The 57,671-nt window shown below is 66.4% G+C and carries 36 protein-coding genes and 1 pseudogene (1 of these 37 running past the window's edge); 17 read left to right on the forward strand and 20 right to left on the reverse strand.

The window, feature by feature from the left end; translation table 11 throughout:
• The 5 genes from queA to secF all read left to right on the forward strand — a co-directional run.
• On the forward strand, nt 1–233 hold the final stretch of the coding sequence (queA, locus tag EO139_RS14140; RefSeq protein WP_119128601.1) for a tRNA preQ1(34) S-adenosylmethionine ribosyltransferase-isomerase QueA. The gene continues 838 nt to the left of window position 1, outside the view; 233 of the gene's 1,071 nt are visible here — the last part of the coding sequence; its start codon lies beyond the left edge, outside the window; its stop codon occupies nt 231–233.
• Nucleotides 234–314: 81 nt separating this feature from the next.
• Nucleotides 315–1,460 carry a tRNA guanosine(34) transglycosylase Tgt gene (gene tgt, locus EO139_RS14145; protein ID WP_126971132.1) on the forward strand — a complete coding sequence of 382 codons (1,146 nt, stop codon included), beginning with the start codon at nt 315–317 and terminating at the stop codon, nt 1,458–1,460.
• Between the two features lie 131 nt (nt 1,461–1,591).
• Nucleotides 1,592–1,945, forward strand: coding sequence for a preprotein translocase subunit YajC (gene yajC, locus EO139_RS14150; protein WP_104533651.1), 354 nt, complete (start codon nt 1,592–1,594; stop codon nt 1,943–1,945).
• Between the two features lie 185 nt (nt 1,946–2,130).
• On the forward strand, nt 2,131–3,975 hold the full coding sequence (gene secD / locus EO139_RS14155; RefSeq protein ID WP_164739856.1) for a protein translocase subunit SecD: 1,845 nt from the start codon (nt 2,131–2,133) through the stop codon (nt 3,973–3,975).
• A 59-nt stretch (nt 3,976–4,034) separates the two neighbouring features.
• Nucleotides 4,035–5,003 carry a protein translocase subunit SecF gene (gene secF / locus EO139_RS14160; RefSeq protein WP_115677457.1) on the forward strand — a complete coding sequence of 323 codons (969 nt, stop codon included), beginning with the start codon at nt 4,035–4,037 and terminating at the stop codon, nt 5,001–5,003.
• A gap of 149 nt (nt 5,004–5,152) precedes the next feature.
• On the opposite strand, the pseudogene EO139_RS21710 reads toward secF, so the two are convergent.
• Nucleotides 5,153–5,474 (reverse strand): annotated as a pseudogene (locus EO139_RS21710) (phage integrase N-terminal SAM-like domain-containing protein); the annotation flags it as partial.
• A gap of 786 nt (nt 5,475–6,260) precedes the next feature.
• On the opposite strand from EO139_RS21710, the gene EO139_RS14175 reads away from it, so the two are divergent.
• Both EO139_RS14175 and EO139_RS14180 read left to right on the forward strand, forming a co-directional pair.
• Complete coding sequence (locus EO139_RS14175; protein ID WP_126971136.1) at nt 6,261–6,734, forward strand: hypothetical protein; 474 nt, start codon at nt 6,261–6,263, stop codon at nt 6,732–6,734.
• 91 nt (nt 6,735–6,825) lie between these two features.
• Entirely contained in the window at nt 6,826–7,695 is an 870-nt protein-coding gene (locus EO139_RS14180) for a nucleotide-binding protein (protein WP_126971138.1), read from the forward strand.
• Between the two features lie 799 nt (nt 7,696–8,494).
• On the opposite strand, the gene EO139_RS14185 is transcribed toward EO139_RS14180, so the two are convergent.
• From EO139_RS14185 to ptsP, 4 genes are all read right to left on the reverse strand, one after another.
• Nucleotides 8,495–9,772, reverse strand: coding sequence for a carbohydrate porin (locus tag EO139_RS14185; protein ID WP_164739857.1), 1,278 nt, complete (start codon nt 9,770–9,772; stop codon nt 8,495–8,497).
• Nucleotides 9,773–9,958: 186 nt separating this feature from the next.
• Nucleotides 9,959–11,695 carry a fructose-specific PTS transporter subunit EIIC gene (locus tag EO139_RS14190; RefSeq protein ID WP_126971140.1) on the reverse strand — a complete coding sequence of 579 codons (1,737 nt, stop codon included), beginning with the start codon at nt 11,693–11,695 and terminating at the stop codon, nt 9,959–9,961.
• A gap of 113 nt (nt 11,696–11,808) precedes the next feature.
• Nucleotides 11,809–12,765: a 1-phosphofructokinase gene (gene pfkB / locus EO139_RS14195; RefSeq protein ID WP_126971142.1), complete on the reverse strand. Its 957-nt coding sequence runs from the start codon at nt 12,763–12,765 to the stop codon at nt 11,809–11,811.
• On the reverse strand, nt 12,762–15,281 hold the full coding sequence (ptsP, locus tag EO139_RS14200) for a phosphoenolpyruvate--protein phosphotransferase (RefSeq protein ID WP_126971144.1): 2,520 nt from the start codon (nt 15,279–15,281) through the stop codon (nt 12,762–12,764). The genes pfkB and ptsP overlap by 4 nt, the downstream gene beginning before the upstream one ends.
• 161 nt (nt 15,282–15,442) lie before the next feature.
• On the opposite strand from ptsP, the gene EO139_RS14205 reads away from it, so the two are divergent.
• The gene (locus EO139_RS14205) at nt 15,443–16,432 is read left to right on the forward strand and encodes a LacI family DNA-binding transcriptional regulator (RefSeq protein WP_104582121.1); all 990 of its coding nucleotides are present in this window, start codon (nt 15,443–15,445) and stop codon (nt 16,430–16,432) included.
• A gap of 277 nt (nt 16,433–16,709) precedes the next feature.
• Here EO139_RS14205 and EO139_RS14210 read toward each other — a convergent pair whose 3' ends face one another.
• Genes EO139_RS14210 through EO139_RS14220 form a run of 3 tightly spaced genes read right to left on the reverse strand, consistent with a single transcriptional unit; the run spans nt 16,710 to nt 21,874 of the window.
• Complete coding sequence (locus tag EO139_RS14210; RefSeq protein ID WP_104582122.1) at nt 16,710–19,880, reverse strand: multidrug efflux RND transporter permease subunit; 3,171 nt, start codon at nt 19,878–19,880, stop codon at nt 16,710–16,712.
• 12 nt (nt 19,881–19,892) lie between these two features.
• Nucleotides 19,893–21,200 (reverse strand): efflux RND transporter periplasmic adaptor subunit, encoded by a 1,308-nt coding sequence (locus tag EO139_RS14215; protein ID WP_104582123.1) that lies wholly within the window; start codon nt 21,198–21,200, stop codon nt 19,893–19,895.
• A 14-nt stretch (nt 21,201–21,214) separates the two neighbouring features.
• Entirely contained in the window at nt 21,215–21,874 is a 660-nt protein-coding gene (locus EO139_RS14220; protein WP_104582124.1) for a TetR/AcrR family transcriptional regulator, read from the reverse strand.
• Nucleotides 21,875–22,164: 290 nt separating this feature from the next.
• Between EO139_RS14220 and EO139_RS14225 the strand changes: the two genes are divergently transcribed.
• Complete coding sequence (locus EO139_RS14225) at nt 22,165–27,174, forward strand: NAD-glutamate dehydrogenase domain-containing protein (protein ID WP_126971145.1); 5,010 nt, start codon at nt 22,165–22,167, stop codon at nt 27,172–27,174.
• A 609-nt stretch (nt 27,175–27,783) separates the two neighbouring features.
• Here the strand turns inward: EO139_RS14225 and EO139_RS14235 are convergent.
• The 3 genes from EO139_RS14235 to EO139_RS14245 form a co-directional block, all read right to left on the reverse strand.
• Nucleotides 27,784–28,785, reverse strand: coding sequence for an NADP-dependent oxidoreductase (locus EO139_RS14235; protein ID WP_126971149.1), 1,002 nt, complete (start codon nt 28,783–28,785; stop codon nt 27,784–27,786).
• A 224-nt stretch (nt 28,786–29,009) separates the two neighbouring features.
• Nucleotides 29,010–29,798, reverse strand: a complete 789-nt coding sequence (locus tag EO139_RS14240) for an SDR family oxidoreductase (protein WP_119131394.1) — start codon at nt 29,796–29,798, stop codon at nt 29,010–29,012.
• 48 nt (nt 29,799–29,846) lie between these two features.
• The gene (locus tag EO139_RS14245) at nt 29,847–30,929 is read right to left on the reverse strand and encodes an alkene reductase (protein WP_119131395.1); all 1,083 of its coding nucleotides are present in this window, start codon (nt 30,927–30,929) and stop codon (nt 29,847–29,849) included.
• Nucleotides 30,930–31,060: 131 nt separating this feature from the next.
• Here EO139_RS14245 and EO139_RS14250 point away from each other — a divergent pair, with 131 nt between their 5' ends.
• Entirely contained in the window at nt 31,061–31,636 is a 576-nt protein-coding gene (locus EO139_RS14250) for a TetR family transcriptional regulator (RefSeq protein WP_119131396.1), read from the forward strand.
• Between the two features lie 91 nt (nt 31,637–31,727).
• Here the strand turns inward: EO139_RS14250 and EO139_RS14255 are convergent, their stop codons facing one another.
• From EO139_RS14255 to EO139_RS14280, 6 genes are all read right to left on the reverse strand, one after another.
• The gene (locus tag EO139_RS14255) at nt 31,728–33,164 is read right to left on the reverse strand and encodes a DHA2 family efflux MFS transporter permease subunit (RefSeq protein WP_119128614.1); all 1,437 of its coding nucleotides are present in this window, start codon (nt 33,162–33,164) and stop codon (nt 31,728–31,730) included.
• 521 nt (nt 33,165–33,685) lie between these two features.
• Nucleotides 33,686–34,678: an HD domain-containing phosphohydrolase gene (locus EO139_RS14260; RefSeq protein ID WP_126971151.1), complete on the reverse strand. Its 993-nt coding sequence runs from the start codon at nt 34,676–34,678 to the stop codon at nt 33,686–33,688.
• A 31-nt stretch (nt 34,679–34,709) separates the two neighbouring features.
• Nucleotides 34,710–38,804 carry a CHASE domain-containing protein gene (locus EO139_RS14265; RefSeq protein ID WP_126971153.1) on the reverse strand — a complete coding sequence of 1,365 codons (4,095 nt, stop codon included), beginning with the start codon at nt 38,802–38,804 and terminating at the stop codon, nt 34,710–34,712.
• A gap of 152 nt (nt 38,805–38,956) precedes the next feature.
• Nucleotides 38,957–40,261: a DUF445 family protein gene (locus tag EO139_RS14270; protein ID WP_104647914.1), complete on the reverse strand. Its 1,305-nt coding sequence runs from the start codon at nt 40,259–40,261 to the stop codon at nt 38,957–38,959.
• Nucleotides 40,262–40,754: 493 nt separating this feature from the next.
• Nucleotides 40,755–41,612 carry a plasmid replication/partition related protein gene (locus EO139_RS14275; RefSeq protein ID WP_126971155.1) on the reverse strand — a complete coding sequence of 286 codons (858 nt, stop codon included), beginning with the start codon at nt 41,610–41,612 and terminating at the stop codon, nt 40,755–40,757.
• A 111-nt stretch (nt 41,613–41,723) separates the two neighbouring features.
• A complete protein-coding gene (locus tag EO139_RS14280) occupies nt 41,724–43,076 on the reverse strand; it encodes an aspartate aminotransferase family protein (protein WP_126971157.1) in 1,353 nt (450 codons plus the stop codon).
• A 406-nt stretch (nt 43,077–43,482) separates the two neighbouring features.
• Between EO139_RS14280 and EO139_RS14285 the strand changes: the two genes are divergently transcribed.
• The 5 genes from EO139_RS14285 (at nt 43,483) to EO139_RS14310 (ending at nt 50,935) form a co-directional block, all read left to right on the forward strand.
• Complete coding sequence (locus tag EO139_RS14285) at nt 43,483–45,162, forward strand: OFA family MFS transporter (protein ID WP_126971159.1); 1,680 nt, start codon at nt 43,483–43,485, stop codon at nt 45,160–45,162.
• A 6-nt stretch (nt 45,163–45,168) separates the two neighbouring features.
• Complete coding sequence (fdhD, locus tag EO139_RS14290; RefSeq protein ID WP_126971161.1) at nt 45,169–46,014, forward strand: formate dehydrogenase accessory sulfurtransferase FdhD; 846 nt, start codon at nt 45,169–45,171, stop codon at nt 46,012–46,014.
• A complete protein-coding gene (locus tag EO139_RS14295; RefSeq protein WP_104582138.1) occupies nt 46,011–48,359 on the forward strand; it encodes an FdhF/YdeP family oxidoreductase in 2,349 nt (782 codons plus the stop codon). The genes fdhD and EO139_RS14295 overlap by 4 nt, the downstream gene beginning before the upstream one ends.
• On the forward strand, nt 48,349–48,627 hold the full coding sequence (locus EO139_RS14300) for a hypothetical protein (RefSeq protein ID WP_164739858.1): 279 nt from the start codon (nt 48,349–48,351) through the stop codon (nt 48,625–48,627). The genes EO139_RS14295 and EO139_RS14300 overlap by 11 nt, the downstream gene beginning before the upstream one ends.
• 1,003 nt (nt 48,628–49,630) lie before the next feature.
• The gene (locus EO139_RS14310; protein ID WP_126971163.1) at nt 49,631–50,935 is read left to right on the forward strand and encodes an MFS transporter; all 1,305 of its coding nucleotides are present in this window, start codon (nt 49,631–49,633) and stop codon (nt 50,933–50,935) included.
• 27 nt (nt 50,936–50,962) lie between these two features.
• Here EO139_RS14310 and EO139_RS14315 read toward each other — a convergent pair whose 3' ends face one another.
• From EO139_RS14315 to EO139_RS14325, 3 genes are all read right to left on the reverse strand, one after another.
• Nucleotides 50,963–52,261, reverse strand: a complete 1,299-nt coding sequence (locus EO139_RS14315) for a diguanylate cyclase (RefSeq protein WP_047125193.1) — start codon at nt 52,259–52,261, stop codon at nt 50,963–50,965.
• A gap of 96 nt (nt 52,262–52,357) precedes the next feature.
• Nucleotides 52,358–53,674, reverse strand: coding sequence for an FAD-binding oxidoreductase (locus EO139_RS14320; protein WP_126971165.1), 1,317 nt, complete (start codon nt 53,672–53,674; stop codon nt 52,358–52,360).
• Nucleotides 53,674–55,053: a glutamine synthetase family protein gene (locus EO139_RS14325; protein WP_126971167.1), complete on the reverse strand. Its 1,380-nt coding sequence runs from the start codon at nt 55,051–55,053 to the stop codon at nt 53,674–53,676. Before EO139_RS14325 ends, EO139_RS14320 begins: the two co-directional genes overlap by 1 nt.
• Before the next feature lie 286 nt (nt 55,054–55,339).
• On the opposite strand from EO139_RS14325, the gene EO139_RS14330 reads away from it, so the two are divergent.
• Together EO139_RS14330 and EO139_RS14335 are read left to right on the forward strand one after the other, a co-directional pair.
• A complete protein-coding gene (locus EO139_RS14330; protein ID WP_126971169.1) occupies nt 55,340–56,095 on the forward strand; it encodes a gamma-glutamyl-gamma-aminobutyrate hydrolase family protein in 756 nt (251 codons plus the stop codon).
• Between the two features lie 6 nt (nt 56,096–56,101).
• Nucleotides 56,102–57,487: a glutamine synthetase family protein gene (locus EO139_RS14335; RefSeq protein WP_104582144.1), complete on the forward strand. Its 1,386-nt coding sequence runs from the start codon at nt 56,102–56,104 to the stop codon at nt 57,485–57,487.
• Nucleotides 57,488–57,671 lie beyond the last annotated feature (184 nt).

Consider the following 57,671-nt stretch of genomic DNA (forward strand, 5'->3'; position numbering starts at 1 on the left):
AAACCCAGATCTTCATCCTGCCCGGCTACCGCATCCGCAGCGTCGACGCGATGGTCACCAACTTCCATCTGCCCGAAAGCACGCTGCTGATGATGGTCTCGGCCTTTGCCGGCCGCGAGCGCATCTTCGCCGCCTACCAACACGCCATCGAACAGCGCTATCGCTTCTTTTCGTATGGCGATGCGATGCTGTTGTGGAGCAGGGATTGGGGATTCGGGAGTGGGGAATCGTAAGTCGGCATCCGCCGAACGATCAGCCACCTGCCAACCGCTTCTCCGATTCCCCAATCCCGATTCCCCAATCCCGGCCCCTCCATGTCCCGACTCCAGTTCCAGCTCCAAGCCACCGACGGCCATGCCCGCCGTGGGCGCCTGACCTTTCCGCGCGGCACTGTCGAGACGCCGGCGTTCATGCCGGTGGGCACCTATGGCTCGGTCAAGGGCATCCTGCCCGAGCAGATCCGCGCGCTGGGTGCGGAGATCATCCTGGGCAATACCTTCCACCTGTATCTGCGCCCGGGTCTGGAGGTGATCGGCGACCACGGCGGGCTGCACGGGTTCGCGCGCTGGGACGGGCCGATCCTCACCGATTCGGGCGGGTTCCAGGTGTTTTCGCTGGCCCATCGCCGCAAGATCACCGAGCAGGGCGTCACCTTCGCCTCGCCGACCGACGGTGCGCGGGTATTCCTGGGCCCGGAAGAGAGCATGCAGATCCAGAAGGTGCTCGATTCGGACATCGTGATGATTTTCGACGAATGCACGCCGTACCCGGCCACCGAGGAGGTGGCGCGGCGCTCGATGGAGCTGAGCCTGCGCTGGGCGCAACGCTCGCGGCAGGCGCATGACGGGTTGGGCAACGATGCGGCGCTGTTCGGCATCGTGCAGGGCGGGGTGCATCCGGACCTGCGCAGCCGCTCGCTGGACGGGCTGCAGGACATCGGTTTCGACGGTTACGCCATCGGCGGGCTGGCGGTGGGCGAGCCGGAGCACGAGCGCAATGCGATGCTGGAACACCTGCATCCGCGCCTGCCGGCCAAGCGCCCGCGCTACCTGATGGGCGTGGGCCGGCCCGAGGACCTGGTCGAAGGCGTGGCGCGTGGCGTGGACATGTTCGACTGCGTGATGCCCACCCGCAACGCGCGCAACGGGCATTACTTCACCTCCTTCGGCACCGTGCGCATCCGCAACGCCAGGTACGAACGCGACCTGGACACCATCGAGCCGGGCTGCGGCTGCCATGCCTGCAGCAGCGGCTACACGCGTTCGTATCTGCGCCACCTGGACCGCTGCAACGAGATGCTCGCGCCCATGCTGGGCACCCTGCACAACCTCTGGTACTACGAGAAGCTGATGGCCGACCTGCGCGCGGCCATCGCAGCGGGAACCTTTGCGCAGTTCCGGCGGTCCTTCTATGCGGCACGCGGCGCCACCACGCCGCCGTTGCCGGGGGAAACCAGCTGAGACCGGCCGTCCGCGCCCCGCGCGGACGGTTTGGAACCTGCATGGCATAATTCCCGGCTGTTCCGCTCCGGCGGTACCTGAATAGCGAGCGGGCCGCTTGGCGCGCTGGCACCAAAACTAGGACGCACTGAATGAATCTGCTCGATTTCCTGATCCCCGTCGCCCAGGCGCAGGCCACTGGCGGCGCGCCGGCGCCCGGCCCGATGGGAAGCCTGTCCACCTTCGCGCTGCCGATCATCCTGATCGCGGTCATGTATTTCCTGATGATCCGCCCGCAGATGAAGCGCCAGAAGGAGCACAAGTCGCTGCTGGACAAGCTGGCGCGCGGCGATGAAGTCATCACCTCCGGCGGCGTGGCGGGCGTGATCACCGACATCGGCGACAACTTCATCACCGTGGAAGTGGCCGACAACGTGCGCATCCGCGTGCAGAAGAGTGCCGTGGGCCACGTGCTGCCCAAGGGCACGCTGAAGTCTGCCAACTAAGCGGCAACCAACCTGCTGCGCCCACTGTCAGGTGGGCGCAGTCGGTGCCGTGAACCGGCGCGCATCGCTCCGCTCCGCGCACCGCCGCATCCACCTGACGACCGCTGGCGTCATTGTGTTGGCCGCTGGAAGTCGTTTTCACTGCTAGGCGCGTCGCCGGGATGGTGTCGCGCGGGACTGTCGCAATGCTCGAATTTCCTCGCTGGAAGTATTTCCTGATCCTGCTGGTGCTGGCGGTCAGTGCGTTGTACGCGCTGCCCAACATCTACCAGAAGGACCCGTCCGTGCAGATCACCGCCAGCCGCGGTGCCCAGCTCGACGACGCCTTGCGCAGCCGCATCGACGCCGACCTCAAGGCCGCCGGCATCACGCCGAAGGCCGTCACCCGGGAAGGCGACAGCCTGATGGTGCGCCTGCCCAACCTGCAGGCACAGACCCGCGCCAACGACGTGCTGCGCCAGCAACTGGGCGAGAACTACACGGTGGCGCTGAATCTGGCCTCGACCGTGCCGGACTGGCTGGCCAAGCTGGGCGGCCGGCCGATGGTGCTGGGCCTTGACCTGGTCGGCGGCGTGCATTTCGCCATGCAGGTGGACCAGAAGGCCGCGCTGGAAAAGCGCCTGGACGGCTTTGCCGAAGACATCCGCACCACGCTGCGCGATGGCCGTATCGCCTATCGCTCGGTCGAGCGCCGCGGCGACAACAGCATCCAGGTCAGCCTGAGCGAAGGCGCCAGCGTCGACGCCGCGCGCACCGCGCTGGCCAAGTCGCAGCCGACGCTGACCTATGACGTCAGCGGCCAGAACATCTCGGTGAAGGTGCCCGAGGCCGAGCTCAAGCAGATCGCCAGCGGCGCGATCGAGCAGAACCTCACCACCTTGCGTAACCGCGTCAACGCGCTGGGCGTGTCCGAACCGACCATCCAGCGCCAGGGCGAGGACCGCATCGTGGTCGAACTGCCCGGCCTGCAGGACACCGCCGAGGCCAAGCGCCTGATCGGTGCCACCGCCTCGCTGGAATTCCGCGCGGTGGTCGAAGGCAATGCCGAAGACGCCGTGCGCAGCGGCAGCATCCCGCCCGAAGCCAAGGTCTACCGCGTGCGCGATACCGGCGCGCCGGTGCTGCTGAACAAGCGCGCGCTGGTGACCGGCGACCAGATGGTCAGCGCCAGCGTCAGCACCGACCAGAACGGCATGCCGGCGGTGGCGGTGACGCTCAACAACGTTGCCGGCCAGCGCATGCTCGACTACACCAGCGCCAACGTCGGCAAGTTGATGTCGGTGGTCTACATCGAGCGCATCCCCACCGTGACCATGGTCGACGGCAAGGAAGTGCGCAGCGTTCGGGTCAAGGAAGAAGCCTTGTCGCCGACCCGCATTGCCGGCGTGTTCGGCAAGAACTTCCAGACCACCGGGCTGGAAAAGACCGAGGCCGAAAACCTGGCCAAACTGCTGAAATCCGGCTCGCTGGCCGCGCCGATGGATTTCGTCGAGGAATACGTGATCGGCCCGAGCCTGGGTGCGGAGAACGTGGAGCGCGGCGTCACCGCAGTGATCTACTCGTTCCTGTTCACGCTGGTGTTCTTCACCGTCTACTACCGCGTGTTCGGCGCGATCACCTCGGTGGCGCTGCTGTTCAACCTGCTGATCGTGGTGGCGGTGATGTCGCTGTTCGGCGCCACCATGACGCTGCCGGGCTTTGCCGGCCTGGCGCTGTCGGTGGGCCTGTCGGTGGACGCCAACGTGCTGATCAACGAGCGTATCCGCGAGGAGCTGCGGCTGGGCGTGCCGGCCAAATCGGCGATTGCCGCCGGCTACGAAAAGGCCGGCGGCACCATCCTGGACGCCAACCTCACCGGTTTGATCGTGGCGGTGGCCTTGTACGCGTTCGGCACCGGCCCGTTGAAGGGCTTCGCGCTGACCATGATGATCGGTATCTTCGCCTCGATGTTCACCGCGATCACCGTGTCGCGTGCGCTGGCGGTGCTGATCTACGGCCGCCGCAAGAAGCTGAAGACCGTCGCTATTTAATGCGAGTCCCTCGCAAGAGCCCGCACATCCATGTGCGGACTTTTTAGGAAGATCTTTCAATGAAAATTTTTCCGCTTCATCTGATCCCGAACGACACCAGGATCGACTTCATGCGCCTGCGCAAGCCGGTGCTGATCCTGATGCTGGTGATCGCGGTGGCCTCGGTCGGCGTCATCGTCGGCAAGGGCTTCAACTACGCGCTGGAATTCACCGGCGGCACGCTGGTGCAGACCTCGTTCCAGAAGACCGTGGACGTAGACCAGGTGCGCGAGCAGCTGGCCAGGGCCGGCTTCGAGAACGCCCAGGTGCAGAACGCGCGCGGCGGCAACGAGGTGATGATCCGCCTGCAGGCGCGCGAGCAGCACAACAACCGCGACGATGCCGCCAGCACCGTGGCCGAAGAAGTGCGCAAGGCGGTCAGCACCGCGCAGAACCCCGCCACCGTGCAGCCGGGCGAATTCGTCGGCCCGCAGGTCGGCAAGGATCTGGCCTTGAACGGCGTGTACGCCACGGTGTTCATGCTGGTGGGCTTTCTGATCTACATCGCCTTCCGCTTCGAGTGGAAGTTCGCGGTGGTCGCCAGCCTGACCGCCTTGTTCGACCTGCTGGTCACCGTGGCCTTCGTGTCGCTGACCGGCCGCGAGTTCGACCTGACCGTGCTGGCCGGCCTGTTGTCGGTGATGGGCTTTGCGATCAACGACATCATCGTGGTGTTCGACCGCGTGCGCGAGAACTTCCGCGCGTTGCGGGTGGAGCCGCTGGAAGTGCTGAACCGCTCGATCAACCAGACGCTCTCGCGCACGGTGATCACCGCGGTGATGTTCTTCCTGTCGGCGCTGGCGCTGTACATCTACGGCGGCGAGTCGATGGAAGGCCTGGCCGAAACGCACATGATTGGCGCGGTGATCGTGGTGATCTCCTCGGTGATCGTGGCAGTGCCGATGCTGAGCATCGGACCGTTTGCGGTGACCAAGCAGGATCTGCTGCCCAAGGCCAAGGACGTGGAGGCGCTGGCGCGTCGTCCTTGATCGGTTCGCAAGAGGTGTGACGAAAAAACCGCGCATTGCGCGGTTTTTTCGTTTCTGGCGTTGGGCGTCGTAACTGCATGGTGTGCACTGTGACGCCACCACTCAAGATTGTGAAAACTAGGGGTTTCGTCGGACATGTGATGCCGATCGATACGCAGTGCGTCGCGGGAGAGAAACAACAGCGCCGCCAATGCCTGGTTCTGTGTGCCCGCAGACACCTGTGCATCGGTCGCTATCTGGCCGGCATGCGCGCGGTCTTCCCAAGCGGGTGAGGAATGCCTCTACCTCCGCCTAGCCAATCTGCGCCGGATGGAGCTTGCCGCTGGCCAGGATGAAGCACCCTATCCAACTCAGAGAGGCCTGCTCAGTGCGCAGGCTGTAGTGCCGTGCCCGCAGGCGATTGCGCACCTGATCGAGTAGCCAGAGCGGTGGAAGTGCTGTTACGCCGTGCTTTTTGGGGGTGTATTTCATACGCCTGCGTCCTTGCTGGATAACACTGAAAGCATCCGCATGGTCGCGGCCGCTTGCCATCGTGCGATCCCGTGACCCCGTGACCCCGGCTAGGATTGCCCCCGTTCACAAAGCGGCAGCGATCGAAGATACTCAGCGCAACACCGCATTTCTGCGGTCCAATAGTAGTTAGATGACATGGTCACTTATCCGCAACCTGCAGTTTGGCCAAATCACGCTGTCCAGCAATTCATCCAATCCCTTCTTGCGCAACCAATTCGGGCACCAGCGGGAGTCGCCCCGGCAGCGCATCCGCTGCACCATCAGCCAACATTGGCGTCATACGCCGTTGCTAATCCTAGCTACCCACCTGATGAGTGTTGGTTCAATTGCGTCGACTACTGCGTCAATAAAGGCGGCACGATCCCTGTATTTGGATGGGCCATTTGGCAGGCGGGGCCTAGTACTCTCGTGGCGCAACATCACGCAGTCGTAGACGATTCGGGGGCGCTGATCGACGTATCGCTCGGACCAATTGCCACTCCGCTGCTATTTGTTCCTGATAACAACGCACCCTTCGATTTCAACGCATTGAGGTTTCCGTTTAGCTTTGAGCAGTCGCCAGCCAAACAGCTCTGGTTCTCTACAGCTGGCACCTCGCCAACCTTTGCAATAGCTAAGGCACCGTCCTCACCCAGGGCATCTGCAGTGATCGCTGCGGGGCGCGCCGCAGGTGTCATCTAACAATTCGTCCAAGCCGACGCCGCTTCGCGGCGCGGCTTAACTCAGGTGTTAGACAGGGGAAAAATGAACGCCATCGACCAAATTCTGCAATGGCCCGTAATTGTTCAAGGCGCATTAGGTTCGTTGCTTTTTTGGATTGCGTACGAAATTGGCTCGCGCGCAACAAACTCGATCTCGAAAAAGCTTGGAAAGGATAAGCGTGTTGCGCTCTGGTTCTCCCTTTCTTCAGTTGTTTCAGATGACCGCGCAAGGCGAGACTCATTACGCATCACCTGCCTGTATGGGGCGTTGCACTATGCAATTAAAGCGATTTTGCTATTTGCATTTGCTTGGGCATCCTCGCTTTTCAACAAGACATTTGGCGCCGTTGGTTGTTTTGTCGGTATTTACTTCCTATTTCGCGCACTGTCCTACGTCCCACACTTCGACAAATTCGGCAGTGAAGCAAAAGCTAAAACAATGCTCACTGAACTTGAGGCGGATCTTGGCCTTGCTAAACCTGCCAATCCGGCAAGTTCAACTCCCGAAAAGCAGTAATGACCCGCGCCCTGTCTAGCAATTCATTCAAGCCGACGCCGTTTCGCGGCGCGGCTTAACTCAGGCATTCGCCCTCAATCCTGACAATCCCATGGCCCGAGCAAAAGCACCGGAACGTAAGTCTGCGAATCTCAGCATCGAGCAGATGCGGTCTGCCTTGAAGAAAATCGAGCGGCGCATCACAGAGCTAGAAGGATTTGACGTCAACTCAATTCGCGAGCGATGGGATCCTACTGTTGAGGCTCTTGAGAAAAAGGTGAACAGCACCCTTCAGGAGATCCTTGGGCACGACACCGTGGAGTACCACGAATACTCCATTAGATCGCTTGATACCCTGCCGCTAATCATGGGTGGCGGACCCGATCCGATTCAGAAGGTTCACGCTGGCTACCGGGAAGGCATCGAACGAGAGCGGCTCAAGCTAGGAACGCTCCGCGACATCCTTCGTGAGCGCATAGAGGACTCGGAAGAGCCAACAACGGCGTCACGAGCCGCCCCTGCCAAGGGTCGCGAGAGCACACGGCACGTTTTTGTTGTCCATGGTCACGACGACGGTTTGAAGGAGACGGTAGCCAGATACTTGTCAAGGCTGGAACTCACGCCGGTAGTTCTTCATGAGCAACCAAATCAGGGCAGAACAATCATTGAGAAGTTCGAACACCACGCGGATGTAGATTTTGCAGTCGTGCTTTTCACGCCCGACGATGCCGGGCATCCCATCAACAAGGCGGAGCAGTCTCAGCCAAGAGCTCGTCAGAACGTCGTACTTGAGCTTGGCTTCTTCATGGGCGCGCTCGGCCGTCATCGCGTCTGTGTTCTACACACAGGAGACATTGAGCTGCCTTCTGACTACGCGGGAGTGCTCTATCTTCCGCTGGACGTCGGCGGTGCTTGGCGGTTCCTACTAGCCAAAGAAATGAAAGCTAGCGGGATGCATATAGATCTCAACCTGGCTGGCTAGTTGAGGAGCTAACAATTCATTTAAGCCGAAGCCGCTTCGCGGCTCGGATTAATTTAGGCATTAGCGCTCATGTCAGAGACTACCGCAATTCAAATTACAGCAGACCGAGACAGCGTTTGCGCTGGAGATGACTGTGACTCACACCGAGCGACGTTCTCCATTGCGGCATCCTCCAATGTCCTGGAGGTGCTAGCCGCTGCTTGGCGCGCTTGCCCGCTGGCAGGAATTGCTGGAGGGCAAGCCACATGGCTACTTGATGTTGCTGGCTCGGAAAACTGCATTGGCGTTATGGCCCAACAGTGGCATCAGCCAAGGCTTTTGATCCATCCTGAGACAAGCGCGACTGATCTGTTTAAGGGTAAGGAGCCATCCTTGTACTTCCGCTATTGGTGCCAGAGCAATCCAGACGCAGTGTTTGAGTCGATCCAGACCAATGCGCCACTACCGGCGCGATACTCGTGATGAATCCTAACAATTCATTCAAGCCGAACCCGCTTCGCAGCGCGGCTTAGTTCTGGCGTTAGGCAGTTGTGGTTCATCATAGCTTCGGCATCCGCTGTCGCGTGATCCTGCGTGTCTAGTGACTGGCTTGCGCGACCAGATGGGCCCATAACGCCCCATTACGTGCGGTCGCGCGCCTGCGCGCTTCTTTGAATTCGTCGGCTACATCCAACAAGTGCTCAGGCTAACCGAGTCAACGCCATGCGTTGCACTGCAGTCAGATGCAACGCACCCGCCACTCACTTCAGGCAGTGGTGCCCGCCAAGCATGCGCGCAACGCGCGCTGCTTCTCTACCGGTCACAAATTCCAGTCGATCCGCATGCCAGCAATCAACGCGTTTTTCAGATCGTTGGTGCGGGTGGGTTCGTTGAACTGATCCGGGTTGATAACGTAATGCAGGTTCGGGGCGATGCGCAGGCGCTTGGTGACCTGGATGCCGTAGCTCAGCTCCATCATGATCTGGTTGTCGGCCGGGGTGCCGGTGCCGCCGGCCGAGGCGCGGGCCAGGCGCAGGTTTTCGATGGCTTCGTCGCTGTACTTCTGCTGGGTGATCACAAACGCAATGTTGTCCTGCGGGCGGCTGGCGAAGGTGCCTTTCTGCACCAGGCCCAGTTGCACGAAGTGGTCCTCGATCGCCTGGCCGCCGGTGCTCTTGAGGACGGCGCCGAACACGGTCAGGCCGCGGGCGCCGGACGGGTCGGGGTTGGTGACCTGTTGTTCGAAGCGGGCGAACATGCCCGAGCGGCCCTGCTTGTTCTCGTAGCCCAGGCCGCTGAGCACCGCCGGGTTGCCGTTACGGTCGCGCAGCGGGTCGGTGTAGTCGGAGTTGTCCTGCCAGCCGCCGAGTTCGTACATCGCGGCCATGCTGCCGTCGCCGCCCTTGTTCTTGTAGCCGACCGCGTACGGCACCACCACGCCGGTGGTGTCGTCGGTGCTCCACTTCAGGCCGTGCTGGCCGTCCTGGGCCTGCACCGGGTTCACCTCGTAGGCGCCCACATGCACGTAGACCTTGGGCGTGACCCAGGCGGTGGCATGCGCGGCCCAGCTGGACACCGGCCAGTAGGTGAAGTTGCTGGTGCGGAACACGAAGGTGGGATTGCCGCAGGCCGAGTTGCCCTGGAAGTACTGGCATAGGTCCGAGCCGAGGAAATGGATGTTGGCCACGCTGCGGCCGGCTTCCAGTTCCAGGCGGTCGTCGAAGAGTTTCTGCAGCAGGGTGAAGTTGGCCAGGCGCGTGCCCTGGCCGCCGTAGATCTCCTGCACCGAGGTGCTGTTGCCGATGCTGCTGTTGGCCAGGTTGGTGCCGTGGCGGTTGGTGACGTACAGCTTGACGGTGGCGCCGCCCCAGCCGAACAGGCGGTCCATGTCGACGTCAGTGCCGACCATCAGCTGGCCGGCATAGGCGTCGCCGTTCTTGCGGCCGCCATCGATCATCGACGCCGCTTCGCCGGTGTAACCCAGCTTGAGCTTGAAGGCATCGGCGGCATCCTGCGCATGGGCGAGCGGGGTCAGCGCCAGTGCCAGCGACAGGCACAGCAGGCGGGGACGGGCATGGCGGGGGGCGAGGACGGTCATGGCAGGACTCCGAACGAAGGAAGGCGTGGCCGAGGTGGCGAACGCGACAGCTAGGGGATGGGCAAGCCGCTGGCCGCGCACGAAGGTGCGCAGCGCAGCGGTGAAACCAGTCAGGGGTGGAGTGGGGCGGCGATCAGGCGTGGCGCATGCGCGGACGGCAAGCAGCAATGGCGAGGTGGCCGACCGTCAGGCGACCACGTCGGCCACCGGCTTCTTGAGCAGGCGCAGCGCCACCGCGGTGACCACCACGCCGACGACCAGGGCCAGCACGTAATTGAGCAGGTGGGTCACCGCGTTGGGGATCAGCAGCACGAAGATGCCGCCATGCGGTGCCTTCAACTCGGCACCGGCGGTCATCGAGATCGCGCCGGCCACGGCCGAGCCGATCACCAGCGCCGGGATGGTGCGCAGCGGGTCGCGCGCGGCATACGGGATGGCACCTTCGGTGACGAAGGCCAGCCCGAGCACGCCGGCGGCCGTGGCCGAGCCGCGCTCTTCCACGGTGAAGCGGTTGCGGAACACCCAGGTGGCCAGCGCGATGCCCAGCGGCGGGGTCATGCCGGCGACCATGGCGGCGGCCATCGGGGTATAGACCTGGCTGGCGATCAGACCAGTTGAAAAAGCGTAGGCGGCCTTGTTGACCGGCCCGCCCATGTCGAAGGCCATCATGCCGCCAAGCAACAGGCCCAGCAGCAGCGCGCTGCTGCCCTGCATACCGCGCAGCCAGGCGGTGAGCCAGGCCAGCAGGTCGGCGACCGGTTGGCCGAACACATACATCATCGCCAGGCCGACCAGCAGCGTGCCCAGCACCGGCAGGATCAGCACCGGCTTGAGCCCTTCCAGGTTGCGCGGCAGGCGGATGTAGCGGTTGAGCGCGGCCACGCCATAGCCGGCGATGAAGCCCGCAATAATGCCGCCAAGGAAGCCGGCATTGAGGTTGGCGGCGACCAGGCCGCCGATCATGCCGGGCGCGATACCGGGGCGGTCGGCGATGGAGTAGGCGATATAGCCGGCCAGCGCGGGCACCATCAGGGTGAAGCCGGCCTTGGCGCCGATCTGGAACAGCGACCAGGCCAGCGTGCCCTGGTGCGCATCGTCGCCGGCATAGATGCCGCCGAGCGCGAATGCCAAGGCGATCAACAGGCCGCCGGCGGTGACGAAGGGCAGCATGAACGACACGCCGGTCATCAGGTGCTTGTAGGCGCCGGTGCGGCCGTTGCCCGTGTTTTCGGCCTTGGCGGCGCCTGCGACCGGCGCCGCGCCGCCGTGCACGCCGGCTTCGGCCAGCGCTTTCTGGATCAAGGCCGGGCCATCGTTGATCGCCGGCTTGGTGCCGCTCTTGAACAGGCGCTTGCCGCCGAAACGGGCCAGGTCGACCTCGCGATCGGCGGCGATCAGCACCAGGTCGGCAGCGCGGATTTCCTCGTCGGTCAACGCGTCCTGCGCACCCACCGAACCTTGCGTTTCCACGCGCATCTGGTGGCCAAGCTTCTTGGCCGCCTGCTGCAGGCCTTCGGCGGCCATGAAGGTGTGCGCGATGCCGGTGGGGCAGGAGGTGATCGCGACGATGCGCTTGCTGCCGGCGCTTGCGCTGGCTGCGGCAGCCGACGCGTTTGCAGCTGCCGGTGCGGCGAGCTGGTGCACTGCGGCGGCCGGGTCGTCGAGTACCGCGCCCAGGCTCAGGCGCAGCAGCTGCGCATCGCCGAAGCGGGCGGTGTCGGCATCGGCGTCGCCGATCACCAGCACCTGGGTGGCGCCGCTGGCCAGGTCGCCCGGCAGTGCGCCGAGCACACCCTGGTCGCTGCGGATCTCGATCGTCACGCTGCGCCCGGCGGCGGTGGCCGCGCGGCGCAGCGCTTCGGCCGCCAGGACGGCTTCGGTGCTGCGGTCGCCAGCGGCGATGACCACGATGGAAGAGGACATGCAAATCTCCTGCGTTGTTCGGTCGCCGGCGAGCGCCGGCGGGATACGTGGTGTCTTGCGCAAGACCCGGGCGCGTTGCGGTGGTGCTCCCACCGGGCGCGCCGCCGGCCTTGCTAGGAGAGCTGGTCGATGACGACCTCGCCGGTGAGCTTGCGTACCTGCTGCGGGTTCAGCCGGCGCGCATCGCCGCTTTCCAGCCGGCTGACCGAGAACGCCGTCGCCAGACGGGCGCACTGTTCCAGGTCGGTGGAGTCGTCGAGCAGCGCGGCGGCCAGGCCGGCCACCATCGCGTCACCGGCGCCCACGCTGCTGCCCTGTGCCAGGCGCGGCGGACGCGCGATCAGGCGCTGGTCGCGCTGCACGAACAAGGCGCCCTCGGTGCCCATCGAAATGACCACCAGCTGGATGCCGCGGGCGATCAGTTCGTGCGCGGCGGCGCTGAGGGCGGCGCGGTCGGTTAGCGGGCGGCCGGTCCAGGCTTCCAGCTCGTGCCGGTTCGGCTTGACTGCGTAGGGCAGCGCCTGGCGTGCGGCACCGAGTGCGGCCACCAGCGGCGCGCCACTGGTGTCCAGCAGCACGCGCGCACCGGCGGCGCTGACCTGCGCCTGCAGCTGCGCCCAGCTGTCGTCCGGCAGGCCGGCCGGCAGGCTGCCCGACAGCACCACCGGCAGGCCGGGCCGCAGCAGCGGGGCGAGGTGGTCGGCCACGCCCTGCAGATGCGGCTGGCCCAGGCGCAGGCCGGGCAGGTTGATGTCGGTGGTGTCGTTGCTGCGCGCCTCGACCAGCTTGAGGTTGGTACGGGTCTCGCCGGCCACGCGCTGGCAGTGATCGGTGATGCCGCGCTCGCGGAACAGCGCCTCGAACACGCCGGCATTGCCGGCCCCGAGCACGCCGAGTGCGGCGACCTGGCTGCCCCAGTCGGCCAGGCACGCGGCCACGTTGATGCCCTTGCCGCCGGCATCGTTGCGCACGCTGCTGGCGCGATGCACCGCGCCCGGCTGCAGGCTGTCGAGCTGGATGGTCTGGTCGATCGCCGGGTTCAGCGTGACGGTGATGGCGTGCAGGTTCATGCCTGGCCCTCGCGCGTTGCTTCGAGCGCGCGCACCTGCTCTGCGGTCTCACAGTTCAATGCCTGCTCGGCCAGCTGCTGCAGCGCGCTCAATGCGGTGCCACGCAGGCGTGCCTTGACCGCCGGGATGTCGTTGGGCGTCATCGACAACTCCTGCACACCCAGGCCGGCCAGCAGGCTGGCGCCGAACGGATCGCCGGCCAGGCCGCCGCACACGCCGACCCAGCGCTCGTGCTTGCGCGCACCCTCGATGGTGCTGCGGATCATGCGCAGCACCGCCGGGTGCAGGCTGTCGGCTTCGGCGGCCAGCTCCGGGTTCTGGCGGTCGATCGCCAGCACGTACTGGGTCAAATCATTGGTGCCGATCGAGAAGAAGTCCGCATGCCGCGCCAGCACGTCGGCCTGCGCGGCGGCGGCGGGCACTTCGATCATGATGCCGATCGGAACCTCCGGCGCGTCGAGTTCGCCGCGGAGGCGCGCACAGATCGCGCGCAGGCTGATCAGCTCTGGCACCGAGGTGATCATCGGGAACATGATCGACAGCCGTGCCCCGTCCTTGGCGGCGCGGTACAGCGCCCGCAGCTGCGGTTCAAGCAGGTCCGGGCGGCGCAGCAGCAGGCGCGCGCCGCGCACGCCCAGGAACGGGTTTTCCTCGTGCGGCAGCTCCAGATGCGCCACCTGCTTGTCGCCGCCGATGTCCAGCGCACGCACGATCAGCGGGCGGCCATCCAGCGCCTGCGCCATCGCCAGGTAGGTCTGGTACTGCTCGTCTTCGCTGGGCGTGCTGCCGCTTTCCAGGAACAGGAATTCGGTGCGCATCAGGCCGACGCCTTCGGCGCCCTGGGTCAGTGCCATCGCCACCTGGTCGGGCAGGTTGACGTTGGCGCCGATGTCGATGTGGTGGCCGTCGGTGGTTTCGGCGGGCAAGGCGCGCTGGGCAGCCTCGCGCTCGCGGATGGCCTGCTGCTCGGCGATATGCGTGCGCGCCGCATCCAGGTCGAGTGCGGACGGGTTGATGTACAGCCGCCCGCTGCTGCCGTCGATGATGGCGGTGACGCCGTCTTCGATATCCATGAGTTGGCCGCCGGCCGCGACCAGCGCCGGCAGGCCGAGCGTGCGCGACAGGATCGCGGTATGCGAGGTCGGCCCGCCTTGGGCGGTGGCCAGGCCGAGCACGCGCGTGGTGTCCAGGTTGGCGGTGTCCGACGGCGACAGATCGCCGGCCAGCAGGATGCAGGGCTGCTCCGGCAGGTCGGTCAGGCCGGCGCCGGCAGCGGCCGGGTCGAGCTGGGCCAGCACGCGGCGGCCGACGTCGCGCAGGTCGGCCGCGCGGCCGGCCAGCACCGGGTTGCCGAGTGCGGCCAGGCCCGAGGCGATTTGTTCCACCGCCTGGTGCCACGACCACGCCACGCCGTGGCCTTCGACCATCAGCTGGCAGGTGCGGGTGATCAGGTCGGTGTCGTTGAGCAGTTCGGCCTGGGCCTTGAAGATCGCCGCGTCCGAAGCACCGAGCCGGCGTTGGGTGTCGTCCTGGATCGCCGCCAGCTGCTGGCGGGTGCGGGTCAGCGCGTCGTGCAGCAGCGCGCCGCCATCGCCCAGGCCGACCGGTTGATCGGCCACTTCGGTCTGCGCCGCACGCAGCCGGTGCACGATGCCGATCGCCACGCCCGGGCTGGCGCCGATGCCGACGATGGCCGGCTGTGCCTGCGGCGGCGTCCAGCCGACCACCGGGGCGGCGCGGCGTTGCGCGGCGCGTTCGGCATCGGCCTTTTCCTGCGCGGTCAGGCTGTCCATCACCGCGCGCAGGCGCTTGAGCAGCGCGGCGGCATCGGGGCCTTCGGCCGAGACGGTGATGCTGTCGCCGGCACGCAGGCCGAGCTGCAGCAGCCCGACCAGGCTCTTGGCATCGGCGGCCTGGTCGCCGGCGCGTACCTGGGCGCGCGCCGAGAAGCCGCGTGCGGTCTCGGCCCAGCGGGTGGCCGGGCGCGCGTGCAGGCCGCTGGGGTAGGCGATGGTCCACGCGAAGGTTTCGGCCAGGTCGGTGGCCGGTGCGGCGCTGGTGTCGGGCGCACGGTCGCCGGTCAGGGCGGCCACGATCACGCCGGGGTCGTCGGTGGTGAACAGCGCTTCCAGCTGGGCCGGGTCCTGGATCAGGCGGGTCAGCCGGCGCAGCAAGGTGATGTGGGTGTCGGACTGGGCGGCGATGCCGACCACCAGCCGGGTGGTCTGGCCCGGGTTCCACTCCACGCCCTCGGGCAACTGCAGCACCGCGATGCCGTCGCGGCGCACCAGGTGGCGGTCTTCGCCAACGCCGTGCGGGATCGCCAGGCCATGGCCCAGGAAGGTGTTCGCCAGGCCTTCGCGGCGCCGCATGCTGGCGTCATAGCCCGGCGCCACGCAGCCGGCGGCGACCAGCAACTGGGCAGCCTGGGCGATGGCGTCGTCCTTGTCGCGGGCATGCGCACGCAGACGCACGAGTTCGGGGGTGACGGGGGCGGCTGGCGACGGAGAGGACAAGACGGACTCCGGGATGGGAACGGGCTGGGCAGTATAGTGGGAACGTTCCCACGTTCCAGGTCAATGTGCGCTGCACAAAAACGGCGTAGTGCTTTCGGGTTAGCATCGGATCAGGCACCGCACCTGGCTGCAGGTGCGCAAATGGAGCGGGAACGGTCCCAGTGAGTATCAGCATCAACGACGTGGCCCGCGTGGCCGGGGTTTCCAAATCGACGGTCTCGCGCGCGCTGGGCACTGGCCCGGTCAGCGAGGAAGTACGGGCCAAGGTCGAGGCGGCGGTGCGCCAGACCGGCTACCGGCCCAATCTGATGGCGCGACGCCTGCGCTCCCAGCAGTCCGGCATCCTGGGGGTGATCGTCGCCGACATCCGCAACCCGTACTTCACCGCGCTGATCCGCGCGGTGGAGGAGGTGGCCTACCGTGCCGGCATGCGCGTGACCCTGTGTAACACCGACGAAGACCCCGAGCGCGAGGCGCTGTACCTGCAATTGATGCAGGAAGAACGCATCACCGGGCTGATCTTCGCGCCAACCCGCAGCACGGTCGGGCGCATGCACGAGCTGGTGCTGGACTACCCGACCGTGCTGGTGGACCGCGCCGGCCCCGGCAGCCGCTACGACAGCGTGGTGCTGGACAACGCCGCGGCCATGGGCGAGCTGGTCGCGCATCTGCAGGCGCAGGGGTATCGGCGCATCGGCGGGTTGTTCGGCACCAGTACCACCGCGACCGAGCGTCGCAACGGCTATCTGGCCGCGATGCGCGCGCCCGGGCTGACGCCGGCCTACCGCGAAGTGGCGCCCACCGCCGAAGCGGCGATTGCCGAAGTCGGCCAATGGCTGGCCGGTGCAGACCGGCCCGAGGCCATTGTCACCAGTAACAGCCTGCTGTTGATGGGCGCGCTCAAGGCCGCCCGCACCGCCGGTCTGCGCCTGCCCGACGACCTGGCCCTGGCCGGCTTCGACAACGAGCGCTGGACCGACCTGGTCGAGCCCGGCATTACCGTGGTCGAGCAGCCGGTCGAGGACATGGGCCGCGCAGCGATGTCGCTGCTGCTGGAACGCCTGGGCAACCCGCAGCTGCCGATCCGCCGCATGGTGATGACCGGCCGCTGCGTGGTGCGCGGCTCCACCGGCCCCCGCACCCCACCGTAGGAGCGCACCTGGGCGCGACGGGCGTTACCGGTAGAGCCCATCGCGCCCAGGGGCGCTCCTACAACGCCGTGGCGGTTGTTGCGGATCGCGCTGAGCGGGCCTTGCCCGAGCACGGCATGTCACCGATCCCCTCACCGTAGGAGCGCACCCGGGCGCGACGGGCGTTACCGGTCATGCACGTCGCGCCCGGGGGCGCTCCTACGAGATATCACTGTTGCGCAGCCCAAAAAAAAGCCCCGGCAGTGCCGGGGCTTTTCGTTCTACGCGATGTCCCAGATCAACGATCCGGACGATGGCTTCCGGCGTCGCCCTGTGCCGCGAGGTAGTCCTTGGACTGTTCGTCCAGCTTGTCGCCCAGCATGCGGCGCACCACCACGAAGAACAGCGGGATGAAGATCACGCCGAGCACGGTGGCGAACACCATGCCGCCGATCACGCCGGTACCGATGGAGTGACGCGAGTTGGCGCCGGCACCGGTGGAGATGGCCAGCGGCAGCACGCCCAGGATGAAAGCGAACGAGGTCATCAGGATCGGGCGGAAGCGCAGGTGTGCCGCTTCCAGCGTCGCCTCGCGCAGCGTCTTGCCTGCCGCACGCTGTTCCACCGCGAACTCCACGATCAGGATCGCGTTCTTCGCCGCCAGGCCGATCACGGTGATCATGCCGATCTTGAAGTACAGATCGTTCGGCAGCCCACGCAGCATCGAGAAGGTGATCGCACCCAGCACACCGATCGGCACCACCATCAGCACCGCCACCGGAATCGACCAGCTCTCGTAGAGGGCGGCCAGGCACAGGAACACCACCACCACCGACAACGCCAGCAACAGCGTGGCCGCATTACCGGCAATGATTTCCTGGTACGACATGCCGCTCCAGTCGAAGCCGAAGCCCGGCGGCAGATCGTTGTTGACGATCTCTTCCATCGCGGTCATCGCCTGGCCGGAGCTGCCACCCGGCGCCGGATTGCCGACGATGTTCACCGCCGAATAGCCGTTGTAGCGGTTCAACGCCGGCGAGGCGAAGGTCCAATCGGCCTTGACCACATTGCTCAGCGGAATCATTCCCGGCTGCCCATCGGCACCGACTGCTGTCGCACTGGGGCTGAAGAAGCTGCGCAGCGACTCGGGGCCGGTGCGGAACTGGTCGTCGGCACGGATGTTGACGCGCTTGATGCGGCCTTCGGAGAAGTAGTCGTTGATGTACACAGGCGCCAGCATCAGCTGGATCGAGCTGTAAATATCGCTGACGTCCAGGCCCATCGACTGCGCCTGCACACGGTCCACGGACAGCTGCAGCTGTGGTGCGTCTTCCAGGCCGTTCGGGCGCACGCCCACCATGGTGTCCTGCCTTTCCGCCGCCTTGCCCAGCACGATGTTGCGCGCCTGGGTCAGGGCTTGCTGGCCTGCGCCGGAGCGGTCCTGCAGCCACATGTCGAAGCCGCCGAACTGGCCCAGGCCCTGCACGGTGGGCAGGTTGACCACGAAGATCTGCGCGCCCTTGATGCCGTAGAAGGCACCGTTGAGCTGCTGGATCAACTGTTCGGCTGTGACGTCGCGCTCTTCCCACGGCTTGAGCCGGATGAAGCCCATGCCGACGTTTTCGCCCGAGCCAAGGAAGCTGAAACCGGCGATCTGCAGCATGCCTTCCACGGCCGGCTGCTTCTCCAGCACCGCACGCATCTGCGCGAACGCCTCGTTGGTGCGGATCTTGGTCGCGCCCGGCGGCAGCTGCACGATGGCCACTGCAAAGCCCTGGTCTTCTTCCGGCAGGAAGCTGCCCGGCATGCGGGTGAACAGGAAGCCGCACAGCACCACCAGCACCACGAACACGATCATCCACGGCGGCGAGCGCTTGAGGGTGTGGCCGACCACGCCGACATAGCGATGCGCCAGCTTGTCGTAGTACTTGTCGAAGGTGCGGTAGATCCAGTTCTTCTTGGTCGAGTGGGTGGACTTGAGGAACGCGCCGCACAGCGCCGGGGTGAAGCTCAACGCCAGGAACGCGGAGAACCCCATCGACATGGCGATGGTCAGCGCGAACTGCTTGTAGATCGCGCCCGAGGCGCCGGGTTGCAGCGAGGAGGGGATGAACACCGCCGCCAGCACCACGGTGATGGCCACCACCGCGCCGGTGATCTGGGTCATCGCCTTTTGCGTGGCCGCCTTCGGCTCCAGGTGCTCCTCGCTCATGATGCGTTCGACGTTCTCGATCACCACAATCGCGTCGTCGACCACGATGCCGATCGCCAGCACCATCGCAAACAGCGTCAGCTGGTTGATGGTGAAGCCGATCATGTACATGCCGAAGAACGTGCCCAGCAGCGCGACCGGAATCACCAGCGTGGGAATCACGGTGGCGCGGAAATTCTGCAGGAACAGCAGCATCACCAGGAACACCAGCACGATGGCTTCCACCAGCGTGTGGATCACTTCCTCGATGGAGATGCGCACGAAGGTGGTCGATTCGTACGGCGCAAACCAGGTCACGCCCTGCGGGAAGGTCGGCTGCAGTTCGTCGAGCTTGGCACCGACCGCCTCGGACACGTTCAGGGCGTTGGCGCCCGGCAGCAGCTGGATACCGAAGGCACCGGTGGGCTTGCCGTTGTACTGGGTGTCGAAGCCGTAGTTGCTCGGCCCCACGGTGACCCGCGCGACATCCTTCAAGCGCACCGTGGCACCGTTGTTGTCGGTGCGCAGGATGATGTTCTCGAACTGTTCCGGCGAGCTGAAGCGGCCCTCGGCCGACACGGTGGCGGTGAAGCTGATGCCTTCCGGAGTCGGGTCGGCGCCCACCGAACCGGCAGCGAACTGCACGTTCTGGTTACGCACCGCGGTCAGCACCTGGGTTGCCGACAGGTTGTAGCCCTGCAGCTTCTCCGGGTTCAGCCAGATGTTCATCGCGTACTCGGCGCCGAACTGGTTGGTGCTGCCCACGCCGGGCACGCGCGAGATCTGCTCGAGCACGCGCGAGCCGACGATGTCGTTGAGCGCGTCGCGGTTGATCGACGGGTTGTCCGAGCGCAACGCGGCCACCATCAGGAAGCCGGCGTTGGCCTTGGCCACCACCACACCCTGCTGGGTGACTTCCGAAGGCAGACGCGGCGTGGCCAGCGACACCTTGTTCTGCACCTGCACCTGGGCGATATCCGCGTCGGTGCCGGTTTCGAAGGTCAGCGTGATGGTCACGCGGCCGTTGGCGGCCGAGGACGAGTTGAAGTACAGCAGGTGATCGATACCGGTGAGCTGCTGCTCGATGACCTGGGTCACCGCTTTTTCGGCGGTATCGGCGCTGGCGCCGGGGAAGTTGGCGGTGACGGTGACCTGCGGCGGGGCGATCGTGGGGTACGACTCGATACCCAGATTCAGGATCGAGATCACGCCCGCAAGCGAGATCAGGATCGCCACCACCCAGGCAAAGACAGGGTGTTCGATAAAAAACTTAGGCATGTCCGGGTTCCGTTACTGCTGCTTGGACTGGGAGTCGGCCGGCTGCGCCGCAGCGTCTGGCTTGGACTGTTCCTGCGCGGCCGGTGCCGCCGCGTCGGCCTTGTCGGCTGCCGGTGCGGCCTGTGCGTCGCCACCCTGGGCGGCGGCGGGAGCCGCGCCCGGTGCACCCGGCTGGCCGCCCTGCGCCGGCTTGTTCGGATCCCACGGCACGCCCTTGGCGGGCTGGCCTTCCTTGGCCTTCTGCACGCCATCGACGATCACCTGATCGCCCGGGGTCACGCCACCGGTGACGATCCACTGACCTTTCTGCTGGCCATCGACGGTGAGATTCTTGCGCACCACCTTGCCATCCTTGCCCAGCACCAGCGCGTAGGCGCCGGTGGCATCGCGCTGCACGGCCTGCTGCGGCATCAGGTAGGCGTTGTTGCGCTGGCCCAGGCTGGCCTTGAAGGTCACGAACGCGCCCGGCAGCAGTGCCTGTTCCGGGTTGGGCAGGGTCGCGCGCAGCGACACCGCACCGGTGCTCGGGTCCACCGTCACCGCCGACACGTCCAGCGTACCCGGGTGCGGGTACTGCGTGCCGTTGCCCAGTTCCACGTTGATGGTGGACTTGCCATCGCCGCTGAGCTGCACGTTGCCGCTGCTCTGGGCCTGGCGCAGGGCGGCGAGCTCTTCGCTGCTCATCGCAAAGTTCACATACAGCGGGTCGATCTGGTCGACCGTGGTCAGCAGGGTGGCCTCACCCGAGCCGACCAGCGCACCTTCGGTCACGCGCTGGATGCCGGCGCGGCCGGTGATCGGCGAGGTGACGCTGGCAAAGCCGAGCTGGATGCGGGCGGACTCGACCTGGCCGCGTGCCTGCTGCACGTTGGCGCGGGAGGAGCGCTCGGTGGCTTCGGCGTTGTCGATGTCGGCCCGCGACACGTACTGCTGCGGGGCCAGGCTGCGCGCGCGCTTGGCGGCGACCTGGGCATTGGCGTAGGTCGCCTCGGCGGCGGCCAGCTGGCCCTGTGCCTGCAGCAGCGTGGCCTTCAGCGGTGCCGGGTCGATCTCGAACAGCGGCTGGCCTTCCTTGACGTCGGTGCCCTCGGTGTACAGGCGCTTGAGCACCACGCCGTCCACGCGTGCGCGCACGTCGGCCGAGCGGAATGCCGACAGGCGGCCGACCAGGTCGCGTTCCAGCGGCAGCGTCTGCGGCTTCATTTCCAGCACCGACACTTCCGGCGGCGGCGGCGCCTGCTGTTGTTCGGGCTTGCTGCAGGCAGCCAGCGCCAGGGTGATGGCACAGGCCAGGCCGAATGTGCGGAGCGGGGCGATCATCAGGAGGAACTCCGTTAGGGTCTTGAAGTGAGAAAGGAAAGCGGGGACAGCGAAGGCGTGGCAGCGACCGCGGCAAAGGCGCGCAAAAACGTGTCGACAGCGAACTGCGCCCACTGCTGCCTGGCGGGGAGGCCGGCGCGGTGGGGTACCTGAAAGCGTTGCCGGTCGAAATCCAGACCGACGATCATGCTCAACAGCAGTTCGGCCATACAGTGCGGATCGTCATGGCGCAGCTGGCCGGCCTGCATCGCCTGTTCGAAGCGCTGCGCCAGGCGCTGCTGCATGCCGACGACCCCGTCCTGGAAGATCTGCTGCGACTGGTCGGGAAACCGGTGCGATTCGGCCTCCACCAATCGGCAGGTCTGTAGCACATCGGGCCGGTTCAGGCGGTCAAGATGGGCCAGCGCAAAGGCCAGCAGATCCTCGCGCAACTCGCCGGAGGCGGTGCCCAGCGGCACCGTGGCCAGATGCACGTGGTCCTGAAGGACATCGCGCAGCAGGTTTTCTTTACAACCGTAGTAACTATAGAGCGTCTGCTTGGAACAACCGGCACGCTCGGCCACGGCATCCATGCTCAGCCGCATGCCACGCTCGGCAAGCAGCGTATGCACAGCCGCATGGATGCGGCGATCGCAATCCGAGCGCCGGGAAGCACGGTGGGAACGGGGGGTCATGGCGGTAGACTATACCGTCCAGTTTAGTTTTTAAACAGGCTTGACGGTCGCAATTCTGTCTGTACAGCGCCTTGTGCGCCAAGCGTCGGGCCCGACTTTGCCGGTTGTGGCGGTCCGGCAGGCCGATGCGCGGCCGCCAATCGGCCGCCGCCCGAGGAATTACAGTCGGGTAGCGCTTGGATGCCGCGTCCGGGGCCGGCGCCGGCCCCGGGAATTTGCGCTATGCAGCAAGGCGCCTTCATCCGGCGCCGGTACAATTCAGGTTTTCCACCGAGCATCCCAGCGCTCTCATGACAGCCAAGAAAGCTGCTTCGAAATCGTCCACGACGTCGGTCACACCGGTCGCCGAACATGCCGTCCCCGTGCTTGCCACCGCGCCGCAGGCGGTCACCCTGGAGCCGGTCTTTGCCGCGTTGCGCAAGCGCTACCCGGCTGCCCGCCAGTCCGAGGTGCAGCTGTTTGCAGCCGACTTCTACCGGCGCATGGAAGAGGACGAGTTCCCCAACCACCCACCCGAACAGTGGGCGGCCCTGGCGGCCGACATGCTGGAGTTTGCGCGCACGCGCAAGGCCGGCACGGTCAATGTGCGGGTGTTCAACCCGACCCTGAAGAGCCACGGCTACGAGTCGCCGCACACGCTGCTGCAGATCGTCAACGACGACATGCCGTTCCTGGTGGACTCGGTGAGCATGACGCTGTCGGACCTGGGCATCGGCGTGCACGTGCTCGGCCACCCGGTGCTGCGCATCGCGCGCGACAAGGCCGGCAAGCTGACCGCGGTGGGCGAGGGCAAGAGCGAGTCGCTGATGGTGCTGGAGATCGACCGCCAGCCCGCCGACGACATGCCCAAGGTGGAAGCGGCCGTGCGCAAGGTGCTGGCCGAGGTGCGCGCGATCGTGCACGACTGGGCGTCGATGCGCGAAAAGATGGTGATGCTGGCCGATGACCTGGCCACCCGCCGCCTGCCGATGGACGACATCAGCCGCCACGAGGCGCAGGAGTTCCTGCGTTGGGCGGCCGCCGACCACTTCACCTTCTTCGGCTACCGCGAGTACCGCGTGGAGAAGCAGGACGGCCAGGACGTGCTGGCGCCGGTGGAAGAAACCGGCCTGGGCCTGATGCGCGGCCGCGACACCTCGCCGGCGCGCCCGGTGACCACGCTGGCGGCGCATGGCCTGAACACCTCGGCCAAGCTCAAGGACGCGCTGATCCTGACCAAGACCAATGCGCGCTCGCGCGTGCATCGGGTCGGCTACATGGATTACATCGGCATCCTGGAATTCGATGCCAAGGGCCGCATCGTCGGCGAGCAGCGCTTCCTGGGCCTGTTCACCTCCAGCGCCTACAACCGCCGCCCGTGGGAAATTCCGCTGGTGCGGCAGCGCCACGAATACGTGATGAGCAAGTCCGGGCTGACCCCGAGCAGCCACAGCGGCAAGGCACTGCGGCACATTCTGGAGACATTGCCGCGCGAGGAGCTGTTCCAGTCCAACGAGGAAGAGCTGTACCGCACCGCGATCGGCATCCTCGGCCTGCAGGAGCGCGTGCGCAGCCGCATGTTCCTGCGCCGCGACAAGTACAGCCGTTTCATCTCCGCGCTGGTGTACATCCCGCGCGAGCGCTTCAACACCGATGTGCGGCTGCGCATCGAAGCCTTGCTGAAGGAGGCGCTGCACGGCGAATACATCGATTCCAGCGTGGTGCTGGGCGAATCGCCGCTGGCGCAGCTGCACCTGATCGTGCGGCCCAAGAGTGGCGAGGCGCTGGAATTCAACACCACCGAGCTCGAATCGCGGCTGGCGCATCTGCTGCGCAACTGGCGCGATGCCCTGCGCGAGGCGCTGGTGGCGCGGCATGGCGAGGTCAATGGCCTGCGCATGGCCGCCAACTTCGGGCGTGCGTTGCCGGCCGGCTATATCGAAGACTCGTCGATCGAATCGGCGGTGTCCGACGTCGAGCATCTGGCGGCACTGGAAGGCCCGGATGACCTGCATCTGAGCCTGCAGGAGATCCGTCGCGACGACGGCGTGCGGCTGGATGCCGGCGAAGGCCTGCGCCTGAAGCTGTATCGCCAGCTCGACGACATCCCGTTGTCCGATGCGATGCCGATGATGGAGAACCTGGGCCTGCGCGTGATCTCCGAGCGGCCGTACCGGCTGCAGGTCGGCGAGACGCCGGTCTACATCCAGGATTTCGAGGTCGAATCGACCTCCGGCAGGATCAATGCGGCCAACGCCGACGCCGGTTTCGGCGAAGCCTTCGAGCGGATCTGGAGCGGCGATGCCGAGAACGACGGCTTCAACCGCCTGATCCTGGCGGCCGGCCTGCACTGGCGCCAGGTCGCGCTGCTGCGCGGCTATTGCAAGTATCTGCTGCAGACCGCGGTGCCGTTCTCGCAGGCCTACGTCGAGGCGACGTTCACCCGCTATCCGCTGCTGGCGCGCCTGCTGGTGGAACTGTTCGAGGCGCGCTTCGATCCGGCCACCGGCAGCGAGACCAAGGCGCAGATCGTTGCCGGGCAGGAACGCCTGCGCGAGGAACTGTCGGTACTGGCCGGTGGCGACGAGGCCACACTCAAGGCGCTGGAGCCGGTGCTGCAGGCGCGCGGCAGCGACCGCGATGCGCAGCAGGAGGCTGCGCGCGCCACGCTGCTGAAGCTGATGGACCGCGTTTCCAGCCTGGACGAGGACCGCATCCTGCGCAGCTTCATTGGCGTGATCGACGCGACGCTGCGCACCAACTACTACCAGACCGACAAGAGCGGCAAGCACGGGCACTGCATCAGCTTCAAGCTGGATTCTTCGATCGTGCCGGATCTGCCCAAGCCGCGTCCGTACCGCGAGATCTTCGTCTACAGCCCACGGGTGGAAGGCGTGCACCTGCGCTTTGGCGCGGTGGCGCGTGGCGGCCTGCGCTGGTCGGACCGGCGCGAGGATTTCCGCACCGAGGTGCTGGGCCTGGTCAAGGCGCAGATGGTCAAGAACACCGTCATCGTGCCGGTCGGCGCCAAGGGCGGTTTCTACGTCAAGCGCTCGCCGGTGGGCGGCGACCGTGACGCGATCCAGGCCGAAGGCATCGCCTGCTACAAGCTGTTCATCCAGAGCCTGCTCGACATCACCGACAACATCGTCGGCGGCAAGATCGTGCCGCCGCCGCAGGTGGTACGCCATGACCTGGACGACCCGTACCTGGTGGTCGCGGCCGACAAGGGCACCGCCACGTTCTCCGACATCGCCAACGGGCTGGCGCTGGACCACGGCTTCTGGCTGGGCGATGCATTCGCTTCCGGCGGGTCGGTCGGCTACGACCACAAGGGCATGGGCATCACCGCGCGTGGTGCGTGGGAGTCGGTCAAGCGCCACTTCCGCGCGATGGGGCGCGATTGCCAGAGCCAGGATTTCAGCGTGGTCGGCATCGGCGACATGTCCGGCGACGTGTTCGGCAACGGCATGCTGCTCTCAAGGCATATCCGGCTGCTGGCCGCGTTCGATCACCGGCATATCTTCCTGGACCCCAATCCGGATGCCGCCGCTTCGTTCGCCGAGCGCGAGCGCCTGTTCAAGCTGCCGCGTTCCAGCTGGGCCGACTACGAGGCCAAACTGATCAGCGCCGGTGGCGGCATCTATCCGCGCACGCTCAAATCCATCGACATCAGCGCGCCGGTACGCGAGGTGCTGGGCTTGGAATCCAGCGTCAAGCAGCTCTCGCCGAACGAGCTGATGAACGCCATCCTCAAGGCGCCGGTGGACCTGTTCTGGAATGGCGGCATCGGCACCTACGTCAAGGCGTCCAGCGAGTCGCACGCCGATGTGGGCGACCGCGCCAACAACGGCCTGCGCGTCAATGGCGGCGAATTGCGCTGCAAGGTGGTGGGCGAGGGCGGTAACCTCGGCCTGACCCAGCTCGGTCGCATCGAGGCCGCGCAGGCCGGGGTGCTGCTCAACACCGACTTCATCGACAACTCGGCCGGCGTGGACACCTCCGACCACGAGGTGAACATCAAGATCCTGCTCAACGACATGGTGCAGGCCAAGAAGCTCACCTACGACGCGCGCAACACATTGCTCGCATCGATGACCGACGAAGTGGCCGACCTGGTGTTGTGGGACAACTACCGCCAGAACCAGGCGATCAGCCTGATGGAGCGGATGAGCGTCAAGCGCCTGGGCTCCAAGCAGCACTTCATCCGCACGCTGGAACTGCAGGGCCTGCTCGATCGCCAGATCGAGTTCCTGCCCTCCGATGCCGAACTGTCCGCACGCAAGGCACGCGGGCAGGGCTTGTCGCGCCCGGAGCTGTCGGTGCTGTTGTCGTATTCCAAGCTGGTGGCGTTCCAGCAGCTGCTGGAATCGGATATCCCCGAAGACCCGTATCTGTCCAAGGAACTGCAGCGCTACTTCCCGCAGCCGCTGCAGAAGAAGTACGCCGATGCGATGGAGCGTCACCGCCTCAAGCGCGAGATCATCGCCACCGCGGTGACCAACACCACCATCAACCGCATGGGCGCCACCTTCCTGATGCGCATGCAGGAAGACACCGGCCGCAGCATCGCCGAGGTCGCCAAGGCCTATACCATCAGCCGCGAGACGCTGGATGCACGCGCGCTGTGGACGCAGATCGACGCGCTGGACGGCAAGGTGCCCGAGTCGGTGCAGATCGATGCACTGGAAGTGATCTGGCGCCTGCAGCGTTCGTTCGTGCGTTGGCTGCTGCTGCGTCCGGGCCAGATGCCGGGCATCACCGCGGCGGTGGAGCGTTACCACGGCCCGTTCAACGACATCCGGGTCGCTTCCGGCGTGCTGTCGGATGCGCAGCGCCCGCAGTACGAAGCCAGCGTGCAGGAATGGCAGGACAAGGGCCTGCCGCCGCAACTGGCGCAACAGCTGTGCGAGTTGCGTTACCTGGAACCGGCCTTCGACATCATCGAAACCGCGCGCACCCGCAAGCTCAAGCCGGTGGACGTGTCCAAGGTGCATTTCCGCCTGGGCGAAGCGCTGCGCCTGCCGTGGTTGTTCGAGCAGATCGACGCGCTGGAGGTCAACGGCCGCTGGCATGCAGTGGCACGTGGTGTGCTGCGCGATGAACTGGCCGCGCATCAGCGTGCACTGGTGGCGCAGGTGCTGACCCTGCCCGGCAGCAGTGCCGAGGACAAGGTGGCCAACTGGCTGGCACGCGACGATTCCAGCCTGCGCTTCACCCTGGCGATGCTGGCCGATGTGGCCGAGCAGAAGACGCTGGACTACCCGACCGTGTCGGTGGCGGTGCAGCGGTTGGGCCAGTTGGCAGCGCACGGGATGTAATAGTGTGCAGCGAGGTGATGGCGGAGCAGGTGCTTCGTCATCACCCTCATTGCCAGCTGGCAAATGTCGTCGTTTCGCACCAAAGAGCCGCCTTTGGGGGTTGATGCTGCTCAGCTCAAACCAGGCGCATCCAGCACTGCTCTTGCCATGCACACCGACCTTCTCCACTGGCCCTTGCCCGCTTACCGTCGCGGGACCCTGAGCGGCATGGATGCCGCGCCGGAGCCTACATGGACGTACTTGCGGCGTGTCCCGCGATGGTGGGCGGGCAAGGGCCCTGCAGCCAACGCGCAGCGTCGAGGGCGCGGCGTCCTCACCGCTTGCGGGACACGCCGTGAACCCGTCCTTGGGGGCTCGGTGGCGGCATCCATGCCGCCACACGGTCCCGCAACCGGTGAGGACACCGCACCAGACAGTGTGCTGACTGTTTTACTGAAGGCGCTGCAGACACGCCGCAGATGGGGTGCGCTGCAATCAACTGCATATTTTCAGTGCGCATTACAAACATGGACACGTGTTGTGCACTATTGCTGAAACAGTGCGACGGCGCGGTTCGCCGTGTACGGTCTTCTTGTCGCACCCATGGCCCACGGACTTACGTCCGGTGTCTTACTTGATCTTGACGACCACCTTGCCCTTGGCGCGGCCCTGGGCCAGATACTCCAGCGCCTGCTTTGCCTGGTCGAAGCCAAACACCTTGTCGATGACCGGGCGGATGCGTCCGGCTTCGAGCAGTTCGCCGATCTTCGCCAGTTGCGCGCCATCGGGACGCACGAACAGGAAGCCGTAGGCGACGTTGTGCTTGTTCGCCAGGCGGATGATCTTGCGGCTCATCATGGCAAAGACGAATTGCAGCACGACATTCAACCGGCGTGCGCGTGCGAAGGCCGCGTCCAGCGGCCCCACCAGCGACACGATCCTGCCGCCGGGCTTGAGGATGGCGAGCGATTTTTCGATCGTATCGCCCCGCATCGTGCCCAGCGCGATGTCGTAGCCGCGCAGCACGGTCTCGAAGTCCTGTTGCCTGTAATCGACCACCTCGTCTGCGCCAAGGCTGTTCACCAGCGCGACATTGCCGGTGCTGGTGGTGGTGCCGACAGTGGCGCCAAACTGTTTTGCCAGCTGGATCGCGATGGTGCCGATGCCGCCGGAGCCGGCGGGAATGAACACCTTCTGGCCGGGCTGCAGTCCGGCACGTTCCTTCAGGGCCTGCCAGGACGTGAGTGCGACCATCGGCAGCGATGCCGCCTGCACAAACTCCAGATTGGCCGGCTTCAACGCTGCGGCGCCTTCCGGTACCGCGACATACTCGGCGATGGTGCCGCGGCCAAGATCGAACACGCTGGCGAAAATCGCATCGCCCGGCTTGAAGCGGGTGACGCGGCTGCCGACCTCGATGACGATACCGGCCACGTCGCTGCCCAGCGTGGCGGGCAGCTCGAATTTCACCACGGGTTTGAAGATGCCGGTGGGAATCATGTTGTCGATCGGGTTCACGCCCGCGGCATGCACCTCGACCAGCAGTTCGTCGGGCTGCAGCGTCGGGCGGGCCAGCTCGCTGAAGCCGATGCCGGGAGCCTTGCCGTAGCGTTTGAAGGTGAGTGCTTTCATCTGGTTCAGTCCAATGCCGTGGTTGTAGGGATGGGTGGCCGGGTGGGACGCGGGCCCGGCCGCCTTCATCCCTGCGCTGGCAGAGCGATGCCTGCCGCCTGATCGCCACATGGGCCATGTGAATCCATCGAACCCGTGCACGCGTGCGGCTGCGTGCCGTCTCCATGCAGGTCCGCAGCGCTCACCGTGGCGAGCGCTGCGGGGCAGCAGCGTCGTTCGGCCGGTCAGGCTGCCGGCTGATAACGCTCGGCGGCGTTCGCCTGCCGGATGTCCGACAGCAAGCCCTGGCGCGCACCATCCAGTGCGTCCCAACGTTCTGCCACGTGCAACGGCGGAATGGTGACCAGCTCGCGGCGATCGAAGCCGACCAGCGCGGCGTCGACCAGTTCGCCCACGTCCATCAGGTCGCTGAGCGTGTTGACGTCGATACCGGCGCGTCCCCAGATCTCGGTGCGCGTGCCGGCCGGCAATACGGCCTGCACATACACGCCCTTGGCGCCCAGCTCCAGGTGCAGCCCCTGCGACAGGAACAGCACGAAGGCCTTGGTGGCGCCATAGACGCTCATGCCGAATTCCGGAGCGAAACCCACCACCGAGCCGAGGTTGACGATCGCGCCGCTGCCGGACTGTGCAAAGCGCGGCGCAACGGCGGCGGACAGGCGCGTCAACGCGGTGACATTGAGCGCGATCAGGCGGTCGACCGCCGCGGCGTCCTGCTGCAGGATGCCGCCGGACTGCGCCATGCCGGCGTTGTTGATCAGGATGCCGATCTGCGCATCCTCGCGCAGGCGGGTTTCCACCGCGGCCAGATCGGCGGCCTGGGTCAGGTCGGCCTGCAGCACATCGACGCTGACGCCATGTGCATCGCGCAGACGCGCAGCCAGCGCATCCAGGCGGGCCTTGTCGCGTGCGACCAGTACCAGGTCATGGCCGCGTTGCGCGAAGCGCTCGGCGTAGACGGCGCCGATGCCGGTGGAGGCGCCGGTGATGAGGACAGCGGGAAGCGTGGACATGCAAGATTCCTTGATGAGAGTGGATGCAGGACGCCAGGCGAGACAGCCTCAGCCGGCGAGGGACGGGTAGTCGATATAGCCTTCGGCGCCACCGCCGTAGAGGGTGGCCGGATTCAACGGCGCCAGCGCTGCGCCGGTTCGCAGGCGCTGGACCAGGTCCGGGTTGCTGATGAACGGGCGGCCGAACGCCACCAGGTCGATGTTGCCTGCGCGCACCTGGGCGTTGGCCAGGTCCAGGTCGTAGCCGTTGTTGGCCAGGTAGGTGCGGGTGAACTTGCTGCGCAGCGCGGCATAGTCGAACGGGGCCGCATCGCGCGGGCCGCCGGTCGCACCTTCGACCACATGCAGGTACACGATGCCCAGCGCGTCGAGTTGCTCGGCGATGTAGTCGTATTGCGGCTGCGGATCGCTGCCGGAAATGCCGCTTGCCGGCGATACCGGCGAGATGCGCACGCCGGTGCGATCGGCGCCAATCTGCTCGCTCACTGCGGCGACCACCTCCAGCAACAGGCGCGCGCGGTTTTCGATCGAGCCGCCATAGGCATCGGTGCGCTGGTTGGCGCCGTCCTTGATGAACTGCTCCAGCAGGTAGCCATTGGCGCCGTGGATTTCGACGCCGTCGAAGCCGGCGGCAATCGCATTGGCCGCGGCCTGGCGGAAGTCGTCGACGATGCCCGGCAGTTCGTGCAGCTCCAGCGCGCGTGGTTCGGAGACATCGGCAAAGCCGTTGTTGACGAACACCTTGGTCGCCGCGCGGATCGCCGACGGCGCAACCGGTGCCGCGCCGCCCGGCTGCAGGTCGACATGCGACACCCGGCCGACGTGCCACAGCTGCACGAAGATGCGCCCGCCGTTGGCATGCACGGCGTCGGTGACCGCGCGCCAGGCGGCAATCTGCCCGGGCGTGTACAGGCCGGGGGTGTCCTGGTAGCCCTGGGCCTGGGGCGAGACCTGGGTGGCCTCGGTAATCAGCAGGCCGGCCGAGGCGCGCTGGGCGTAATAGGTGGCTGCCAGTGCGGTCGGCACCAGGCCGGCGCCCGCACGGTTACGGGTCAGCGGCGCCATCACGATGCGGTTGGCCAGGGTCAGCGTGCCCAGTGCATAGGGTTCGAACAGCGAAGGGTGGGTCATTGACGGGGCTCGGACAGCAGGAAGTGGCAAAGATTACGATCAAAATCTAAGATGTCAACACTTTGATGTCGGTCAACATCAATGTACGCTCTCGCTTTCCCATGTCCGCATCACCACGGAGTGTCCCAACGATGAAAGTGACCAAGGCACAGGCACAGGCGAACCGGGCGCACGTCGTCGAGACGGCCTCGGTGCTGTTTCGCGAGCGCGGTTATGAAGGGATCGGCATCGCCGATCTGATGGCCGCTGCAGGTTTCACCCACGGTGGCTTCTACAAGCAGTTCCGCTCCAAGGCGGACCTGATGGCCGAGTCGGCGGCCTGCGGCCTGGCCAATACCGCCGCGCAGACCGAGCAGGTGGACAAGGCGGATTTCGTGATGTCGTATCTGTCGCGCGAACATCGCGACAGCCCTGCCACCGGCTGCACGATGGCTGCGCTGGGTGCCGATGCCGCGCGCCAGCCGGAGGAAGTGCGCGATGCGTTTGCTGCCGGGGTCGAGAACCTGTTGGCAACGCTCGACCGCAGCGGGGCTGCGCCCGGCACTGCGCAGGCTGCGGCCGAGCGCGCCAGCAACCTGGGCATGATGGCGCATGCCATCGGCGCCATCGTGCTGTCGCGGGCGTGCCCGAACGCCTCGCCGCTGGCCGACGAAATCATTGCGGTGTGTCGCGACCAGATCCTGTCGTCGCTGCAGCCATCCAATTGACCGGGGTGGGCTGTCCACCGGCGTTTTGCTGCTGACGCGTGCCGATTCCAGGTCACGCTCGCGCAGGTCCGCCGGCTGCGCGGTGGTGGTGTCAGCCGCTCGACGCCCGGTGCCCGCTCATTTCCTGCCCGGCATCCTTGTCGAAACGCAGGTGCCACCAGGTGGCGCTGAGCGAGATCAGGCTCACCACGCAGAACGCCAGCGAGAAATCGCGTTGCTGCGGTTGCAGATGATCGCCGGCCAGCATCGCCAGTTTGAGGATCATTGCGCCGGCGCAGACGCCAACCGAGAGCATCAGTTGCTGCAAGGTGGTGTACAGGCTGCTGGCGCGGCTCATGCGCGATGTGGGCACGTTTTCGTAGGCGATGGTGTTGTAGGCGGCGAACTGGAACGACATGAAGGCGCCGCAGCACAGCAGCAGGCCGAACATCAGCGCCGGCGGCCAGTCGGGCCGGAACAACGCACACACCATGTAGCCCAGGCTGGCGAGCACGCCGTTGCCGATCAGGCTGTTGCGATAGCCGAAGCGGCGCAGCAACTGCGGGGTGATGCTGCGCATCAGCAGTGCGCCGAGTGCGGTGGCCAGGATCAGGCGGCCGCTGTGCGCGGCGCTCATGCCGAAGCCGATCTGGAACAGCAGCGGCAGCAGGAATGGATGCGCGCCCTGGGTGATGCGCATCAGCGCACCGCCGATCACCGATAGGCGGAACGAGTCGATCCGCAGCAGGCTCAGGTCCAGCAGCGGAGCAGGGTGGTGGCGGGCATGCCACAGATACCCCAGCGCTGCGCTGGCGCCTATGGCCAGCAGCCAGCTCGCGGTGCCGATGCCGTCCTGCTGGCTGACCATTTCCAGGCCGAACAACAGACAACCCAACGCGGTGCCGCACAGCACGAAACCGCGCAGATCGAAGCGGGCCGGGGCCGACTCGGTGGGGATTTCCGGGATGAAACGGCGCACCAGCAGGAAACCGGCCACGCCGATCGGCACGTTGATGTAGAAGATCCAGCGCCAATCCAGGTACGAGACGAACAATCCGCCCAGCGGCGGGCCGAGCATCGGGCCGATGAAGGCCGGCACCAGCGTCCAGGCCATGGCCGACACCAGATGGCGGCGTTCGACGGTGCGCAGCAGGATCAGCCGGCCGAGCGGGGCCATCATCGCGCCGCCGGCGCCTTGCAGCACGCGCGCGGCGACCATGGTGGGCAGGCTGTCGGCCAGCGAACACAGGATCGAGCCGCCGACGAACACCCAGATCGACGCGCCGAACACGCGGCGCAGGCCGAAGCGGTCGGCGATCGCGCCGCTGGCCGGGATCAGTACCGCCAGCGCCAGCAGGTAGCTGGTCATGGCGATGCTCATTGCCGGCGCGGCAACGCCGAAGTCGCGTGCCAGGGTCGGCAACGCGGTTGCCAGCACGGTGGCATCCATCTGCTCCATGAAGATGGCGCAGGCCAGGATCAGCGAGATGATGCGGTAATCGGGATAACGCGGCGGCGTGACGCCGGCCTCGGACACGCTGGAGGACATCGGACTCTCGGTTGCGGGGCCGCAGCGGTGGCGCACAGATGGCGATCGGGCCGGCCCGCGTCGCACGGTGTTGTGCGGCGCAACATGGGTATTGTCCGCCGCTGCGCAGCGGGGTTCAAGCGTGCGGGGGTAACAGTGCGTGTGTCTGGAGGTGGATGCGCCGGAGCTGTTCCAGGACGCTGAGGGATCTGCGCTGGTGCCCGGATCGCCGTCAGCGTTGTTGCGGGTGGCTGATTGGTGTGGCGAGTCGGTCGCCAGCAGGCTGGGCGTCCCCCTCATCCGGCGCTACGCGCCACCTTCTCCCGGGGGGAGAAGGGAAGCAACGGCGCGCATCTTTCTTCCGACCGGCACCTTTCTCCCGGCCGGAGAAGGAAGCACCGGCACCCATCCTTCTCCCGACCGGCGCCGTTATCCCGGCCGGAGAAGGGATGCATTGGCGCTCGTCTTTCTCCCCGACCGGAGAAGAACAGCTCCCTGTTGGTGCGAGATGCCGGGAGCGGCCGTAGCGCGCATTGTGTGGATCAACGCTGTGCGGCCGGATCGTCCCAGGCGTCCATGATCTGCAGGATCTGCGGCAATGCCTCGCGAAAATGCTGCACCAGGCGCGGCTCCAGTTGCTTGCCGGCCATGCTGTCGAGCTTGCGCATGGCGTCGTCCACCGTCCATGGCGCCTTGTAGGCGCGCCGTCCGCACAGCGCATCGAACACATCGGCCACCGCCACGATGCGCGCCGATTCGGGAATGGCATCGCCGACCAGGCCCGTGGGATAGCCGCTGCCGTCCCAGCATTCGTGGTGATGCAGGGCAATCTCCGCAGCCAGCTGAAACACCGGCCCGCGACCGTGTCGCAGCAGGGCGTGGCCGACCTGCGGATGCTGGCGCACCACCGAGCGTTCGTGTTCGTCCAGCGTATCGGACGGGTGCAGCAGGCCGCCGGGTGCCGCGATCTTGCCGGCGTCGTGCAGGGGCGCGGCATCCTGCAGCAACTGCGCCCGTTGCGCCGGCCAGCCGATCCTTTCGGCCAGCACCCGCGCATAGGCGGCCATGCGCCAGATATGTGCGCCGGTGTCGGCATCCTGGCCCTGCCCGGCGGTGCCGAGCAGATGGATCGCATCGCGGTATTGCTGGGCCAGCCGCGCGTTTTCGGCCAGCTTCAACTGGGTGGCGATGCGGACCTTGAGCAGGGCGGGCGAGTAGGGCTTGCTGACGTAGTCGGCCGCGCCCGCTTCCAGGCCTGTGCGCTCGTCGTGCTCGCTGTTGCGCGAGGTCACGAACAGGATCGGGATGGCCGCGCTGGCCGGTTGCTGCTTGAGCGTGCGCGCCACCGCATAGCCGTCCATGTCCGGCAGCTCGACATCCAGCAGGATCAACGACGGCATGTGGCGGATCACCGCCTCCAGCGCTTCGCGGCCGGACTTGGCGAACACCAGCGGGAACTCGTCGCGCAGCAACTGGCGCAGGGTGGCCAGGTTGCTGGATTCGTCGTCGACACACAGCAGGGGACGATGCGCCATGAAGACTCCTTGCGACCTGCGTGGCGACCGGTCAGTGCAGGTGAGTGGCTTGCCAGTCGCGCAGCGTGGCCTCGGCGCGACGGAAGTCGAAATCATCCACCGCACGCTGCAGTCCTTCCTGCAGGGTGCGCGGCAGGCGCGGCGCGCAGATCAGCAGCGCGTGGTCGATCCTGTCGGCATCGTCGCTGCCCAGGGCCGCTTCCAGGATCTGCACGCTGTCTGCGTCCAGCGCGACCGCATCGTCACTTGCCGCCTCGGCGCTGCTGGCGTGTTGCAGGAAGGCGTGGATCGCGGCGGTGGTGCGCTGCATGGTGTCCTTGAGCGCGATCAGCGCCGAGGTGATGTCGTGGCCTTCCTCGATGCGGGTCTCCAGATCGCTGGCGGCACCGGCCAGGGCCGGCAAGGCCAGCGACCCGGCTGCGCCACGCAGCTTGTGCGCCAGCGCGCCGATCGCCGGCAGCTCATTGCGGCGCAGATGCTCGGCTGCGGTCTCGGCCGGGTCGGGGTTGTCGCGCAGCAGTTTGAGCAGATAGCGCTCGTACGGCTCGCGCTCGCGCCACAGGCTGCGCGCACGCGCCGCATCCAGCACCTCCGGGTCGGCATGTTCCCATTCGGGGCCGGCATGGACGTCGGCTTCGTGCGGCAGCGAGGGGATGCGCCGCACGCCGGGCTGCAGGAAATGGCGGATGGCGGTGACCAGTTCCTCCACATTGAAGGGCTTGGCGATGAAACCGTTCATGCCGGCTTCCAGCGCCTTCTCCTGTTGCGGGCGAAAGGCGCCGGCGGTCAGCGCGATCACCGGCAGGCTGGCCAGCGCCGGGATCTGCCGCAGCCGCCGCGTGGCTTCGTAGCCATCGACCACCGGCATCTGCACGTCCATCAACACCAGCTGGAACAGCTCCGGGGCGCGCTTGAGCGTGTTGACGGCCTGCTCGCCATCGTGGGCGACCGTGACCATGGCGCCTTCGCCCTCGAGAATGCGCTGGGCCACTTCGCAGTTGATCTCGCTGTCGTCCACCAGCAGCAGATGCGCGCCTTCGAGGCGGCGCGCCACGAAGGTGGGCGTCACCGGCCGGGCGCCGGGGCGTGCGTCGACCAGTTGCTCCATCAGCCGGTGCAGCGCTGCACTGGTGACCGGCTTGGTCATGACCGCATCCAGATCCTGTTGCTCCGGGTGCTGTTCAAGCAGGCGGCGCTCGTACGCGGTGACCATGACGATCACCGGATGCGGGCCGGGCACGGCGCGCGCGCGGATCTGCCGCGCGATCGCGACCCCGTCGATATCGGGCATGCGCCAGTCGAGCAGGAAGATGTCGTAGGGCTCGCTGGCCTGTTCGATCGCCTGCAAGGCGGCCTGGCCGCTGGCGACCGCATCCACGCGCCAGCCGAGTTCGGTGGCGATGCGCACCAGGTTGTTGAGCGCGGCATCGTGGTCGTCGGCGATCAAGACGCGCGGCATCGCTTCGGGCGGCAGCGCGGGCAGCTCGCGCTGGGCCGGCGGCGGGGCCGCTTTTTCCAGCGTGATCACGAAATAGAACTCGCTGCCGCGGCCGGGCACGCTTTCCACTTCCAGCTCGCCGCCCATCAACTCGATCAGGCGCCGGCTGATGGTCAGGCCCAGGCCGCTGCCACCGTAACGCCGGCTGGTGGAGGTGTCGGCCTGCAGGAACGGCGAGAAGATCAGGCTCTGCTTTTCCTTGGAGATGCCGATGCCGGTGTCGCGCACCGAGAACAACAGCTTGAACTTGTTCGGATCGCCGCTGGGGAAGCGCCGTACCGACAGCACCACTTCGCCCTGCTCGGTGAACTTGATCGCGTTGCCGACCAGGTTGACCAGCACCTGGTTGATGCGCAGCGCATCGCCGAGCAACCAGCGGCAGTCGCGCGGCAGCGGTTCGACGATCATTTCCACCGGTTTGGTGCTGAGCGAGGAACGCATCAGGTCGGCGATGTTGTCAAACAGTTGATTGAGGTCGAACGGTGCGCGTTCCAGGTCGATGCGCCCGGCCTCGATCTTGGAGAAGTCCAGGATGTCGTTGATGATTTCCAGCAACGAGCGCGCGGAGCGATCGATCTTGGTCACCATGTCCTGCGCCGCAGCGGGCAGTTCGCTGCGCTGCAGCAGGTACAGCATGCCCAGGATCGCGTTCATCGGCGTGCGGATTTCATGGCTCATGTTGGCCAGGAAATCGGACTTGGACTGGTTGGCGCTCTTGGCCGCGTCCATCGCCAGGCGCAGTTGTTTCTCGTGCAGTTTCTGCTCGGTCAGATCCACCGCCATGCCCAGGTAGCCGATCACCTGGTCGTTGTCGTCGCGCAGCGTGCTCAGGGTCAGCAGCACCGGCAGGCGGCGGCCTTCGTGGCTGACGTAGGTCCATTCGCTGGTGTCGCTGCGGCCCAGGCTGGTCAGCGCGGCGATCGCCTCCAGGGTGTGCGCCACCGGCGCGCCGGTCTGCTCGGAGAGCATGTGCGCGCGCTGCTGCAGTTCCTCGGGCTCGATGAACTGGCCGGCCTTGCGGCGGCCGATCACCTCGTCGGCGTTGTAGCCCAGCAGTTTTTCCGCGGCACGATTGAACAGCGTGACAAAGCCAGCGGAGTCGGTGGCGATGATGGCAAAGCCGGCATGCGCCAGAATCGCCCGATGCAGCGCGGAGAACTTCATCAGTTCGCTGGTGCGTTCGGCGACCTGATGTTCGAGCGATGCGTTGAGCGCGACGATGCGCTGGTGCGACCGCACCCGCTCGGAGATGTCGCGGAAGAAATGCGAATGCCCACTCAGGGTGTCGTTACGTTCGATGATCGGGGCCTTGCTGGCCAGTACATGCACCAGATGCCCGTCGCGATGGCGCATGCTTTGCGCCGCGGAGGCATCGACCGACTGGTGTTCGTCGGCGTGCGCGATGTCGGCAATCGCATACGGCTGCGGCGACAGCAGCATCGTCAGGTTCTGGCCGATCGCCTCGTCCGCGCTGTAGCCGAACATCGCTTCGGCAGCGGGATTCCAGTGGGTGATGTCTCCGTCCGGGGTTTCGGCGACGATGGCTTCGCTGGAATGGCTGACCAGCGCCGCCAGCTCCATCTGCTTGCGCAGCACTTCCTCGCGCCGCAGTCCATTGCTGAAATACAGCACCAGCAATGCCGCAAGCAGCACCGACACGCCCAGCACCAGGCCGCCCATCAGCCATGGCGAGGTCTGGTTGAGCGAGGCCAGGAAGCTGGCGGTGGGGTGGGCGGTGATGATCCAGGTGCGGCCGTAGATCTGCAGCTGCTGGATCACCGGCGGGCGACTTGCGCTGTCGCTGGACGGCGTGCCGCTGCGGTAGAAATTGTGGGTGGGCTCGTTCCTGTCGGACAGGTCCAGTGCCAGGTCGTCGCGCTCGCCCAGGGTGCTTTGCACCATCTGCTCGACGCTGAAGGGCGCATACACCCAGCCGCTGGTGGCGGCCATGCGCTGCTGCGGCGTCTGCAGCGGCATGCCTTCGCGATAGACGGCCAGCAGCACCAGAAATCCGCTCTCGCTGGGAATGCGATAACCGGACAGCGAGATCGGCGAGGTCATGATAGGCAGGCCGCTGCGCGCGGCCTGCAGTGCAGCGGCGCGGCGACGTGGCTCGGAGGCGATGTCCAGGCCGATCGGACGGTTGCCCGAGGACTCCGGCTCGAAATACAGCACGATGTAGCGCTCGCCGTCCCAGGGCTCCAGCGGCCGGCGCTTGATGTCCGGTGCGCCGTCGGCACGGGCGGCCTGCAGGAAGGCCTCTTCGTCGGCGGGCGCGACGCGATGGATGTAGCCGTAGCCCAGCACGCCGGGGAACTCGCGCGTGTAATCGCGCGAGCGGCTGTACAGGGTGAAGCGGTCGCGACTGATGATCTCCTTGCCGGCGCCGATCACCGCGCCGCGCGCGCCGCGCAGCCCGTGTTCGAAGGTATACATGCGCTCGCTGATATTGCGGGTCAGCGTGCGCACGACGTAGTTGAAACGCTGCTCGCGCTCCAGGTCGTTATGTCGCTGCAGCGACAGGCCGGCGAAAATGGCGGCAATCAAACCTGCGGCGAGAATCAGCAGGGCTCCGATCGACGCACGGCGCCCGTATTTCCTGCGCAGATCCCAGCGGCCATTCGGCATTTGTGTCCCTTTGCCTTGCCTGTTGCGTGCCCGGTGTGCTGACCGACAGTGAGGTCGGCTTCGTGGTGGCGCCTGACGATCATCAGAATGCGTGCGGTCTTCCCCGTGTCTGCACGTGCTTCCGGTGGGCGATCAACGTCATTGCCAATGCATCAGAACGCCAGCCAGATCGATAATGCGTGAAGGGCAAGACCGATCAGTCCGCCCACCAGCGTTCCATTGAACCGAATGTATTGCAGATCGCGTCCGACACCCAATTCCAATTGTTCGACGAGGTGACGTTCGTCCCAACTTTTCACCGTCGACGCAATATGCTCGGTCACCGATGCGCGCAAGCGCGTGGTGAGTTTGTCGGCCGCCTGCAACATGTGCTGGTTGAGCGCTTCACGCAGCGAGGGATCCTGCGACAACGCCTGGCCGAGCGATTGCATGGAACGCTCCATGTGCGCGGCCATCGATGATTCCTCTCGCGCCAGGTCGTTGCGCAGCGCATCGCGGATCTCGCCCCACAGCCCTTGCACGTAGTCCTGCAGGGCCGGATGCTCGATCGCGCGCTGCTTGAGCTCTTCCACGCGCTCGGCCATTGCCGGCTCGTCGCGCAGGCGCGCGATGTAGCGTTGCAGCCACGCTTCATAGTCGAGCCTGATTGGATGCTCGGGCGTCTTGAGGATGTCCTGCAACTCCTCGATCGCCGCACGCGCCATGCGGTCGGCCAGGCTGTCGCCGATCTCTTCGATCGGCTTGACCCAGTTCACCGTGCCGACCAGCTTGGGCCACTCGCGCCGCGCGTAGCGCACGATCAACGCCGAGGCGCGCGTCTTGACCTGCTCCTGGTCCAGCCACTCGCCCAGGCGCAGCAGCACCTCGTCCAGCAATTTCTGGTGCCGGCCATCGGTGGTGAGCAGCGCCATGATATCGCCGACGGTGGCGGCGGCATTCCACTTGCGCAGACGGTCGACCACGAAGCGCTGGATCGCGCGGCGCACCGCAGCCTCGTCCAGCAGCTCCAACGCCTGCAGCATCCAGCTGCGCGCCATCTGCGCGAGCATGCGCGCCTGCTCGGGTTTGGCCAGCCATTCGCCGAGGCGGCTGGCCGGGTCGAACACGCGCAGTTTGTCCATCAACGCATCCGGGGCGAGGAACTGGTCGCGCACGAACACCGCCAGGCCATCTGCCAGACGGTCCTTGCCGCGCGGCAGGATGGCGGTATGCGGGATCGGCAGGCCCATCGGGCGGCGGAACAAGGCCACCACCGCGAACCAGTCGGCCAATGCGCCGACCGTGGCCGCTTCGCAGAAGGCCGAGACCCAGGCCCAGACGCCTTGTTCGCCCATCAGGTGGCTGACGACGAAGCCGGCGAACATGGCCAGCAGCAGGGCCACCGCCAACAGCTTCATGCGCTGCAGCTGGGCACGACGGGGATCGACGGGACGGGGAGTGCTGAGACTGGGTTCCATGTCCGAAGTGTACCCAGTCGCCGGAGCAGGGCATGTCCACGGCGCGCGTCATCGGTTCGGTAGGAGCGCGCCTGAGCGCGATGGCGTTACCGGGAAAGCCGTGTCGCGCCCGGGTGCGCTCCTACGGGTGGTTGCAGCGATCGCGTTCGCCATTCGCGCAGCGTCAGATCGTTTTGTAGGAGCGCGCCTGAGCGCGATGGCGTTGCCGGGAAAGCCGTGTCGCGCCCGGGTGCGCTCCTACGGGTGGTTGCAGCGATCGCGTTCGCCATTCGCGCAGCAGCCGATCGTTTTGTAGGAGCGCGCCTGAGCGCGATGGGGTTACCGGGAAAGCCGCGTCGCGCCCGGGTGCGCTCCTACGGGTGGTTGCAGCGATCGTGGTCGCCATTCGCGCAGCGTCAGATCGTTTTGTAGGAGCGCGCCTGAGCGCGATGGCGTTACCGGGACAGCCCGGTCGCGCCCGGGTGCGCTCCTACGGTGATGCACTATCGGGTACTCAGCCGCGCAGGCGCTCCAGCTGTGATTGCAGCGCGGTCACCTTGGCCTGCAGCGCGGCGTTTTCGTTTTCCAGTTCGGTCACGCGGCGTTGCAGGGCTTTCACATCGCGGCGTTCGGCTTCGCCGCCTTCGGCCTCGTCGGGCCTGGGTTTGCGCTTGGCGTCGCGCACGCGCTTGGCCGCCTGTTTGAGCTCGGCCTTGCCGGCCTGCGCGGCGGCGCGTTGCTCGTCCTCGGACAGGGTGGCCACGGCAGCGGCGGCGCTGATGGAAATCTCGCCGGCCTTGACCGCCTGCACCACTTCCGGGGCGGCCTGTTTGTGGATGCGCTCGATCATCACCACCTGGTTGTTGCTCAGGCGGGCCTCGCGCGCCAGCTCGGCGCGGCTGACCGGGGTGGAGGTCTCTTCCCACGGCGGGCTGTCGCTGCCGGCGGCGGCCTGGACGGTGCCGTGGTCGATGCCGGCGGCGGGCTGGTCATCGTCGGTGACCACCGTCGCTTCCGCCGCGGCGTCGGCATCGCGCTGGCTGCGCTGGCGCGCGGCCAGGATCTCGCGCTTGCGCAGCGCCAGCACGCCACGCTGGAAGTCCGACACGCTGCGCCGGCCCAGGTGCTGCTCGATCATCCACAGGTGCACGTCCTGCATCGACTGGAAGCGCGGGTTCTGCACAGTCTGGAACGGCAGGCCGTGCTTCTGGCAGATGCCGTAGCGGTTGTGGCCATCCACCAGCACCTCGCCCCACAGCACCAGTGCATCGCGGCAGCCCTCGGCCAGCAGGCTGCGCTCCAGCGCCTCGTGCTCGTCGGGCGTCAGCGGGTCGATGTAGGCCTTGAGTTCTTCTTTGACAACGATGTTCATGCGGCAACTGCGGGGAAGTGCGGGGCCGGCATTGTAGTGAGCCTGCTCCGGCTTTGCGCGCTTGACCGGGCTACGCGCGGACGGTACACGCGGGCGCCTGTGCCGTCGCCGTCAGGCAGTGCTGCGCAGGATCTTCCCCAGCGTTTCGACCATCTGCCCGATCTGCTCGGGGGTGACGATCAGCGGCGGCGACAGCGCGACGACATCGCCGGTGACGCGCACCAGCAGGCCGCCGTCATGGAAGCAGCGCTCGAAGACTTCGTAGCCGCGTGCGCCCGGCGCGCCGTCGCGCGGGGCCAGCTCGACCGCGCCGATCAGGCCGATGTTGCGGATGTCGATGACGTGCGGCAGCCCGCGCAGGCCGTGCAGCGCATCTTCCCATTGCCGGCCCAGCGTGATCGCGCGGTCGAACAGGTTCTCCTCGGCGTAGGTGTCCAGCGTGGCGATCGCCGCGGCGCAGGCCAGCGGATGGCCGGAATAGGTGTAGCCGTGGAAGAGCTCGATCGCGTTCTGCGGGCCGTGCATGAAGGCGTCAAAGATCGCATCGGCCACCAGCACCGCGCCCATCGGCACGCTGCCGCTGGTCAGCCCCTTGGCGGCGGTGATCAGGTCCGGGGTGACGCCGAAGCGTTGCGCCGCGAACGCCTCGCCGACCCGGCCGAAGCCGGTGATGACCTCGTCGAACACCAGCACGATGCCGTGGCGGTCGCAGATGGCGCGCAGCCGCTGCAGATAGCCTTCCGGCGGCAGGATCACCCCGGCCGAGCCGGACACCGGTTCGACGAAGACCGCCGCAATGGTCGACGCGTCATGCAGGGTGATCAGGCGTTCCAGATCGTCGGCCAGTTCGGCGCCGTGCGCCGGCAGCCCGCGCGTGTAGGCATTGCGTTGCAGATCCAGCGTGTGCCGCAGATGGTCGGTGCCGGCCAGCAGGGGGCCGAACCATTTGCGGTTGTTGGGCAGCCCACCGATCGACATACCGCCGAAGCCGACCCCGTGGTAGGCCTTCTCGCGGCCGATGAAGCGGGTGCGCTGGCCCTCGCCGCGCAGGCGGTGGTAGGCGAGCACGATCTTCATCGCGCTGTCGACCGCCTCCGAGCCGGAGTTGGTGAAGAACACATGGCCCAGGCCGGGCGGGGCGATCGCGGCCAGCCGCTGTGCCAGTACGAACGGCAGCGGTGAGCCCATCTGGAAAGTCGGTGCGAAATCTAGCGTGCCGGCCTGTGCGCGAATCGCCGCCACGATGCGCTCGCGTGCATGGCCGGCATTGCAGCACCACAGCCCGGCAGTGCCGTCCAGGATCTGGCGCCCATCGACATCGCGGTAGTACATGCCGGCAGCGGAGGCCAGCAGGCGCGGGCGCGCCTTGAACTGGCGGTTGGCGGTGAACGGCATCCAGAACGCGTCCAGCTGCGCCGCTGCCTGCAACGCATGCGCGTCGTCGCGCGGAGGGTGGTCGTGCATGGCGGGCTCCGTCGCTGGGGAGCGTCCGACTCTACGGCCACCGCGCGTCGGCCGTCACCCCGCAGAGCGCGACGGCGACCACGATTTCCGGACCCGCATGCATCGATCCGCACGGACTAGTCAATTAGTCGCAGCGTCTGCCGCTAAGCTCTGGGAACGCCTTGTGGCGCGGGCCGGGACGGGTGTTTGAGCGGCTGCGGGGCGCGCCGAAGCATTGCAAAGATTCAACGATCGCCGATGATGCGCCAGACGAGTGCCAGTTGGGCCTGGTAGTCGCCGCTGCCCTTATCGCAACACGTCAATCGATCGCAGCCATCAATCGTTTTCGCGGCCACTGACACCGCCTGCGTGCAGGCGTTGTGTCAGGCGCTCCGGACACTTCATCGTACTTTTTAGGGGAACGGGAATGACACAAGGGTCCACCGTGGCGAGCGCCAACGGCGCAGACGCCGGCCTGCTGTCCAAGGAGCGCATCGTCGCGCGTCCTGGGTTCAATCGTTGGTTGGTACCGCCGGCAGCACTGGCGATCCATCTGTGTATCGGCATGGCCTACGGCTTCAGCGTGTTCTGGCTGCCGCTGTCCAAGGCGCTGGGCATCACCGAAGCGATCGCGTGTCCGGCCGACATGGGCCTGTTCGCGCGCATGGTCGCCACCACCTGTGACTGGAAGATCAGCGAACTGCAGTGGATGTACACGTTGTTCTTCGTGCTGCTGGGCTGCTCGGCGGCGGTCTGGGGCGGCTGGCTGGAACGTGCCGGCCCGCGCAAGGCCGGTGTGGTCTCGGCGCTGTGCTGGTGCGGCGGGCTGGTGATATCGGCGGCCGGCATCCACTTCCACCAGATCTGGATGCTGTGGCTGGGCTCGGGCGTGATCGGCGGCATCGGTCTGGGCCTGGGCTACATCTCGCCGGTGTCGACCTTGATCAAATGGTTCCCGGACCGCCGCGGCATGGCGACCGGCATGGCGATCATGGGCTTCGGTGGCGGCGCGATGATCGGCAGCCCCCTGGCCGATGCGCTGATGCGCCACTTCGCCACGCCGACCTCGGTGGGCGTGATGGAAACCTTCCTGGTGATGGCGGCGCTGTACTTCGTCTTCATGATGGCCGGCGCGTTCGGTTACCGCGTGCCGCCGAGCGGCTGGACCCCGGCCGGCTGGACCGCCCCTGTGGCCAGCAACAACGCCATGATCACCGCCAACCATGTGCACGTGAGCAAGGTCTGGGGCATTCCGCAGTTCTGGCTGCTGTGGGGCGTGCTGTGCCTGAACGTGTCGGCCGGTATCGGCGTGATCGGCATGTCCTCGCCGATGCTGCAGGAAGTGTTCGGCGGCCGCCTGATCGGGGTGGATGCCGGCTTCGGCAGCCTGGATACGGCGCAGCTGGCCAGCATCGCGGCCATCGCGGCCGGCTTCACCGGCCTGCTCAGCCTGTTCAACATCGGCGGCCGCTTCTTCTGGGCCAGCATGTCCGACAAGCTCGGCCGCAAGAACACCTACACGCTGTTCTTCGTGCTGGGCATCTGCCTGTATGCGGCGGCACCGTCGGCCGGCAGCGTGGGCGGCATCGCGCTGTTCGTGGGCATCTTCTGCATCATCCTGTCGATGTACGGCGGCGGTTTTGCCACCATCCCGGCATATCTGGCCGACCTGTTCGGCACCCAGATGGTGGGCGCCATCCACGGCCGCCTGCTGACCGCCTGGGCCACCGCCGGCATTCTCGGCCCGGTGGTCGTCGGCTACATGCGTGAGTACCAGCTGGCCCACGGCAGCCCGCCGTCACAGGTCTACAACACCACCATGTACATCCTGGCCGGCATGTTGGTGCTCGGTCTGATCTGCAACCTGTTGGTGCGTCCGGTGGCCGCGCGTCACTTCATGACGCCCGACGAACTGGCGCGCGAGAAGCAGCTGGCGCACGAGAAGGTGGACCGCAGCGGCAAGGCGATCCTGCCGCCGGATCAGATGGCGCGCATCGGGCACGGCGGCAATCCCGCGCTGGTCGCGCTGGCCTGGCTGGCCGTCGGCGTGCCGATGTGCTGGGGCATCTGGGTCACGCTGCAGAAAGCCTTCGTGCTGTTTCATTGAGATGAGATGACCACTTCGTCTTCCCGTTCCGTGCGCGCCGGCAGTGTGGTGCGCACGGTCGTCCGCCACCGCGGCGGCCGCAACGCCACGGTGCAGGACATGGTGGCGGCGGAAATGCCGGTTGCCTTCCACTACAACGGCGTGCCGTTCGCGGTGATGATGGCCACGCCGGAGGACCTGGAGGATTTCGCACTCGGGTTCTCGCTGAGCGAAGGCATCGTCGAGCACCCGCAGGACCTGCGGGTGACGGCGGTGGAGACGTTCCTGGAGGGCGCCTCGCTGCAGATCGAGATTCCGCCCGGGCGTGCCGCCGCGCTGGACCAGCGGCGGCGCAACCTGGACGGGCGCAGCGGTTGCGGGGTATGCGGCAACGAATCGATCGAAGCGGTACTGCGTGTGCCGCCGGTGCTGCAGTCCGCGCTGCAGATCGATGTGCAGACCCTGGCGCGGGCACTGGATGCGCTGCATGCGCAGCAGCCGATCGCCGCACAGACCGGCGCGGTGCATGCCGCCGGCTGGGCCGATGCGCAGGGGGTGGTGCGTTACGTGCGCGAGGATGTCGGCCGGCATAACGCGCTCGACAAGTTGATCGGTGCCCTGGCGCGCGCGCGCGTGGATGCATCGCACGGGTTTGCGGTGGTGACCAGCCGCGCCAGTTACGAAATGGCCATGAAAGCCGCGCAGGCCCGGATCCCGCTGCTCGCAGCGATTTCGGCGCCGACCGCGCTGGCGATCAGCCTAGCCGACAGTGCGGGACTGACCCTGATCGGGTTTGCCCGCAATCACGATTGTGTCGTTTACAGCCATCCGCAGCGCCTGGAATTGGGCGTCGCCGTGGGAGAGCCCGCATGAGCAAGAAGACCATCCAGCAATACGACAATCCCGCTGGCGGCTGGGGCGCACTGCGCTCGGTGGCAAAGCACCTGATGGAGCAGGACATCGCGGTGCAGGGCGCCAAGACGCTGCTGCATGCCAACCAGCCGGACGGTTTCGACTGCCCCGGCTGTGCCTGGCCCGACCGCGACCACACCTCCACCTTCGAGTTCTGCGAGAACGGCGCCAAGGCCGTTGCCGCCGAATCCACCGCGCGCCGCGCCGGGCCGGAGCTGTTTGCCTCGCACAGCGTCAGCCTGTTGTCGCAGTACAGCGACTACTGGCTGGAAGGGCAGGGCCGGCTGACCCAGCCGATGCGTTACGACGCCGCCACCGATCACTACGTGCCGGTAAGCTGGGACGCGGCGTTTGCGCAGATTGCCGGGCACCTCAACGGGCTGGCATCGCCGGACGAGGCGATCTTCTACACCTCCGGGCGCACCAGCAACGAGGCGGCCTTCCTGTATCAGTTGTTCGTGCGCGAGTTCGGCACCAACAACTTCCCGGACTGCTCGAACATGTGCCACGAGCCGTCCGGCACTGCGCTGCGTTCGCAGATCGGCGTGGGCAAGGGCACCGTATCGCTGCACGACTTCGAACTGGCCGATGCGATCTTCATCTTCGGCCAGAACCCGGGCACCAATCACCCGCGCATGCTCGGCGAGTTGCGCCAGGCCTCCAAGCGCGGCGCGGCGATCGCGGCATTCAATCCGTTGCGCGAGCGCGGGCTGGAAAAGTTCGCCGACCCGCAGGACAAGCTGGAGATGCTGCACAACGGCTCCACCCGCATCGCCTCGGATTATTTCCAGCTCAAGATCGGCGGCGACCTGGCCGCGGTCAAGGGCATCATCAAGCATGTGCTGGAGCGCGACGCGCAGGCCCAGCGCGATGGCACGCCGCGTTTGCTGGATCTGGAATTCATCCACGCCCACACCGCCAATTTCGAGGCCTTCGCTGCTGAGGTGCATGGCGAATCCTGGGACACCATCATCGAAGAGTCCGGGCTGGACGAGGCCGCGCTGCGCAAGGCCGGCGAGCTCTATCTCAATGCCGAGCGCGTGATTGCCTGCTGGGGCATGGGCATCACCCAGCACAAGCATTCGGTGGCCACCATCCACATGATCACCAACCTGCTGCTGCTGCGCGGCCATCTGGGCCGGCCAGGCGCGGGCGTGTGCCCGGTGCGCGGGCACAGCAACGTGCAGGGCGACCGCACGATGATGATCTACGAGAAACCGCCGGCCGCCTTCCTGGACAAGCTGCAGACGCTGTTCGGGTTTGCGCCGCCGCGCGAAGACGGGTTCGACACCGTTGGTGCGATCGAAGCGATGCTGGACGGGCGCGGCAAGGTGTTCTTCGCGATGGGCGGCAACTTTGCCGCGGCCACGCCGGATACCGACGCCACGCACCGCGCGCTGCGCAACTGCGAACTCACCGTGCATGTGACCACCAAGCTCAATCGCAGCCATCTGGTGCATGGCCGCGATGCGCTGATCCTGCCATGCCTGGGCCGTACCGAAATCGACATCCAGGACGCCGGCCCGCAAGGCGTGACGGTGGAGGATTCGATGAGCATGGTGCACCTGTCGGCCGGCATCAACCCACCGGCCTCGCCGGACCTGCTGTCCGAGCCGGCGATCGTGGCACGCCTGGCCGAGGCAACGCTGGGCGCGCGCAGCGCGATCCGCTGGCGCTGGCTGGTGGGCGACTACGACCGCGTACGCGATCTGATCGCACAGGTCTTCCCGGATTTTGCCGACTTCAACCAGCGCGTGCGCGTGCCGGGCGGTTTCCGTCTGTCCAACACCGCGCGTGATCGCCAGTGGGTGACGCCGGAGAAGCGCGCGGTGTTCAAGCCACACGCGGTGCCGACCGACAACCCGATTCATCGTGCGCGTCGCAGCCACACCGGGCAGATGGTGTTTACGCTGGCCACCACGCGCTCGCACGATCAATACAACACCACCATCTATGGGCTGGACGACCGCTACCGCGGCGTGTTCGGCGAGCGCCGCGTGCTTTTCATCAATGGTGCGGACATCGCGGCATTGAACATGAAGGCCGGCGATTGGGTGGACCTGGAGAGCCTGTGCGAGGACGGTGTGCATCGTGAGGCACGCCGCTTCCTGCTGGTGGACTACAACATCCCGCGCGGCTGCCTGGCAGCGTACTACCCGGAAACCAACGCATTGGTGCCGCTGTCCAGCTTCGCCGACGAAGCGCGTACGCCCACCTCCAAGTCGATTCCGGTGATCGTGCTGCCGCACCGCGCCGAAACCGCCGATGCGGCGCCGCGCGACATCGGAGCGGTGCTTGTCCGCTGATCCACAGCTCACCGCGCAGTTGCTTGTTGCGTTGGCCGACACGCCGGAGGGCGTGTCGCTGGCCCGGTTGTGCAAGCAGCTGGGCGTGCGCATGAGCGTCCTGCTGCGCACCCTGGCCTGGTTGGGCAGCGCCAGCCTGGACGGTCACCCCGGTCCGGGCTGGATCCAGGTGGAAAACCGCGGCGAGCGCCAATTCGCGGTGCTGACGGATGCCGGGCGCGCTGCGCATGCGCAGCGTGCAATCGCACAAGCGCCGCACGGCGACTGAGCAACTTGCTGTCAGTTCCCGGCTGAGGAAGGCGGGAGACTGAAGCCTCTTCACCTGCACGGAAAGCTTGATCAGACGCAACCTGATCCGAACAACGCAGGCCGTGCTTTGCTTGCAGCCAAACACACCGAGTGTCTCGACAGGTCCTTGTCCGCTCACCGTCGCGGGACCTTACGCGGCATGGATGCCGCGTAAGAGCCTACACGGACGTACTTGCGGCGTGTCCTGCGATGGTGGGCGGGCAAGGGCCCTGCAGCACACTCGCAGCGTCGAGCCCCAGGACGGGCCCACCGCGTGCGGGACACGCTGTGAACCCGTCCCTGGGGACCGTGTGTGGCGGCATCCATGCCGACACACGGTCCCGCAATCGGTGAGGGCACCGCACCAGACCGTTGGTCGGCGCTCATTTGAAGAGCTGTCTGTCGCGCGGTGCGCATCAGACGTGGAGGCGATGCTTCACGATCGAACAAGGCGCACCCAGCACTGCTCTACGTGACGTACCGACCATCTCGACTGGTCCTTGCCGGCCCACCGTCGCGGGACCCTGAGCGGCATGGATGCCGCGCCGGAGCCTACATGGACGTACTTGCGGCGTGTCCCGCGATGGTGGGCCGGCAAGGGCCTTGCAGCCAAATAGCTGACCAACCGCTCTGTCAGTGATCTATCCGCATTGTCTGACGACCACCCTAAAATAAGCGGAATTTCGGGAGTTAGCGATATACCCAGAGCGGACTTGCGGCGTGTCCTGCTGTGGCGAGCAGACAAGAGCTCTACAGCCAAGTCGCAGACCCGCCGCTCTGCAACCGACGCATTTTCGGCGCGATCAATCCTCGGTGAAGAGAACGCGCCGCGCTCTGTCGGTCACTGCCAGAACTGAGGCTGACATGGCCCACCTGGGCCGGAGGTCACGTCTGTAACTTTTTACCCACCGGTGGACCTGCGCAAACCCTTGCTGCAATCTGCCAGAATCGGCTGTCCTGTCTTGTCTGGAAGCCGATCAACGATGACTGCTGCCGCGCCGCTCGCTGCTCCCATCAATTCGCCTGCGCGCGTGCTGTTCGCCAGCCTGATCGGCACCACGATCGAGTTTTTCGATTTCTATATCTACGCCACCGCCGCGGTGCTGGTGTTCCCGACGCTGTTCTTTCCGGCGGGCGATGGCAGCGCGGCGATGCTGCAGTCGCTGGCGACGTTTGCAGTGGCCTTCGTCGCGCGGCCGGTGGGCTCGGCGGTGTTCGGCCACTTCGGTGACCGGATCGGGCGCAAGGCCACCCTGGTGGCGGCGCTGCTGACGATGGGCCTGTCCACCGTGGCGATCGGCTTGCTGCCCAGCTACGCCCAGATCGGCGTGTTCGCACCAGCGCTGCTGGCCTTGTGTCGCTTCGGCCAGGGCCTGGGTCTGGGCGGTGAGTGGGGCGGGGCCGTGCTGCTTGCCACCGAAAATGCACCGCCGGGCAAGCGCGTGTGGTACGGCATGTTTCCGCAGTTGGGTGCGCCACTGGGCTTTCTGCTGTCCACCGGCACCTTTCTCGGCATGGGCGCGGTGCTCGACGATGCGCAGTTCATGCAATGGGGCTGGCGGGTGCCGTTCCTGGCCAGCGCGCTGTTGGTGCTGACCGGTTTGTGGGTACGCCTGAGCATCACCGAGACGCCGGATTTCCAGAAGGCCCTGGACCGCAAGACCCGTGTGCGCCTGCCCTTGGGCACGGTGATCTCGCAGCACTGGTCGGCACTGATCATCGGCACGCTGGGCGCGTTCGCCACCTTCGTGCTGTTCTATCTGATGACGGTATTCGCGCTGGGTTACGGCACCAAGACCCTGGGCTACGACAAGGAGCAATTCCTGTTGTTGCAGATGGCCGGCATCGTATTTTTCGCGATCGGCATCCCGCTCTCGGCAAGGTTTGGCGACCGGCATGGTGCGCCGCTGGCGATGATGCTGGCCAGTGTTGCAATCATTGCGTTCGGGTTGGCGTTCGCGCCGCTGTTCCAGGCCAATCACCCGTTGCAGGTGCTCGCATTCCTGGCACTGGGGTTCTTCTTCATGGGCCTGACCTACGGCCCCTGCGGCACGTTGCTGGCCGAGCTGTATCCCACCGAGGTGCGCTACACCGGTGCCTCGCTGTCGTTCAACCTGGCCAGCATTCTCGGTGCGGCGCCGGCGCCGTACGTGGCCACGCAACTGGCCGCGCGCTTTGGCGTGCAGGCGGTGGGGCAGTATCTGGGCGGCGCTGCGGTACTGAGCCTGGTGGCGTTGATGGCCGCACGTGCGATGCGGCGTCGTTCGGCATCGGCGATTTCAACCTAGCCAGCGCGGCGGCGGAGCCGACGCGGCTCAGCTGGCTAGGCGCACCTGGTTGCGACCGCCGGCCTTGGCCAGGTACAGGTATTTGTCCGCTTCGCCCAGCAGGTGGTGCAGCGACTGGCCGTCTTCGGTGGCGATGCACACGCCGATGCTCACCGTCATGCTGAGGGTTTCATTGCCGATCCGCACGCGCAGCGCGCTGATGCGCTCGCGCAGGGTTTCGAAGTAACTGGTGGCGTTGGCGGCATCCAGCCCCGGCACCAGCAGGCAGAATTCCTCGCCGCCGAAACGTGCCACCAGATCCTGCGGCCGCGCATGGCTGGAGACCGATGCGGCCACCGCCCGCAGCGCCTGGTCGCCGGCTTCGTGGCCCCAGGTGTCGTTGATGTGCTTGAAGTGGTCGATATCCAGCATCGCCGCGGTGACCGTCTGCTCCTGCGACAGCAGGGTAGGGATCACCCGCTGGCTCTGTTCCAGGAAATAGCGCCGGTTGGGCAGGCCGGTGAGGAAGTCGCGGGTGGCCAGGTCCTGCAGCGTGCCGATCAGTTCCAGCTGGTCCACATTCTGCGATACGCGGCAGAAGAATTCTTCGCGCGAAAACGGCTTGCGCAGGAAGTCGTTGGCGCCATTTTTCAGGAAGCGCGGGATCAGCGACGAATCGCTGTTGCCAGAGATGCCGATCACCGCGACCTTGTCGCGCGAACGGATCGCGCGCAGCCGGCGGGTGAATTCCACCCCTTCCATACCGGGCATTTCCTGGTCGACGATGGTCAGGCGGATACCGGGATCGCGCTCGATCGCCTGCAGGCCGGCCGCACCGTCGGCCGCCAGCACCACGCGGTAGCCGTACATGGACAACAACGCGGCCGCATAGGTCCGTGCGGACAGGGAATCGTCCACCACCAGCGCCGCGATGCGGCGGTTGCGTTCCAGGCGCTGCACCAGCCAGGCCAGATACTCGATGCTGCCGGGCGCGTTCTTGAGCACGTAATCGATGATCTGCTGCTGCAGCACGCGCTGGCGCAGGTCCTCGTCATAGACGCCGCTGACCACCACGGTGGGCAGTTTGCGCGAAAGGAAAAATTCCACGACCTTGTCGCGGTCGCCGTCCACCAGCACCAGACCGGTCAGAACCAGAAACCAACCATCTTCTTCGTCCAGTACGCGGGCCGCTTCCGCCAGGGTCGACACGACCGTGACCGGCAGTTCCACACGTTGCTCGATGGCTTCGCGCAGCATGCTGGTGAAGGTGCGCGAGTTCTCCACCAGCAACACGCGTTGCGGCAGGACTGCGCTTTCGCTATTGCGATGTAGGGTACCTGGGGACATCGGCTGGCCGTGCGGATCGAACCGTCCTACCGGCTAACGGCCCGGTTCGCCAAAACTTGAGCGCCGCGTCTCAAAGTGCCCAAGACCGCGCCCCTCTCACCACAATGCATCGCGCAGCCGGTACCAGCTCATCGCGGCCACCAGCAGCGGGGTACGCAGCAGGCGCCCACCGGGGAAGGGCCGATGCGGAATGCGCGCGAACACGTCCAGCCGTTGGCTCTGGCCGGCGATGGCCTCGGCGATGACCTGGCCGGCCAGCCCGGTGGCGGCGACGCCATGCCCGGAGAATCCCTGGGCGAAATACACGTTGGACCCCAGCCGTCCCCAGTGCGGGGCGCGATTGCGCGAGATGTCCACGTAACCGCCCCACAGCGTTTCCAGCGGCACGTCGTGCAGTTGCGGAAAGACCGTGTGCATGCGCCGGGTCATCAACCGATCCAGCCCGGGGGGCGGGCGCGATGAGTAGCTGGCGCGTCCGCCGAACAGCAGCCGGTGGTCGGCGCTGAGCCGGTAATAATCCAGTGCCCAGTTGGTGTCGGCGACCGCCATGTCGTTGGCGATCAGCGCGCGCGCGCGGGCTGCGCCCAGCGGCGGCGTCGCGCCGACATAGGTGCCGACCGGCATGATGTGGCGTTCCAGCGTTGTGGAAATGCCCTGCAGCAGGGCGTTTCCGGCGATCACCCCGAAGTCGGCGCTGACGCTGCCCTGGTCGGTCTGCATCGTCACGCGCGCGCCATGTTCCAGGCGGGACACCGCCGAGGCCTCGTGGATGCGCACGCCAGCCGCCAGCGCTGCGCGTGCCAGGCCCAGTGCATAGGCCAGCGGATGCAGATGGCCGCTGGCCGGGTCGAACATCGCGCCCAGGTAGAGCGGGCTGTCCAGCACCTGCCGGGTACGCGCGCGGTCCCACCATTCCAGCGGGTAGTCATAGCGCTCGGCCATCCGCACGATGCCGTGCTGCAGGGCCTGCACCTGGCGCGGTTTCAGCGGCACATGGGCGTGACCGTCGCGCCAGTCGCACGCGATGGCATGACGCGCAATGCGCGCGCGCAGCAGGCGCATGCCGTCGCGCGAGAAGTCGAACAGCAGCCGCGCGTCGGCATCGCCGACCAGCGCTTCCAGCGTGTCCTGCTCGCAGCCGTAGCCGACGATGGCCTGGCCGCCGTTGCGCCCGGAGGCGCCCCAGCCGATGCGCCTGGCTTCGAGCACGATGACGGAGTAGCCGGCCTCGGCCAGGGCGAGCGCGGCGGTGAGGCCGGTGTAGCCGGCGCCGAGGATGCAGGCATCGGCACGTGCGGCGCCCTGCAGGCGCGGTTGCTCCGGCAAGGCCGGCGTGCTGCGCGCGTACCAGCTGTCGGGATAGCCATTGCCCGGCGGATCGGCAGGCGGCAGGGGCGTACCCGGGCCGTCCATCAGACGATTCGCAGATACCGGGCGTAGTCCAGATCCGGCACCAGCGCCTGGTAGTCGAGCAGCTCGCGCTGTTTCTGCTGGCCGAATACATGCTGGAACTGGCTGCCGAACTGCGCGCCGACGAAGTCGCTGGCGCCGAATGCATCCACTGCGCCCTGCCAGGTGCGCGGCCGGAACACCGATTGCGCATAGGCATTGCCGGTGACTGGCGCGGTGGGCTCGCCGGGGTGTTGCAGGCCGTCCAGCATGGCGGCAAGCACGGCGGCGGCGGCCAGGTACGGGTTGGCATCGGCGCCGGCGATGCGGTGTTCGATGCGGGTGTTGCGTGCATCGCTGTGCGGGATGCGCAGCGCCACGGTGCGGTTGTTGAAGCCCCAGCTTGCATCCAGTGGCACGAAGGCGTTGCTGACGAACCTGCGGTAACTGTTGGCGTGCGGCGCGAACATCAGCAGCGAGGCATCGGCATGCCGCTGCAGGCCGGCGATGGCATGGCGCAGGCGGTCGGCGGGCACATCGACGTTGCCGGCAAACACGTTGTGCCCGTCGGCATCGAGCAGGCTCACGTGCAGGTGGAGGCCGCTGCCGGCCTGGCCGGGAAACGGCTTGGCCATGAAGCTTGCGAGCTTGCCCTGCTGCTGCGCAATCGCCTTGATGGTGCGCTTGAGCAGGAGTGCCTCGTCGCAGGCGGGCACCGCATCGGCACGATGCTGCAGGTTGATTTCGAACTGGCCGGGCGCGTACTCGGCCACGGCGGTGTCGGCCGGGATGCCTTGCTGCCGGCAGGCGGCGGTGACCGCGTCGGTGAACGTGCGCTGGTCGTCCAGGTCCTGCAGCGAATACACCTGGGTACTGTCGCTGCGCGCGCCGGTCTGCGGGTCGCGCGGTGTTTGCGGACGCCCCTGTGCATCGGGCACCGCATCGAACAGGTAGAACTCCAGTTCCACCGCAATCACCGGTGTCAGGCCGAGCGCGGCAAAGCCGTGTAGCACGCGCTGCAGGACCGCACGCGGCGCGACCTCGAACACGCTGCCGTCCGGCTGATGCATCGCGAGCAGCAGCTGTGCCATCGGCCGCGGTGCCCACGGCACCGGGCGCAGCGAGCCTGCAATTGGCCGGCAGATGCGATCGGCATCGCCGATGGCATAGCCCAGCCCGGTTTCTTCGACGGTATTGCCGGTGATGTCGGTGGCGATCAGCGACATCGGCAGGCACACCCCGTCGCGATAGATCTTGCCCAGGACCTCGGCTGTCACGCGTTTGCCACGCAGCACGCCATTGGTGTCGGGCAACAGCAGGTCGACCGCCTCGCAGCCATCGATCCGCGCCAGCGTGGCGGCATCGGTGGCGGGCAAGCACGCGACGGAGTTCTCGGAAACCATGGGCACCACCTGCAGGGTCGCTGCCCAGACTAGCAAAGCGCACGTGATCTTTCGCAATCGTGCGCGTGCCGACCCTGGCAATGCCGCTGGCTGCGCGGTAAGTTCGCAGGCATCCACGACATACCCTCAACCCGTGGCGAAGACACGCTGACGTTGCGTTGCGATCGAACGCATGCAATGCCGCGCACGATTGCAAACGCGCGCCACCCAGTGGCCTGCACGTTGCCAGCGCCTGCCTGACGGTGAGCGCACCCGTTTCCCTGCCGCGTACAACCGGGATATCCCCATGGCTGTCGTTCCCCTGGTCGGGTTGCCGACCGATCGCATCCAGCAAGGGCCGCATCCGTTCCTGGCCACCGGCGAAAAATACATCCGAGCGGTAGTGGACGCGGCCGGCGCAATGCCGGTGCTGTTGCCGAGCCTGCAGCCGGCGCTGGATGCGGGCGTCTGGCTGGATCGCCTGGATGGCCTGTTGCTGACCGGCGCGGTGAGCAATGTGGAGCCGCATCACTACAGCGACGAGCCGAGCTGGGAGGGCAATCCGCACGACCCGGCGCGCGATGCCACCAGCCTCGGGCTGATTCCGCAGGCACTTGCGCGCGGCCTGCCGGTGCTGGCGATCTGCCGCGGGCTGCAGGAGGTCAACGTGGCGCTGGGCGGGCGCCTGCATCAGCGCGTGCATGACGTGCCCGGTCTGGCCGATCACCGCGAGGACCGCGCCGCGCCGCTGGACACGCAGTACGGCCCGGCGCATCCGGTGCAGCTGCAGGCCGGCGGCCTGCTGGCCGGCATCAGCGACAGCGCGCAGGTGGCGGTGAACTCGCTGCACGGGCAGGGCATTGCGCGGCTGGCCGACGGCCTGCTGATCGAGGCGACCGCGCCGGATGGCCTGATCGAAGCCTTTCGCGGCCCCGGGCCGGGCTTCCTGCTGGCGGTGCAGTGGCACCCGGAGTGGCGTGTCACACAGCATCCGTTCTACCGTGCCATCTTCCAGGCCTTCGGCGAGGCCTGTCGCCAATATGCCGCCCGACGCGGTCAGTGAGGTTGCATGTCCATCCGCACACGTTCGCGCACATCCACGCCCAAGCAGCCCGAGAGCGCGCTGCGCCGCTGGCTCAAGGAGCGCCACATCACCGAGGTCGAGTGCCTGGTGCCGGACATCACCGGCAACGCACGCGGCAAGATCATTCCGGCCGACAAGTTCTCGCACGACTACGGCACCCGCCTGCCGGAAGGCATCTTCGCCACCACCGTCACCGGCGATTTCCCGGACGACTATTACGCGCTGACCTCGCCATCGGATTCGGACATGCATCTGCGTCCGGATGCGTCCACCGTGCGCATGGTGCCGTGGGCAGCCGACCCCACCGCGCAGGTCATCCACGACTGCTACACCAAGGATGGGCAGCCGCATGAGCTTGCCCCGCGCAATGTGCTGCGGCGCGTGCTGGAGGCGTATGCCGAAGCCAGGCTGCAACCGGTGGTGGCGCCGGAGCTGGAATTCTTCCTGGTGCAGAAGAACACCGATCCGGATTTCCCGTTGCTGCCACCGGCAGGGCGCTCGGGGCGTCCGGAGACGGCGCGGCAGTCGTATTCGATCGATGCGGTCAACGAGTTCGACCCGATCCTGGACCTGATGTACGACTACTGCGATGCGATGGAGCTGGACGTGGATACGCTGATCCACGAATCCGGCGCCGCGCAGCTGGAGGTCAACTTCACCCATGCCGATGCGCTCTCGCGCGCGGACCAGGTGTTTCTGTTCAAGCGCACCATGCGCGAGGCCGCGCTGCGGCATGGCGTCTATGCGACGTTCCTGGCCAAGCCGATGGAGACCGAGCCGGGCAGTGCGATGCACATCCACCAGAGCCTGCTGCATGCCGGCACCGGCAAGAACGTGTTCAGCGGCAAACGCGAGGGCGGCTTCAGCGACACCTTCGCGCATTATCTGGGTGGCCTGCAGAAGTACATTCCGATGGCGATGGGGCTGCTGGCGCCCAACGTCAATTCCTACCGGCGGCTGATGTTCGGCGAGGTCTCGCCGAGCAATGTGCTATGGGGCTTCGACAATCGCACCTGCGGGCTGCGCGTGCCGATCGATGCACCACAGAACATGCGGGTGGAAAGCCGCTTTGCCGGCTCCGACGCCAACCCGTATCTGGCAATGGCGGCGACCCTGGCCTGCGGGTTGCTCGGCATCCGCGAGAAGCTCGAGCCGACCGCGCCGATCAGCAGCAACGGTAAGGAGCAGGGCTACGATCTGCCACGCTCGCTGGGCGAGGCACTGGACGGACTGGAGGGCTGCGAGGCCTTGCAGGACATGCTGGGGCAGCGCTTCGTGCGCGCCTATATCTCGGTGAAACGGAAGGAATACGAGACCTTCTTCCGGGTGATCAGTTCGTGGGAGCGCGAGTTCCTGTTGTTGAATGTGTAAGGCGTATGCGCGTCGCGCAGCGTGCCACACCGTTCCCTTCTCCCACCGGGAGAAAGTGCCCGAAGGGCGGATGAGGGGAGGTTGTCTGGCAATGGCTCGAACCCACGTGCACTGCTGGCGTCCGACGCGTTCTGCGCCAGCTGCTTTTTATAACGCCACTGCATTCGCGCCACTGGCGTGAGCC

The sequence above is a fragment of the Xanthomonas sp. BRIP62411 genome (assembly GCF_003993525.1).
In the GTDB taxonomy this organism is placed as follows: domain Bacteria; phylum Pseudomonadota; class Gammaproteobacteria; order Xanthomonadales; family Xanthomonadaceae; genus Xanthomonas; species Xanthomonas euroxanthea.

What these genes read in the sequence shown, in the direction of transcription:
- tgt (WP_126971132.1), top strand. Translation starts at nt 315, where the DNA reads ATGTCCCGACTCCAGTTCCAGCTCCAAGCCACCGACGGCCATGCCCGC.
- yajC (WP_104533651.1), top strand. Translation starts at nt 1,592, where the DNA reads ATGAATCTGCTCGATTTCCTGATCCCCGTCGCCCAGGCGCAGGCCACT.
- secD (WP_164739856.1), top strand. Translation starts at nt 2,131, where the DNA reads ATGCTCGAATTTCCTCGCTGGAAGTATTTCCTGATCCTGCTGGTGCTG.
- secF (WP_115677457.1), top strand. Translation starts at nt 4,035, where the DNA reads ATGAAAATTTTTCCGCTTCATCTGATCCCGAACGACACCAGGATCGAC.
- EO139_RS14175 (WP_126971136.1), top strand. Translation starts at nt 6,261, where the DNA reads ATGAACGCCATCGACCAAATTCTGCAATGGCCCGTAATTGTTCAAGGC.
- EO139_RS14180 (WP_126971138.1), top strand. Translation starts at nt 6,826, where the DNA reads ATGGCCCGAGCAAAAGCACCGGAACGTAAGTCTGCGAATCTCAGCATC.
- EO139_RS14185 (WP_164739857.1), bottom strand. Translation starts at nt 9,772, where the DNA reads ATGACCGTCCTCGCCCCCCGCCATGCCCGTCCCCGCCTGCTGTGCCTG.
- EO139_RS14190 (WP_126971140.1), bottom strand. Translation starts at nt 11,695, where the DNA reads ATGTCCTCTTCCATCGTGGTCATCGCCGCTGGCGACCGCAGCACCGAA.
- pfkB (WP_126971142.1), bottom strand. Translation starts at nt 12,765, where the DNA reads ATGAACCTGCACGCCATCACCGTCACGCTGAACCCGGCGATCGACCAG.
- EO139_RS14210 (WP_104582122.1), bottom strand. Translation starts at nt 19,880, where the DNA reads ATGCCTAAGTTTTTTATCGAACACCCTGTCTTTGCCTGGGTGGTGGCG.
- EO139_RS14215 (WP_104582123.1), bottom strand. Translation starts at nt 21,200, where the DNA reads ATGATCGCCCCGCTCCGCACATTCGGCCTGGCCTGTGCCATCACCCTG.
- EO139_RS14220 (WP_104582124.1), bottom strand. Translation starts at nt 21,874, where the DNA reads ATGACCCCCCGTTCCCACCGTGCTTCCCGGCGCTCGGATTGCGATCGC.
- EO139_RS14225 (WP_126971145.1), top strand. Translation starts at nt 22,165, where the DNA reads ATGACAGCCAAGAAAGCTGCTTCGAAATCGTCCACGACGTCGGTCACA.
- EO139_RS14235 (WP_126971149.1), bottom strand. Translation starts at nt 28,785, where the DNA reads ATGAAAGCACTCACCTTCAAACGCTACGGCAAGGCTCCCGGCATCGGC.
- EO139_RS14240 (WP_119131394.1), bottom strand. Translation starts at nt 29,798, where the DNA reads ATGTCCACGCTTCCCGCTGTCCTCATCACCGGCGCCTCCACCGGCATC.
- EO139_RS14245 (WP_119131395.1), bottom strand. Translation starts at nt 30,929, where the DNA reads ATGACCCACCCTTCGCTGTTCGAACCCTATGCACTGGGCACGCTGACC.
- EO139_RS14250 (WP_119131396.1), top strand. Translation starts at nt 31,061, where the DNA reads ATGAAAGTGACCAAGGCACAGGCACAGGCGAACCGGGCGCACGTCGTC.
- EO139_RS14255 (WP_119128614.1), bottom strand. Translation starts at nt 33,164, where the DNA reads ATGTCCTCCAGCGTGTCCGAGGCCGGCGTCACGCCGCCGCGTTATCCC.
- EO139_RS14260 (WP_126971151.1), bottom strand. Translation starts at nt 34,678, where the DNA reads ATGGCGCATCGTCCCCTGCTGTGTGTCGACGACGAATCCAGCAACCTG.
- EO139_RS14265 (WP_126971153.1), bottom strand. Translation starts at nt 38,804, where the DNA reads ATGCCGAATGGCCGCTGGGATCTGCGCAGGAAATACGGGCGCCGTGCG.
- EO139_RS14270 (WP_104647914.1), bottom strand. Translation starts at nt 40,261, where the DNA reads ATGGAACCCAGTCTCAGCACTCCCCGTCCCGTCGATCCCCGTCGTGCC.
- EO139_RS14275 (WP_126971155.1), bottom strand. Translation starts at nt 41,612, where the DNA reads ATGAACATCGTTGTCAAAGAAGAACTCAAGGCCTACATCGACCCGCTG.
- EO139_RS14280 (WP_126971157.1), bottom strand. Translation starts at nt 43,076, where the DNA reads ATGCACGACCACCCTCCGCGCGACGACGCGCATGCGTTGCAGGCAGCG.
- EO139_RS14285 (WP_126971159.1), top strand. Translation starts at nt 43,483, where the DNA reads ATGACACAAGGGTCCACCGTGGCGAGCGCCAACGGCGCAGACGCCGGC.
- fdhD (WP_126971161.1), top strand. Translation starts at nt 45,169, where the DNA reads ATGACCACTTCGTCTTCCCGTTCCGTGCGCGCCGGCAGTGTGGTGCGC.
- EO139_RS14295 (WP_104582138.1), top strand. Translation starts at nt 46,011, where the DNA reads ATGAGCAAGAAGACCATCCAGCAATACGACAATCCCGCTGGCGGCTGG.
- EO139_RS14310 (WP_126971163.1), top strand. Translation starts at nt 49,631, where the DNA reads ATGACTGCTGCCGCGCCGCTCGCTGCTCCCATCAATTCGCCTGCGCGC.
- EO139_RS14315 (WP_047125193.1), bottom strand. Translation starts at nt 52,261, where the DNA reads ATGTCCCCAGGTACCCTACATCGCAATAGCGAAAGCGCAGTCCTGCCG.
- EO139_RS14320 (WP_126971165.1), bottom strand. Translation starts at nt 53,674, where the DNA reads ATGGACGGCCCGGGTACGCCCCTGCCGCCTGCCGATCCGCCGGGCAAT.
- EO139_RS14325 (WP_126971167.1), bottom strand. Translation starts at nt 55,053, where the DNA reads ATGGTTTCCGAGAACTCCGTCGCGTGCTTGCCCGCCACCGATGCCGCC.
- EO139_RS14330 (WP_126971169.1), top strand. Translation starts at nt 55,340, where the DNA reads ATGGCTGTCGTTCCCCTGGTCGGGTTGCCGACCGATCGCATCCAGCAA.
- EO139_RS14335 (WP_104582144.1), top strand. Translation starts at nt 56,102, where the DNA reads ATGTCCATCCGCACACGTTCGCGCACATCCACGCCCAAGCAGCCCGAG.